This window comes from Gilliamella sp. Pra-s60 (genome assembly GCF_009795755.1).
Lineage (GTDB): Bacteria > Pseudomonadota > Gammaproteobacteria > Enterobacterales > Orbaceae > Gilliamella.
Genome location: NZ_WTFA01000001.1, coordinates 57,672 through 115,342 on the forward strand (window position 1 = coordinate 57,672; position 57,671 = coordinate 115,342).

Sequence of the window (57,671 nt, forward strand, 5' to 3'; positions counted from 1 at the left end):
CCATTATCAGCAGGATGTGGCCGATGAAAGGAGTTCTATTTTGACATTACAAATTGTATTCATGATTGTGATTGCCTATTTTTTAGGTTCACTTTCTGGCGCAATGATTATCAGCCGCATCATGCATTTTCCCAATCCTTCTGAACATGGCTCGCACAATCCTGGAGCAACCAATATATTACGGCTTAATGGCAAATTACCTGCTATTTTGGTTTTGATCTTTGATATGTTAAAAGGTGCAATACCGGTTTATATCGCTTATCGACTTGATATTACACCTTTCTTTTTGGGTATTATTGGTATTTCGGCTTGTTTGGGGCATATCTTTCCCTGCTTTTTTCATTTTCGTGGCGGTAAAGGTGTTGCAACTGCGTTAGGTATGATGGCACCGATTGGTATTGATTTTACAGCTTGTTTTATTTTAACTTGGTTACTTACATTACTTATAACAGGCTATTCTTCGGTTGCAGCGATTGTTGGTTTCCTTATGGCGCCATTTTATGTTTGGCTATTTAAGCCTGAGTTAACTTTACCCGTTGCCATGCTTTCATGTTTGATTATCATTCGTCATAGTAGCAATATTATGCGTCTTTTAAAAAGTGAAGAACCTAAAAGTTATTATAGTAGCAAGGATAATAACAAACTAAAGTAGGTAAATGAAAGAACGGCTTTATGACTCTATTCTTTGCAATATAACAGCTAAAAGTTACTTGCAATTTACAAGTTTATCTTTATGTAATCTTTTTAATTTTGGTTAAATTAAAATTAACAAAATTATTCTTGTTTAATAGAAGCTTGAAACAAGGTATTATTAATTTAAAATTTAAATGTGTGGGAATCAAAATAAATTCATGCAAATAAGTCCATTATTAGAATCACTTATGGAAGCATTGCGTTGTTTGCCTGGTGTCGGACCAAAATCGGCACAACGGATGGCTTTCCATTTATTACAACGAAATCGACAAGGTGGCATTAAATTAGCTCACGATCTGCATGATGCAATGATAAATATAGGTCATTGTAAAGAATGTCGAACATTTACTGAACAAGATATTTGCACTATTTGTAAAAATGTTCGTCGGCAAAGCAGTGGTCAGCTTTGTGTGGTTGAAACGCCAGCTGATATTGTTGCCATCGAACAAACAGGACAGTATAGTGGTCGTTATTTTGTATTATTAGGCCATTTATCACCATTAGATGGTATTGGTCCTAGCGATATTGGTCTTGATTTATTAAAAAATAAGTTAGCAATGGAATCAATAAACGAAGTTATTTTAGCAACAAATCCAACGGTCGAAGGTGATGCAACGGCTAATTATATTGCGCAGATTTGTGCAGAGTTTAACGTGATAGCAACAAGAATAGCTCATGGTGTACCTGTTGGTGGCGAGTTAGAAATGGTAGATGGGACAACGTTATCACATTCATTTGTTGGCCGCCAAAAAATTGAACTTTAATATTTTTGATTTTAACGCTAACTTATTAATTTATAGTTTAATAGTTAACCTAGTTTTAGTCGTTAGTGAATTTTTATAGTAAAAGTTAGATATAAAAAGAGGAATGACATGAAATATAAAGCTGTTGCCTTTGATATGGATGGGACATTGCTTAATAGTAATCGTTTAATTTTGCCAGAAACAGTAGATATAATTAAAAAACTCAGTGATAAAGGTGTGAAAGTGATTTTAGTTTCAGGACGTCATCATTCGGTGATTTATCCTTATTACTATCAACTAGGTTTATCAACGCCAACGATTTGCTGTAATGGTTCTTATCTTTATGATTTTGAAAATCACCAAACTTTTGCTGCTAAACCCATGACGAAAGATCAAGCTAAAAGACTATTACAATTAGTTAAAGAGTATAAAATACATACTTTAATTTATACTGATCAAATGATGACTTATGAAGTATTAGATGATCATCTAGAAAGTTTTTTTAAATGGGTGGATGCATTACCCTCTTTTTTACAACCAAAAATCCAAAAAGTCGATAGTTTTGAAAAAATGATTGATGACGCAGGTGCTATTTTTAAATTTGCAACAAGTAGTCATAACATACCAGCGTTACAACAATTTTCAGATGCAGTAGATAAACTTGGTACGTTTTCTTGTGAATGGTCTTGGGCAAATCGTGCAGATGTTGCAGTAAAAGGCAATACTAAAGGTAATGGTTTAATGCATTGGGCGCAGAATGAAAATATTAATTTAAATGAAATTGTTGCATTTGGTGATAGCTATAATGATATCAGTATGTTATCTATTGCGGGGTTAGGTATTGCGATGGGTAATGCTGATGATGAAGTGAAAGCCAAAGCAAGTTATGCTATTGGTGATAATAATAGTCCAAGCATTGCAGCCGAACTTGAAAAACTCTTTTTGTAATCTATTAATATATAAATATTGTGTTTGAAATTCTTTATCAAGATACTAATTTAATTGCGATTAATAAACCGTCAGGTTGGCTTGTGCATCGCAGTTGGCTAGATAAACATGAAACCACTGTTGTAATGCAAACCTTACGGGATCAGATTGGGCAGCATGTTTTCCCTATACATAGGTTAGATAGACCAACATCAGGTGTTTTGTTGTTTGCGCTTTCTAGTGATGTCGCAAGGATGATGTCAGAGCAATTTGCGACAAAAAAAATTGAAAAAACGTATCATGCAATAGTGCGTGGTTATCTTGAAGGGGAATCTGTGATCGATTACCCTTTAGTTGAAGAATTAGACAAAATTGCAGATAAATTTACTAACAAGAATAAACCTGCACAAGAAGCAATTACTTCTTATCGCTCTATTAGTAAAATCGAAGTTCCAATTAAAGTTGGTAAGTTTGAGACTGCAAGATATAGTTTTGTGGAATTGAAACCGCAAACAGGGCGTAAACATCAATTGCGTCGTCATATGAAACATATCTTTCATCCGATATTGGGTGATAGTAAGCATGGTGATTTACATCAAAATCGAGCATTTTCGAGCTATTTTAATCTCAAACGATTAATGCTGCATGCCAGTAAACTGGAAATCACTCATCCCATCCAAAATAAAATAATAACTATTGAAGCTAAATTAGACCAAAATTGGCAAGATATTCTTATCAATTTTAAATAGTAGTATTTGTTTAAAACAATATAACTTTTCAATTATTATATTACATAGTATGATTTTGTCGCTTTCTGTGATTTTTTCTGTGGATTCAATCTAGGAGCATAATTTTAATATATTAAACATAAATAATACTAGGAATGGAAATAAAAATGAAATTAGTAATGAAATTTTTAAGCATTTTCTTATTGGCACTTATGGTAACAGCATGCTCAAATGATGATTCTCCTGAAAAAGTATCAGAAAAATTTATCACAGCAATCTATAAAGGTGATACAGATACGGTTATGAGCCTAATCAATTTCCCTAAAGATGATGATAACAAAAATATGGATATGAGAATGTTTGTTAAGAGCAAAATGCAAGAAGCACTAGCACGTGGAAAACAATTCACTGATGATCATGGTGGACTTGATAAAGTTGAATCTGCACCAGCAGAATATACTAATGATGAAAAAACTATGGCTAAAGTGAAAACTACCGTCTTTTTCAAAGACAATACTAAAAAAGAAGAACAAAATATATCAGTAATCAAAGCTGATGGTAAATGGTTAATTAATTTTAAATAAAATAGTTATATTGTAACTATTTTATTTTCGGAAATAATAAACAGGGTAAATATTATTTGCCCTTTTTATTAAGAATGAATTTTAATGAACTATTGCAGATTTTTTCTTATTATTTTTATTATGCTGGCAAATTTAGTGTTTGCTAACGAACCTGTCAATTTTTCAAATGCACCAGCTGAATTGCCTTATTTAATCAAAGCAGGGGATTGGATCTTTAGAAAAGGTATTCAAACCGATAGCTTTATTGTCAATCAATTAGGTGGTGGAGATTTTTCACATATTGGTATGGTTATATCAATTGAACCTAAAATTAAAATTATTCATGCTACTACTAGTGACGATGAAAACCATCTTAATCAAGTTATTGTGTCAAGTTTAGAAGAATTTATTACCCCAGAATTAGCCGAAAAATATGCTATAGCAAGACCCAATTTTTTATCTGAAGTACAAAAGCAAAATATAGTCGATGATCTTTTAACAAAGAAAGGACAAGCTTTTGTATTAGCCCCTCGTGAGCAACCACATCTTTATTGTACAACGTTACTTTTTGACTCTATTATCAAATTCCAACCTGATTTTAATATTGAATGGAAAAACACCTATTTCCCTTCATTAAGTGGTTCTTATTTATTTCCAAGTGCATTTGCAAATTATTCTGATATTACGTGGATCTATAAGTATCCAGAAAAACAATAATGCTTTGTAAACATAAGTAGATCTTAGAAATTCAAATAAAAACGAAACGATTGCTGTAATTATAAGCTATTTAATCTTGACGATTAGTCAAGCCAATGCTACTATCTGCACCCTATTCAGATAGACCTCTACGGCGCGTTGGCAGAGTGGCCATGCTGCGGATTGCAAATCCGTCTACCTCGGTTCGACTCCGGGACGCGCCTCCATTTATCATCAATAAAATCAAAAAGATAAAATATTGTCATTTTAAAGCAACCAATACCTATAATTAACTTAGAATATACAGTTAGAATAAATTATAGTAGCTCAAACTTAATCTGACAGACACGTATTACTCATCGGCTTTCATTTTAAAAAATACGTGTCCGATGAGCAAAATAAATTCTCTAATAACTTTTCCTTAACCAACCCTTTGAATCATTCCATGTTTGCCATGGTGTCTTCCCATAGCAATATTTTCTAGATTAAGATAAAGTCATAAGCATGACTCTCCTTATGACCATTATATTTCGTATCTCGGTATGCTGTCGGCACACTCTGACGCCGAAACAAGACAACAACATAGCCTTGAGTGTTTTTTGTGAGTTGTTTTTGTGTTAAAAAACAACGCAAAAACCCCAAAAAAACGGTCAGGAAAGGTATTGATTTTATTGAAGTTTTTTGGGTGTTTTTATCAAACAAAACCACTCCCCAAAAAAAATCCAAAGCAACGCACTCAACCTTCTAACAAATCTTTACAATAAATTAACAAAAAAAGTGGCAGATTATGCACCATCAAGTTATAATTTTCATGCTTTTTCAAGCAGGGAATCGCTCAAAAAATAAGCGAACGGACAGAAAAATCGAGAAAAAACAAGAAATTACTTGACAAGGGAATAAAAATGCATTACCATGGTTGGCATCTGGCATCTGGCATCTGGCCTGCCAAACCTATGCCCTAAATCTTATTGATTCACACAGTGGTCAAAATAGAGCGCCACAGTTATTTTCATCACCGAAGTCATTTCGCGTAGCGAAATCGACGCCGTCATCGCGGTCTTTATTGGCGATGTCTTCGGCGGGTTCTTCAACAGCATCCTCGGTCACATCATCGGCCATATTTTCGACAAAGTTATCGCCGATATCCAAGTGGTTATTAAAACCGCCATTGTTATTCAAACCTTCATTGTTATCTAAATCCGCATTGGTTCTTGCGCCATTGTTGTTATTGTCATATACGCAGGATACACAGGCGTTAACGGCACAGACATCAAGGGTTATAGAGGGCAGTGCGCCATATTTAACATTTGATGGTGGACAGACAAAGGCTACTAATACAGACACCTTCTTGGCAATCGAGTTGCCAGATGGAAGACGTATTACGCAGTCAAGTAACACATCAAGTGTTACAAATCCGATAAGGTTGCCTAGTGGAAATTTCACATTCAATGATATTCATATGGTAATACCGTCGGGTGCAACCTCGACTAGTTTAAATAGTCTAATCAGCCAAGGGAAATGGGGAGATGATGACGGCGATGGACAGGGAGTAGGGGGAGTAACGGCATCAGGGAGTATATCGTTAACAATAAAGGATAAAAATGGCACTACCGTTAATCGTAGTGACACATTAAGCATATGTAACGCGCCTTATAAGGTCACTTTAGATAGTACAGGGGGAAGTTTAACTACACAGTATGGAGTGCCAAATAGTAGTCGTTTTTACGGAGGGACGGTGGATTATTATATCACTTTGCCGTCACAGCCAGTTATTTGTTCGGTCAGGCCGAATCTAACTTGGGGCACAGGCAACTACGCAGGCCCAGCTAACATATGGTCTCCTACTAAGGGCTTTTTGGTTCAGTCAACAAACTCATCATCTTACAACCTAAACTTTCCTACTACAGGAGCAGATGGTTTGTATTTTGATTTGGATATAGGAGGTATTGACGGAGGTCAGTTGCGTTGGACAGTTAATACAAGTGGTAGTCTAGGGGCAACGGTGAGATGGACAAGGCCGTTAACAGGGACATTCACAGACCCAAGGGGAAATACTGTCCAAGCTGATGAATGGATTAGGGATAAATCCAAAAATGTAACACGGGTAACATTAACAGGTCCTAGGGCTGATAGTACTCAAATAAGCTCAAGTAGTCCAAGTCCACTTACCCCCCCAATTTTGCCACAGACTTTCGAGTTAGTGGGTAGGGATAGTAGTGGTAATGCTGTCGTGAAATATGGATTTGTATTGAAGCAGTGGTTCGTCAATCGGGGTGGTGAAAGGAAATCTTATAGTGACCACTTAGCATGGTGTAATCGTTTGGGTTATCGTATGGTACGGGTAAGGGATTTAACCAATGCAAACTATAACAATTTAGGCGCAACACCTAGCTCATCAGGTAATTATTACAAGCGTCACATAGGTGCAGGCTTTTTCACGGAGTGGGGCTGCCTGTCCAGCTACGCTGCTGCGGGCTTCGCCCACGTCGGCTACCGGACGAGTGACGCGGCAGGTGGCACCCAGCTCGGTGTCGCCTCGTACAACGCCGGCAGCGTCTACAGCGACCGAGCCAGCGGCAGTTACTATGCTGTTTGCACCGCACCTTAGCTTTTAGCGTTTAGTTCTTAATCCTTAGGGCGCGGAAGGGGGTTACGGTGCTTGAGAGGATAATATAACAAAGAATAAAGCCCCCGCGTAAGTTGGGGCGTTTTCCCTTAGGGTTGCGCCGTTGTGGCAAAGCCACAGTAGCGCCGCCCCCCGCCGCCGACGCTGAAAGTGTCGATAGCAGTTTTAGTGGATTACGCTGTGGGGGGTAAATTCTTGGTCTATTTGTAGTACGGCAAGGTTTCGGACGTTTTGACCTTTGGTGAACAAAATAGCTACAGTGACAACGTCCGAGCAAAGGGAATTAAAGCGAATTCCCTTTGCAAACCCACGCTTTGGCTACAGAATGTGGCCTTCGGCTGCCCCGCCGCCGACGCTCGGTCTTAACGCACCGTTTGTGGTGCGCTTGACAAATTTGTCTGGAACAAATTTGAACACCTGAGCACAGCGAAGGTGGCCTTGTAGAGGCGAGTTAAGACCAATTGCACTTCATAGTGTAATCTAAAATATCATTGTTATAGCTTCATTATACATAAAAATTATAGCGTTACCGCTAGTATCCTATAATCTAGGGATTAGATAGAATGATTGAAGAAAAGATATAATTGGATAAATATCTTAAAAATTATGTATTTGCTAAATTAGCAAAAACTGTTATATATTGTTAAGGTATATTATACTGAATTATTTATAATGAGTTTTTTACATAATTCCCCGTTAATAAGGTTTATTATTTAAATATATAATGAAAAAGTTACTGAAGATAATATCTGTTACAATTATACTTTTATCAAAAACAAAATATGCTGCTGCTGTATCTACAGTTCATTTAACTGTTACTAACTTTTCTCGTTCTCGTAATGAACCGTTCTCCCTTACTGCTTTTATTGCCACAATTATTTTTATGGTTTCTTTGTATTGCTTATTTTATTTCTGGGCAAAGTTTAAATTGAAAGCTTTAGAAAAAGAAAAGCAAGAAGAAGAACGTAAACGTAGGGCTAAATATGCAGCAGCTAGAAAAATGAAGCGGGAAGCGGAAAAAGCGAAAAAAGCCCAAGAGAAACTTGAAGATAAAAAGAGTACTTCTAAAAAGATAAAAAAAGATAAAAAAGATCCTTAATCAAGCTATAGCGTTTATTTGTTATCATGTTTGTGAATATAAATTTATTTTACTGAACTTTATGTTGATTGTTATTTAATGTTAAATTTTAGAAAATATTTCGTTATACTGATTAAAGTAGCAAAATATAATTAGATAACTTATTAATATTTAATGATAAAAAATTAAATAAATAACATTATATATTCTAAGTTATTTTTTATAAATTAACTATGTTGCTCTATGCTGTATAGCTGTTAAAAGTGGTTAATATTACAACATTATATTTTATTGCGTAATTTAATATTTCGCTTTATATTATTGCGAATAATCTTATTCTAGCTTTACACTAATCATTTATAAATATAATTTATGCAAAAAAAACGTCTTTCTTTGATTGTAGCTATTATTATCGTTATGGTTATAGTTATTATCTATTTTGCTAATCAACCTAGTACCATTATATTACAGGGTGAAGTTGAATCTAACCGTGTTGATGTCGCCGCTAGAGTACAAGGTCGAGTGATTCAATTTAATTATGATGTTGGGGATGATGTTAAAAAGGGGGATACGCTTCTTACTCTTTCAAGTCCTGCATTATTAGCTCAGCTTGCAACCGCTGAAGCACAATTAAATGTGGCAATAGCAAGTCGCGATACGACGTATAGTACTAGGCCAGAAACAATTGATGTGCAAAAGGCTCAATTAGATAAAGCAAAATCGGATTTAGCTTTAGCTCAAGCTAGTTATGACCGAATTAATCGTTTAGTCAAAAATGGAACGGTTTCAAAGCAAAACTATGATGAATCGTTTAATCAATATCAAGCAGCTGTCAAGGCTTATGAAGCAGCTAAAGCTAATCTGACATTGGCTGAAAATGGTAGTAGCATAGAACAGAAGAAATTAGCTGATACTCAAGTAGAACAATCAAAAGCTGCTTTAGCGCAAGTAAAAGCAGATGTTAATGAATTAACTTTGGTTGCTCCTATTAGTGGTCAAATTACGACTCGAGTTGCTGAAACAGGGCAGTTGTATAGCCCAGGAACTCCTCTTTATTCTATTATTGATTTAAACGATATTTGGTTTACTTTCAATATTCGCGAAGATTTATTAGGAAATATTCAAGTCGGCGATAAGTTTCAGGTAAAAGTTCCTGCATTAAATAATCAAGTTATTGATGTTAAAGTTACGGTATTAAATGCTTTAGGTCAATATGCTAATTGGCAGGCGACTAAGGCAACCGGTGACTTTGATCTAAAAACCTTTGAAATGCGTGCAAAACCAATCAATAAAGTGGCAGGTCTACGTCCAGGAATGAGTGTTACCACAAAATGGCAACCTCATTAACATAATTAATCTGGTCATCTTACGCAAAAGGACGGCATTCATGTCTAGTTCGCTATTACAAGTGATTAGATGGGAACTGAGTAAATTAGTGAAACAACGATTTTTGTTTTTACTAGTTTTTATCTACCCTTTATTATTTATTTTTTTATTTCTTTATATGTACCATGCCGGTGTTATTACTCAGGTACCTATTGCTGTTGTTGATCAAGACACAACTAAATCATCACGTTTATTAATTCAACAGGTAGCTGCTTCTCCACAATTACAGGTGGCTAAACGTTATCAAGATCTTTCCTCTGCTAAACATGCTTTGATTAAAGGGGATGTTTATGCAGTACTTTTTATTCAGCCTCAGTTTGAAAAGGATCTTATAGCTGGACGCCAACCTGAAGTAGTCGCTTTTTATAATAATCAATATATGTCTGCTGGCACCATTATTTTTCGGGCCATGAGCACAGCATTAAAAACAGCTAATAGTCAAATTGTATTGCAAGGATTATTAGAAAATGGAGTTGCTTTACCTGTTGCACAAAGTCAAATGCAAACGGTTCCAACTAATTTACATCCATTATTTAACCCAACATTAAATTACCTATATACATTAATGAGTGGTTTAATCCCTACCATTTTGCAGATTATTATTATGATAGCAATGGTTACTAGTATCACTCGAGATCGCTTTGACGGAACAAGCTATCAAAAAACATTACAATTAGCTAATTACAACATTTTTACTTTTTTAGTAGGGCGCATTACTCCTTATTTTAGTTATTTTTTATTTTGCCTAATTTTATTTGATAGCGTTTTAATCGCCTATTTTAACTTACCACTGAATGGATATTTGATGTTGCTTATATTCGGTGATATATGTTTTATCTTGACGTCATGTTTATATGGGATTTTTTTTGGGTTAACTGGTTCAACATTAGCGCAGGCATATGGTACTGCAAGTTTAGTTGCATCGCCTAGTTTTGGTTTTACAGGACTTATTTTCCCTCGTATTGCCATGAATACTTTTGCTTATGTTTGGGGGGCTTTATTACCCGTGACATGGTATATACAGATTCGCCTTGATCAAACACTCAGGGCACCAAATATGATGACTTCATTAGAACCATTTATTTATTTACTGATTCAATTCAGTATTGTATCAATGCTTATTATGCTTCATTTACGAAAAATTCGTAGGCGGTTAATATGATTAAATCTTTACTATTAATTTCCTATGATGAATTAAAGCGAATATTTCAAACCAAAGCGATACTTAGTGTTATGTTTTTGGGAATATTTATCTATTTCTTTTTTTATCCTCAACCTTATTTACATGAAGCGATACGTGATGTTCCTATCGCTGTTATTGACCAAGATAATACTAATTATAGCCGAGAGCTAGTTAGGCAGATTGATGCAAATAAATCTATTGAAACAGATTTGCACATTACAGATTTACAGACAGCTAAAAAACTGATTGAAGAGCGTAAAATATATGGTGTAGTATTGATACCTTATCGTTTTCAGCAACATATTTTAGCGGGGAAAACGAGTACTGTTTTATATTATGGCGATGCTAGTTATATTTTGATTTATAGTAATGTGGCAACGGCTATTAATACTGTAGCTAGTAATTTTGGTGCTAAAATTTCGATTTCACGCAAAATAGCTCAAGGCGTTGATCCTGCTGTTGCAACAAGTAATGTTTCGCCTTTTAGCACTCAGCTGATTAGTTTATTTAACCCGCAATCTGGTTATGCAACTTATATTATTCCAGCTGCCTTTATTTTGATTTTATATCAAACATTACTTATTGGTAGCATATTATGTCGTTTATTCAGCAAAAATTCTGATTTTGAAACAACATTTATTAATAAACAAAGTAATGCTACATCTTCAGCGCTATTGCTACTTTCAGGTAAATTGTTCACTTATTTAGTACTTTATTTGATCTATTTTATTATCTATACCGTATTTGCTAATTATTGGTATAACTTGCCACGCTTAGGTAATATCTTCGTTTCCTTGTCGTTTATTATTCCTTTTATTTTTTCTACGGCGTTATTAGGTAAAGTGGTATCACATTTTGTTCATACAGTTAGTGATGTTTTTTGTTTAATTATACCGTCAAGTATGATTATATTTTTTGTTACTGGACTATCTTGGCCAAAAGAATTGATGCCTTCGTTGTTCCAGTTAATTGATTATATATTTCCAGCAGTACCCGCTATTGTTGGTTCTGTAAAAATTAATCAAATGGGTGCAAGCTTTTCTGAGTTTAGTCAGCAATATTGGCATTTGTGGGTATTGACGATTATCTATTTTATTATCGCCTTTATTTTAGAAAAACGTTATATCAAGAAGACGTTTGTTATGGATGTTAATAAAAATAATTAATAATTGCTGTTAAAAAGTAATTCTTTTTTTATCTGACTAAAAATAATTATCAGTTTAGTATTAAAAATACTTTTAACTAAAGTGTGATTAGGAAGTTTTATAAACTGATGAGTATTTCATTTAATATAGTGCAAGGGACATTAGACGAACTTGATGATATATCATTACTTTTTTCTGAATATTGAGAATTTTATGGTATTAAAAGTTGTTATTCTGAATCAAAGAGATTCATTAGAGAAAGATTGATCAACAATGATTCAATAATTTTTCTTGCTTACGATAATAAAATAGCATGTGGTTTTACACAGCTATATTTTTCTTATTCTTCTTTATCCATATCACCAACTATAATTTTAAATGATTTATATATTATAAAAAGTTGCAGAAGGCATAATGTTGCAACTCAATTAATGGAAAAAGTAAAAAATTTTGCAAGTAATTCTGGATATAGTGGCATTTTATTATGTACATCAGTCGAAAATTACAAAGCAAGAGCTTTGTATGAAAAATTAAATTATAAAATTGATGAATAGTTTGTTTATTATTTTTTAAAACTACATGAAGAATAATATAAAATTTCATTTGAGCAGGACTAATTAAGCATAGTCTTTAATGGCTATGTAGGGGGGATTAGTTTTTGTGTTGTACATTTTTTTATTTATTTTTTGGTAAAGGTTTAGTGTTTAAATTTATGATACATAGTTATAAGTATAAAAATTTTGCGTTGTTCTTGAAGGATAAATGGTAACACTATATCATAGCCAATCTTAAAGGCTTTATTCTCTAAAATAACAAATAATTGAGTCCTCATGTTAATTAATGCTAAAACTATTCTTGATAAATTAAACCCACATAATAAAGTAAATTACGATTCCGTTTTAAAAGAGGTGATTACTGATTGGCAATCGACAGCTGTTCGCCCCAAACTGTTGATTCATAGTTGCTGTGCTCCTTGTAGTACATATGTTTTAGAGTATTTAGCACAATATGCTGATATTACGATCTATTTTGCTAATTCTAATATTCATCCTCGTGTTGAATATGAATATCGTAGCGTGGTGCAACAAAAGTTTATTACTGATTTTAATCAAAAAACAGGCAATAACGTTCAGTTTTTAGAAGCTCCTTATCAGCCTGCTGAGTTTATTAAGCAAGTTGAACATTTACGAGATGCTCCAGAAGGGGGAGAACGGTGCCATCTCTGTTATAAAATGCGTTTAGATTTGGCTGCTATTAAAGCGCAAGAGTTAGGTTTTGACTATTTTGCCAGTGCATTAACATTAAGTCCTAAAAAAAACAGCCAAAAAATTAATGAACTAGGATTAGAAATTCAAGAAATTTTTTCGGTCAATTATCTGCCTTCTGATTTTAAAAAAAATAATGGCTATAAACGTTCTATCGAGCTTTGTAAAGAGTATGATGTTTATCGGCAGTGTTATTGTGGCTGTATTTTTGCCGCTAAAGCACAAGGTGTTGATTTAAAAAATGTGATAAAAATAGCTAAACAAGGATTAGCTAAAGAAATTTAAATAAGGATTTCCTGTGTTATCAATTTATCAATTAAAGCCGAAGTTTCAAGCACGACTACGTCCTTATGTTGATCGTCTTTATAAGGCTAATATTACAGCTAATCAAGTAACCTTGATTGCCTGTTTGGGATCTGTCATGATTGCTTTTATTGTTGGAATATTGGCATCATATCAATGGATTTTTTATCTTATTCCAATATGGATGTTTATCCGTATGGCACTCAATGCTATTGATGGTATGCTTGCAAGGGAATATCATCAAAAATCAAATTTAGGTGCTTATTTAAATGAAATTTGTGATGTAATTTCTGACAGTGTGCTATTGGTCACTTTTACACAACTTCAAGAAGTAAATAACAATTTAGTTATTTTTTTGATTTTACTATCCATTTTAACGGAATATAGTGGCATTTTAGGTGTCATGATTGGAGCATCAAGGAGATATGATGGACCAATGGGTAAAAGTGATCGAGCTTTTGTCTTTGGGGTGATAAGTTTAGGTATTGCAACTTATTTATTACCTTTAATGTGGATTAATACGTTATTCTGGATCATCAGCTTTTTACTTATTTATACTGTCATTAACCGAGTTCGAAAAGGCATGCAAGAAACGCAAAAATAACGAGGAAAAATTATGCGTCAACAGCAACAAAAAAGTTTTATTAGCCATGATGGTTGTCGGTTGTTTTATCGCTATTGGCCTGCTACTGATAATAATAAAGGTCTTTCTAAAGCAATTGTTCTTTTTCATCGAGGGCATGAACATTCTGGGCGCATGGCTCACTTGGCTGACGAACTAGAACTACCTGATTATCAAATATTTGCTTGGGATGCTAGAGGAAATGGTCTATCGGAGGGTGATCGTGGTGATGCTCTCAATTTTGCAACGTTAATTAGAGATGCAAACTGTTTTATTGAACATATTAAACAAACTTATTCGCTTTGTTATGAAGATATTGCCATTATTGCCCAAAGTGTTGGGGCTGTCATTGCCTCGGCATGGGTACATGACTATGTGCCCAATATTCGTGCTTTGGTATTAGCTTCACCGGCCTTTAGTGTAAAATTATATGTACCATTAGCCATATCTGGTTTGAAATTGCTGTATAATTTAAAAGGTAATTTTTTCGTTAACAGCTATGTTAAACCTAAATTGTTGACGCACGACGTTGAACGTGCTGAATCATTTACTCAAGACCCATTGATTACTCGACCAATATCTGTTCGATTACTCCTTGATTTATATGAAGTGTCTGATCGTATTGTTAAAGATGCCAATGCCATTAATATTCCAACGCAATTATTAGTTTCAGGCTCGGATTATGTAGTAAAACGTAAACCGCAAAAACAATTTTATGACAATTTAGGTTCTGAACAAAAAGAGTTTCATGTGTTGCCTGGCTTTTATCATGATACTTTTGGTGAAAAAGAGCGAAAATTTGCAATCGATCGTGCAAGGCGATTTATTCTAGGATCTTTTGCCAATGAACCTAAAATTCAGTCATTTACTAATGCCGATATGCTTGGTTACACAAGACAAGAAGCAGATAATTTATCCTTACCGCCATCAGGTTGGATTAGACCTTTATATTGGAAATTTATTAAAGCTAGTTTAGCATACGCTAGCCGACTTTCGGATGGGATAAAATTGGGCACGACAATAGGGTTTGACTCGGGAGGCTCATTGGATTATGTCTATCGTAATGAACCGTCTGGTACCTCAAAACTAGGGCGTTTTTTAGATTATGTTTACTTACAATCTATCGGATGGAGAGGTATCCGTCAACGAAAGACACACCTTGAAGAACTATTAAAACTCGCTATCAATCAACTTCACGAACAAAATAAGCCTGTCGATATTGTTGATATTGCCGCAGGGCATGGTCGTTATATTTTAGAAACGATTAACCAACTCGCTAATAAACCCAATTCGGTACTATTACGAGATTATAGTGATATTAACATACAAGATGGCCAAGCATTAATAGAGGAAAAAGGATTAACTGATATAGCCCGTTTTGAAAAAGGTGATGCTTTTAATCGTGAACAGCTAGCACAATTATCACCACAACCAACATTAGCTGTTGTTTCTGGCTTATATGAATTATTTAGTGATAACCAGTTACTGCGTGCATCTTTGTCAGGTTTAGCTGATTCAATCGCTGAAGGTGGTTATTTAATTTATACTAATCAACCTTGGCACCCACAACTTGAATTTATAGCAAGAGCATTAACATCACATAGAGATGGACAACCTTGGATTATGCGCAGACGTACCCAACTTGAAATGGATCAACTTGTCGCAGACGCTGGGTTTAAAAAGATCACTATGCGTATTGATCAGTGGGGGATTTTTACCGTATCACTGGCTCAACGAATTAAATAATAAAGAATGTATGAGTTAAAATATTGCTTTAATAAGCTAACTGCTTATAAATTAGCATGGTTAGTTGGTTTAACCGTTTTCTTTTTTACTAGCTATAATTTTGCTAATGAACTTACAGCGATGCGAAGTGATGTAGGCAGTTTAGTTTTTGAATGGGAACACTCAATACCTTTATGGCCTTGGACTATCATACCTTATTGGTCAATAGATCTTATGTATGGATTAGCCATTTTATTAGCTGGTTCTTATTCAACTCTTAAAAAGCTTGGTTTTAGACTTTTTTCTGCTCAGATTATTTGTATTTTTTGTTTTTTAATCTTTCCACTTAAATTTAGTTTTGAACGCCCACCATTAGACGGTTTTTCTGGAGTATTGTTTGATGTTTTAATGGGATTTGATAAGCCATTTAATCAAGCACCTTCATTACACATCACATTACTTATCATTTTATGGCAGTTTTATGTTAATTATTTACATACCAAGCTTGCTCGTTATATTTTGCATGTTTGGTGTCTCTTAATAGGCGTGTCAGTATTAACAACTTGGCAACACCATTTTTTTGATATTCCAACTGGATTATGGGTTGGCTGTTTTTGTATTTGGTTATGGCCAGATAACAACTTATCGCCATTAAAAAATAGACAACTAGCCAAACACTATGTTTGGGCTAGTATCTATTTTATATTATTTTTGTTATTTCTGAGTTTAGCAATCTACTTTAATGGATGGTGGCTTTGGTTGCTTTGGCTTTCTGCTTCCTTATTTTTGGTTTGTGTCAATTACTTATTTGTTGGTGCAATAGGATTTCAAAAGCAGACTAACGGACATTTTAATCTTGCCACTACGATTTTATATTTACCTTATTTTATAATCATGTGGATCAATTCACGATTATGGACATTTAAAAATGAATCAGCCGATTTAATTTATGATAATGTTTATTTAGGACGGATACCCTCTAACAATACATTACGAAAATATTCTTGTTTCTCGATTGTTGATCTGTGTGCTGAATTACCTATAGGATGTGTTTCTGGTAATTATTGCTCAATTCCAGTGTTAGATATGACACCACTAACTATTGAACAATGTCAGCAAGCCTCTAAAATGATTGAGCAGTATCATAAACAAGGAAATGTACTCGTTTGTTGTGCATTAGGTTATTCGCGTAGTGCAACAGCAGTAATTGCTTGGCTATTACTAACAAAAAGGGCTTCTAACCTTGATGATGCTATTACGAAAGTCAAGTCAAACCGTCATTCAGTCGTTATTACAACTAAACAACGTTTAATTTTATCAGATCTATTTTTACAAATACAAAAAGGAAACCTATGCTAGGTTATAACAAAACAAAATCACCTAAAATTATAAATCAAACTACACTGGTGATATTTTGTAGCTTATTGGAAATGAGTAAACAATTTTATATTTTTTCATTAGCTATAACGATAATAACATTATGTTTTGGATTGATAGCAAGTTGGTGGATAGGTTCATTGTTATGCGTTATTGGTTGTCTTATCTGCTTGTTGATGGGGTTAATTAGCAAATATTATGCCCTACGTATTGAATTTGATAAAAAGCTGTTTGATTATTTAGCCACTAATGTTGATCAGTTACCAAATAAATTAATGGAATTAGATGAGGCATTACAGCAATTAAATTTAATTAACACCAATCAATTCCCTACAAGATCGATTATTGAACGCCAAAAAGGAACAATAAAATTATTAAAAAAACAAATTTTTTGGTTTATTTTACAAATACTACTATTAGTTGGAATATTAATCAGTGGAATGATTCGTTTTGGTTAAATAGTTAACTTTATAATTGATTTAAGTTTATTATACTGCAAATGTAATTAAGGGGAAAACAATGTCTGATTATCAACGTGATACTTTATTATTGTTTGTGGGTATAGGTGTATTACTCATTATTGCATCAATAATAGGCTTACAACTAAAAAAACGTATGAAAAGCCCAAATAGTGTCATTGATAATTTAAATACTCGCATTAATTCATGGTGGGTAATGGTAGTAATCATTGGCATTGCATTTTTATTAGGTAAATTGGCGGTTATTTTTCTATTTTTCCTAGCATCATGTATTGCCCTGAGAGAATTTCTTACCTTAACTTCAGCTAATGGTTATGATAATTATGCTTTAATGTTTTCTTATTTTATTGCTTTGCCTTTACAATATATTTTAGTGGCTGTATCTTGGTACGGACTATTTAGTATTTTTATTCCTGTTTATGGTTTTTTGTTATTAGCTATTTTGGCAGCAATCACAGGCTCAACGCATAATTTTCTAGAAAGAACAGCTGAAGTTCAATGGGGATTAATGATTACTGTTTATAGTATCTCTTGCGTGCCAGCATTATTAGCATTAAACATTGAACATTACCAAGATCGTAATTTACTTTTGATTGCTTTTTTAGTCTTGGTTGTCGAACTTTCAGATGTCTTACAATATGTTTTTGGTAAATTATTTGGTAAACATCCTATTAGCCCAAATTTATCACCATCAAAAACCATTGAAGGTTTTATTGGGGGAGTGTTATCGGCAAGTTTAATTGGTGCTTGTTTATTTTGGATAACACCTTTTACTTTTATTCAATCGGGTTTGATTTCGTTGATGATTACTCTACTTGGATTTTTTGGAGGACTTGTCATGTCAGCAATAAAACGAGATAGAGGTATCAAAGATTGGGGAAAAATTATTGGTGGGCATGGTGGTGTGCTTGATCGTTTGGACTCTATCTGTTTTGCTGCACCAATTTTTTTTCATATTGTGCGATATTATTGGACATAACTTGTCTAAAATGCCAGTAATTAAAAGTATTGTATAAAAATCATAACTAAAAAAGAGAAAAATTATTTAATTTATGATATAAATAGAGTCATTGTATTAACGTTAAGATATAAATAAGGACTTTATTATGTTAAAAGAAGAAATGGTAGTAAAAAATTCAACTGGTCTTCATGCTCGCCCTGTTACGGCACTAGTTAAATTAGCTGGTCGTTATAAATCATCAATTGAACTTGTTTATAATGGTAAAGCAATCAAATTAAAAAGCATGATGGGTTTACTTGGTGCTGGCGTTAAAGGTGGTTCAACTGTTGAAATCATCTGTGATGGTGAAGACGAGCAAGCAGCAATGGACGAAATTCGTGAATTATTTGCTACTGGTTTTGGTGAGTAATTGCAACCTTAGTTTAGCTAATAATTATTTTTTAGATTTGATTCCGTCGACTTATGTCGACGGAATTGTTTTTTGAAAGGCGTAACTAGATACTTTTAAGTAGACCTAATTTAAAAAGATTAAATTAATCTTTAATTATTGAATTCAATTCGTTATGATCAATAGACGGCAACATTTTGGTAAAACCTTTAGTTAGATAAATTAAATAAATAAACCCAATTGCTAACCAAACCAAACCAACAATCATTGCAGTCGCATCAAGGCTTGTCCACAACCACAATGAAAGCAAAACGCCAATTGCAGGTAATAGTCCATACTTAAATAGCATTGATGCTGTTTTTGCATTATTACCACCAAGGTAGCTTTTGATCACACATAAATTGACAAAAGTAAAAGCTACTAATGCGCCAAAGCTTATCATTGAAACCACTAAACTAAGATCTAATACTAATGACAACAATGAAAAACAGGCAACAAAAATAATCGATAAATAAGGCGTTCTAAAACGTGGATGAATTTTATAAAAAATCTGTTTAGGTAGCACCCCTTCACGTCCCATTGCATAGAAAATCCGTGACACGCTAGTTTGCGCAGTCATTGCCGATGCAAAAACTCCCGTTAAGTAGGCTGCTTGGAAGAAATTATACATAAAATCACCGCCTAATTGGCTGATTTTACCAACTTGACGAACCACTTCTAAACTTGCAGTATCTTTGTTATCAGTAAAATCAGTCCACATTGGGTAAGCTAAGTGAGCACAATAAGAAACCACTAAAAAAATACAACCCGCAATTAACACAGTCCATATAATGGCTTTTGGTAGTGATTTTTGTGCATCATTAGACTCTTCGGCTAGGGTTGCAATAGCATCAAAGCCCAAAAAAGCAAGACACAATATTGCTGCTCCTGACATTAAACCACTAAAATCGCTGGCATTAACTTGCAATGGTTTCATCATTGCTTCAGGAGTTAAATCCACATTAGTTAAACTCAAAAATATAAATAACCCGATAAAAACCATTTGTACAATGATTAAGGTAAAGTTTACTGAATTAATCAGTTTTATACCAAGGTAATTTAAAAAGCTAACACTAATAAGCGAACCCAATACAAAAACATAAGCAGGAATGCTTGGAAATGCTTCATTAAGATAAATACCTAAAACCAAATAATTTAATATTGGCAAAAATAGGTAATCAAGGATTTGTGCCCAGCCCACCAAAAAACCAACTTTTCCACCAAAAGTACGTTGTACATAAGAATAAGCAGAACCTGCAATAGGTAGCTTATTTGCCATACGACAATAGCTTAATGCAGTGAAAAAAATCATAGCAAGGGTGATGATATAGGCTATAGGTAAGTGTCCATTACTGGCAACAGTGACTTCCCCATAAGTGGTAAAGATCCCTAAAGGAACCATATAAGCTAAACCAAATGCAATTAATGCAGGTGTGGTTAAAACTCGTTTCATTTTTATTGCGGACATGACTTACTTTGCTCCTCTGTCCCAAAAAACAATAAAAAACTACTAAGTATAGTTTTGCCTTTTTACCCGCTTAAAGCGGCAGGGAATTCTGACATATTATGATAATTATGCAAGTTAATTTTTAGTAAAATAGTACTAAAACGGGCGAATTATAAACTTTAAAATGTATTACTTGGTATTTCAGGGCGATTTAATTTAAATGAGATACTTAAAACATGATAAGTTTTAATTTTCATATTTGTGATCCAAATCTATTATTTTCTAAACAAAATAAATGTCAGCATAAATAAATTTTTGTATATTGAACATACAAAGCAAAATAAAATTAATTTATTTTGGATAGTTATCATTAATTAAAGAGAGTCTATTTATGCAGTCAATTCCTGTTTTATCGGTTGATTTGACTAGTGATGTTACTAATCAAAAATCTTCCGTTATTAATTTAATGGCTAAAGCTAGCCAAGTTTATTTAACAAATGTTAAAAGTTTTTTTGATGATGTGATGGCTCATGAGCAGGAAATGGAAACAGATATGTTACCAGATATTGCTTTGCCTCATGCCAAAAGTACAGCAGTTAATTCGCCATTTATTGTTGTCGGTAAATATATTGATGGCATAGTTTGGAATAATGATAATAAAGTCAAATTAGTAATTTTAATTGGTGCGCCAGAGCATGCTAATAAAGAACATCTATCTATTATTGCTAAATTAGCATCAAATTTAGCTGATGATGATTTTATTCAGGATTTACTTAACAGCGATATTCAATTTGTAGCTAATAAAATCAGAGGATTATATGAGTAAAAAAAAGATTGTTGCGATTTGTGCATGTACAGCTGGCATGGCGCATACTTATATTGCCAAACAAAAAATTGAAAATGAAGCCAAAAAACGTGGCTGGGATTATAAGGTTGAAACACAAGGTGCTGCTGGAATTGATAATCCATTAACCGAGCAAGATCTTAAAACTGCGGATGTTATTGTATTAGCTACCGATATTTCAATCGAAAATGCTGATAGACTGGAACCTTATAAAAATATCATTAAAGTTAGTACTGGTGAAGCTGTAAAAAATACCGTTACAATTTTTAATAATGCGGATCAAATATCAACCAAAGAGGTTAAAGATAGTATAGGTAAAGAAATATTTAGAGCGTTAAATACAGGTATCAGTAAATTTTTACCAGTCATCATCGCATCAGGAATACTTTTTTCAATTGTGTTAATGACAGGCGATGTTACTAATGGCGATATCTTACCAAGTAATCAATTTTTTGTCGATTTAAAACAGGTTGCACTATATGGTTTTGCCATGATGGTACCCGTACTAGCAGCCTATATGGCTTATTCCATTGGGGGGAATGCAGCTTTAGCGCCTGCATTTATTATGGGATATGTAGTGAATAATCCAATTGGTGCTAATCAAGTCAGCACTGGTTTTATTGGTGCAATGATATTTGGTATCTTAATTGGTTATTTTGTTAAATGGTTTAAAACGGTTAAAGTTCATCCTGTGATAGAGTCGATTATGCCAGTAATGATTATTCCAACAGTAACTTTATTGGTTATGGCTCCCATTTATATTTATGGCTTATCTTATCCTCTTGTTTGGTTTGTTAAAGCTATGGTGGCTACTTTAAAAGGTATGTCTGAGGTAAATGCAGCATTTCTAGGTATTGGCATTGGTATATTGGCCGCGTTAGATATGGGTGGACCATGTAGCAAGGCTGCCACAGCATTTACATTAGCGGCAATGGCGGAAGGCGTTTATGGCCCAAATGGTGTGTTTCGTATGTGCTGTGCTATTCCACCATTAGGATTAGCGGTGTCATCATTGATAGTATCAAGATCTAAATATACCAAAGAAGAAAAAAAATTTGGTATTACAGCGTTCTTTTTATCACTAGCAGGAATAACAGAAGGTGCTATTCCGTTTGCTGCCAAAGACCCTAAACGAGTTATCATTGCAATTGTGGTTGGTACGGCGATAGCAGGTATGCTAGGTATGCTAAATGGTATAGATTCGCTTGTTGCATTTGGTGGTTTAGTGGCATTAGGTGGAGTCACTAAAGGTGCAATGTGGTATGTCATTGACATGTTTATAGGTGCGCTTATTATCGCAGCTATTTTACATTTCACTAAAAAAACAGCTGTTGAGAGCGAAGTAAATACGGAAGTTGAATGATAACAGGTAATTACACTGGCAGTAACTGCCAGTGTAATGATTTACAGCTTTAAAAAACAGAAAAGTTAACTGTGTATTTTGCACTATTGTTGATAAACTGTTTTTCCGCCAACAATAGTGGTTAGTACTTTCACATTTTGAATATCAGTTGTTGGAATAGTAAATGGATTACGATCTAAAATAATTAAATCCGCAAATTTTCCTTTCTCGATTGAACCAATATATGCCTCTTGTTTTAGAACATAAGCCGCATTGATTGTTGCGCTACGTAATACTTCGGTAATGGTTAAATTACGGTCACTATCTAATCGTGGATGTTCGGCATCGATTTGTCTGGTCATGGCAATTTGGAAATCATACCACTCATTTAATGGATCAATTGGCCAATCACTTCCAAATGCGCAAGTTACACCTGCATTTATATATTGTCCGTGAGCTTCTAAACCGTTATAACGCTCAGGACCAAATAATGTCTTATATTGTTCGATCATCGCTGAGCTACAGCCGGCCCATTGGAACGAGAAAACTACACAAGCGTTCAATTGCTGATATCTAGTAAATTGATGTGACGCACTAAGCTCATTATGAGCAGTACTTGGACGTATGTCTGCATTAGGCAATGCTTTACGCATTTTTTCAATGGAATTTAAAACGACTTCAATCGCACCTTCACCTACTGTATGCATATGTGGATGAAACCCTGCTCGAGATGACTCAAGAATTAAAGCATCTAGCATCTCAGTAGAATAATAAAGATCACCATAACGATCTTTTTCATTTTCAAGCAAATAGGGTTTTAATAGCCTTGCAGTCATTAATGGTGCTTGCATTACACCGTCAACAAACAACTTAGTATGTGAAATTTTGATTCCTGGTTTTGGTTGCCAGTTTTTATCGTCATAACGTGCTGCAAATTGCTTTACTTTGTTAATAACATTTGGGATATCTTCAATTGATGATACATCATCTGGTGGTAGTTCACGAGCACCAAATAAGCGGACAGATAGCTGGTCTTGTTGCTGTAGTTTTAAAAAAGCATCGGCTTGAACTTCTGTAATTCGGGCATCCATAACTGCAGTGACACCTTGCTTATTGAGTTCCGCTTGCGATAGTTTAGCAATGTTTACAGCTTGCTCATCGGTAAGTTTAGATATGCTATCAAATGCTCGCATAGCTGGCGCATCTTCTAAAATGCCGTTAAGTTCGCCATCTTCAGTACGACCAATTTTACCATCAGTTGGTTCAGGTGTATTTCTATTTAGTCCAAATTTTTCTAAAGCAATGCTATTGGCAACTAACGTATGGCAATCGTTTGAAAATAAAATAACAGGGCGTTTTGTATTGAGCTTATCAAGGTCAAAGCGTGTGATATCGGTGCCAATTGGCAAAACTTCTTGTCGTAACCAACCTCGAACTTGTAGCCAGTGATTATTATCGTTTATAGAATCCTTATCTAAATATTGTTGTATAATGGCTAAAGTATCATCAATTGTTAAGCTTTGATAATTCAAATTACATGATGATAATTGCATTCCTCCCCAAAAAGTATGCAAATGCGAATCAATGATACCCGGCATCATGGTTTTACCTTGTAAGTCACGAATGATCGTATGATTATCGACATATTGACTGCTATTTATTTCTTGCGTGGTGCCTGTTGCAATAATATAACCGTTTTCGATTGCTACAGCTTGGCAAACAGTGTCTTGCTTGTCAGCTGTATAAATATAGCCATTAATGTAAATAACATCCGCTTTAACCATGATTAATGATTCCTTAAAATAAAGATCGAAATGAAAAGTGAACGATAGCAGATTTATAAAAAATTTGTCAAATGCAATAATTTTCTTTATTGTGTGCCGAGATTATGCTAAAACTAGTTTATTTGTTACAGCGTCACAAGGTGAGTCAGTGAAATATCAGCAATTAGAGAACCTTGAATGTGGTTGGAAGTGGCACTATTTAGTAAAAAGGCATCAGGACGGTGAACGTATTACACGGCATGTTGAAAACAGTGCAGCTGAGCATGCTGTGAATGAATTATTGTTATTACAACATAATCCAACAGCAGTTATTGATTGGATAAAAGCACATTTAAATCCCGATTTAGATAACCGTATGAAGCAAACTATTCGGGCAAGACGAAAACGGCATTTTAATGCAGAGCAACAAAATACACGGAAAAAGTCTATCGATTTGGAATTTTTAGTTTGGCAACGACTTGCTAATTTGGCTAAACGCCGAGGTTGTACGTTGTCGCAAACAATTACACAACTAATTGAAGATGCTGAGCAGAAAGAGCAATATGTAACAAAAGTATCAACAATTAAAGATGATTTGCTGTCGATGCTTGATGTGAAGCAAAACAGTAAATAACGTAAATTACAGGATAAATAGGTTTAATTATGGGAAAATCCCTTGTTATTGTGGAATCACCAGCCAAAGCTAAAACGATTAATAAATATCTTGGTAAAGATTTCGTGGTTAAATCAAGTGTAGGTCACATTCGAGATCTACCTGTGAGTGGTAGTAACCAACGAGCTGAAAAAACTGCAAAAGATACAAAAAATAAAACCGAGAAAAAGGTTAAACGTTCAGAAAAGCAGGTCTTAGTTGATCGTATGAGCGTTGATCCTTATAACGGTTGGAAAGCACATTACGAAATTTTACCGGGTAAAGAGCGGGTTGTATCTGAACTTAAAAAGCTAGCAAAAGACGCAGACATGATCTATCTCGCAACCGACTTGGATAGAGAAGGGGAAGCCATTGCATGGCACCTTAAAGATGTTATTGGAGGTGATGATAGTAAATACCGTCGTGTGGTCTTTAATGAAATTACCAAAACCGCAATCAAAAATGCGTTTAATGAGCCATCAATGCTTGATATGGATCGCGTAAATGCACAGCAAGCACGTCGATTTATGGATCGTGTTGTAGGCTTTATGTTATCGCCATTACTTTGGAAGAAAGTTGCCCGAGGATTATCAGCTGGCCGTGTACAATCGGTTGCGGTTCGTCTTGTCGTTGAGCGTGAGCGTGAAATCCACGCCTTTATTCCTGAGGAATATTGGGATCTTTATGCCGATCTAAACACCGCAAAGAAAGATCAGCTTACTTTACAAGTTACACACTACAAAGATAAAGCTTTTGAACCTAAGGATAAAGTTGCGATTGATATTGCTTTGGCCGAGCTCAACAAAAGCCAATATCAAGTCACAAATATTGAAGAAAAGCCAACCAAAAGCAATCCTACAGCGCCGTTTATAACCTCGACTTTACAACAAGCGGCTAGCACACGTTTAGGGTTTGGTGTTAAAAAAACCATGATGTTGGCACAGCGATTATACGAAGCAGGTTACATCACCTACATGCGTACTGACTCGACCAATTTAAGTCAAGATGCTTTAACCATGGTACGCGATTATATTGGTAAAAACTTTGGTGACAAATATCTACCTAAATCAGCTAATGTATACAGTAGCAAAAAGAACTCGCAAGAAGCACACGAAGCGATTCGACCATCAGATGTTACTATCTTAGCTGACAATCTTAGTGATGTTGAAGCCGATGCGTGCAAATTATATCAACTAATTTGGCGTCAATTTGTGGCATGTCAAATGACATCGGCTGAATACAATTCAACAACACTGACTGTTGAATCTGGCGATTTCACTTTAAAAGCTAAAGGTCGTACATTGCGTTTTGATGGTTGGACTAAAGTGCAACCACAGCTAGCTAAAAATAGTGAAGATAAGATATTACCGCAGGTATCGGTAAACGATAAGCTCGATTTAATTAGTTTAAACCCAAATCAGCACTTTACTAAGCCACCAGCACGTTACAACGAAGCGTCATTAGTTAAAGAGCTTGAAAAACGTGAAATTGGACGCCCTTCGACTTATGCGACTATTATTTCGACTATTCAAGATCGAGGTTATGTACGTTTAGATAACCGTCGTTTTTATGCTGAAAAAATTGGAGAAATTGTTACTGACAGACTTAGCGAGAATTTCAATGATTTGATGAGCTATGATTTTACCGCTCGTATGGAGCATGCACTTGATGAAATTGCACATAAAAAACAAGAATGGCGTGAAGTGCTTGACCAATTTTTTAGCGACTTCAGTCAACATCTTGAAGTGGCCGAACAAACGCCTGATAAAGGTGGTATGCAACTTAATCCATTGGTATTAACGCCTGAAATCAAATGCCCAAATTGTAGCCGTGAAATGGGAATTAAAACTGCGGGTACTGGCGTATTTTTAGCCTGTTCTGGTTATGCATTGCCTCCTAAAGAGCGTTGTAAACAAACGATTAACTTAATCCCTGAGCATGAAACACTTAATCTTTTAGAAGAGTCTGAGACAGCCGAAACTGACGCATTAAGAGCACGTAAACGTTGTCCAAAATGCCACACAGCAATGGATAGTTATTTACTTGATAACGAACGTAAATTACATATTTGTGGTAATAACCCAATTTGTGATGGCTTTATTGTCGAGAAAGGTAACTTCAAAATAAAAAGCTATGAAGGTCCAATTATTGAGTGTGAAAAATGTGGTTCAGAAATGCATTTAAAATCAGGTCGTTTTGGTCTTTATATGGGATGTACTAACCCTGATTGTAAAAATACACGTAAAATCTTAAAAAATGGTGAAGTTGCGCCACCGAAAGAAGATCCTGTCGATTTACCTGAGCTTCAATGCAGTAAATCAGATGCACACTTTGTGTTACGTGATGGTGCTTCAGGAATCTTTTTAGCTGCGCATAACTTTCCAAAATCAAGGGAAACACGAGCGCCTTTAATTGAAGAGTTACAACGCTTTAAAGATCGCTTACCAGAAAAATTTATTTACTTAACCGAAGCACCAAATAAAGATCCTGAAGGCAATCCCTCTATTGTTCGTTTTAGTCGTAAAAATAAACAACAGTATGTCACTTCTGAAGTTAATGGAAAATCGACAGGTTGGGTAATGCAATATGTGGATGGCAAGTGGATTAATGGTAAAAAATAGGTAAGAACCTTTAAATTTTATTAAAAGTTTCAAAGGAGTATACCTTTCAGTATAAAACGATTGTTTTTTGTGCTGATGTGTGAAAAACTTACCTCCTAAATTCTCCCTTTTAAAGCATTATTAAAAGGGAGAAAGCATACAGTCAAAGGAGCTTTTGTTTGTCATGAAATTGCAGCAATTACGTTATATTGTTGAAGTCGCAAATAACGATCTTAATGTATCGCTAACATCCGAAAAACTGTATACCTCTCAGCCAGGCATTAGCAAACAAATAAAGCTATTAGAAGATGAACTTGGTGTGCAAATTTTTACTCGAACAGGTAAACACCTTTCACAAGTAACCCCCGTTGGTGAAAAAATTATTGCATCGGCTAGAGAAATCCTCAATAAATCTAACGATATCAAAATTATTGCCAAAGAGTTTAGTCAGCCAAATCAAGGATCACTCACCATTACAACCACTTATACTCAAGCCCGTTATGCTTTGCCGTCTGTGATCCAAAAATTTATGAAGCAATACTCAAATATTACTTTACATATGGAACAAGGATCATCTGCACAATGCATATTACAAGCACAAACAGGGCTAGCGGAATTTGCTATTGTGACTGATATTTCACAATTAAATGACGATATGATCGCTTTGCCTTGCTATCACTGGAACCAAGCGGTTATTGTTATGAAAGATCATCCTTTAGCAAAAAGCCGCTTGATATCGATTGAAGAATTATCTAAATATCCGTTAGTCAGTTATGATTTTTCAAATGATGGTTCAGATTTAAATCAAGCCTTCTTAAAGGCTAAGCAATCGCCAAATATTGTTTTTAGTACAACCGATGCTGATCTAATTAAAACTTATGTAAAGCTAGGTGTAGGGGTGGGTATTGTTGCAAAAATGGCGGTAAGTAATAATTCAGATGATAATTTTGTTGTACTTAACGCAGGACATATCTTTCCTTACAGTACGACCTATATTGTTTTTTCACGATCGCTATTTTTACGTAGTTATATGTACGATTTTACTCATCTTTTTGCACCTCATTTGAATCGACAAACAGTTGATAAGCTTATTTTATGTGAAAACAATACCGAAGTATTAGCAATGTTTAACGGGGTAAAATTACCCGTTTGCTAAGTTGATTTATTGTTTTATGCTAATTGAATATAAAATTAACACTAAAGTGCAATGGGATTTGCACTTTAGCTAGGTTTATTATTTATGTCTTGCTTTTAAAATCCCGATCACATCTTGTAGCGATAGATTCTGATCTTGAAGTAAAACTAAAAGATGATAAACCAAATCAGCAGATTCATTTTTTAACTCTTCGCGATCATGTACGGTTGCGGCTAATGCTGTCTCAACGCCTTCTTCACCAACTTTCTGAGCAATACGTTTAGTGCCGTCATGATAGAGTTTGGCGGTATATGATGATTTAGGATCGGCATTTTTACGCCCAGCTATTAGCTGTTCTAACTCAAACAAAAATCCCCATTCGGTTTTTACTTTATCAAAACAGCTATTTGATCCTGTGTGACAGGTTGGACCAATAGGATCAACTAAAATCAGTAAAGTATCATTATCACAATCTGCCGAAATACTCACCACATTTAAAAAGTTACCAGACGTTTCGCCTTTGGTCCAAAGTCGCTGTTTGGTGCGTGAATAAAACGTCACTTTACCACTATTTTTTGTTTGCGCTAATGCCTCTTGATTCATATAACCCAGCATCAGCACATCACCAGAAACATAATGCTGAATAATCACCGGCATTAGATTGTTTACTTTTTGCCAATCCAGTTGTTGCAAATCTAGTTGTTGTAAATTTAATTTTGTATCGCAATTTTGAGTTAACATAATCGAATTTCTACTCCATTTTGAGCTAAATACTGTTTAAGTTCACCAATATTAATCATTTGCTTATGAAATACTGAAGCTGCTAATGCACCATCAACGTTGGCCGCTGTAAATGCTTGTAAAAAATGAGCCATAGAGCCCGCACCACCCGAAGCAATAAGTGGTACATGACAAACTTCACGAATAGCTTTAAGTTGAGTCAGATCATAGCCATTACGCACACCATCTTGGTTCATCATATTAAGGACAATTTCGCCAGCACCACGCTTCTGCACCTCTTTAACCCAATCAAGCGTGTTCCATTTAGTGGCAATGGTGCGCTTTTCATCCCCTGTAAATTGGTAAACGTGATAATTATCAGATTCTTTGTCATACCAAGTATCAATACCAACAACAATACACTGCACACCATAACGATCGGCAAGGCGAGTAATTAAGGTTGGATCAGCAAGCGCAGGGGAGTTGATTGAAATTTTATCAGCACCAAATGAGAGTATTTGCCCAGCATCTTCAATTGTTTTAATTCCACCAGCGACACAAAACGGAATATCAATCACCTCGGCAACTTTAGCAACCCAGCTTTTATCTACTACACGACCGTCAGATGAAGCCGTAATATCATAAAAAACGAGCTCATCAGCGCCTTCTTGAGCATAGCGTTTTGCTAAAGGGACAATATCGCCAATAATTTCGTGATTTCGAAATTGCACGCCTTTAACCACTTGACCATCACGAACATCTAAACAAGGGATTATCCTTTTTGCCAGCATAAAATTGCCTCCTGAACAGTAAATTTACCTTCAAGCAGTGCTCGCCCGACAATCACGCCAGCAACACCACTATCTTTAAGCGCTTCAATATCATCTAATTGACCAATTCCGCCAGAAGCTTGAAAAGCGATTTGAGGGTATTTTTGACTGATTTCTTGATACAACTTAACATTCGAACCGCTAAGCGTACCATCTTTCGAAATATCAGTACAAAGCACATGTTTCAATCCATAAGGCAAATAGCTATCAATTACGCATTCCAATGTCTGTTTTGAGTCTTCTTGCCAACCGTGGATAGCGACATACTTGTTTCCTTTAGAATCAATTCGTACATCAAGCGCTAATACCAATTTTTCAGCACCATATTTTGTAAACCACTGTTTAACAATTTCAGGTTGTTTAATGGCGGTTGAACCAATCACCACACGCGCAGCACCTGCGGATAATAATGCTTCAACATCATTTTGGGTACGAATACCACCACCAATCTGCACAGGAATTTGAACACCACTAATAAGTGATTTTATTAACGAAATTTGCCTAGCATTAGGATCTTTCGCACCAGTTAAATCCACCAAATGCAATAGCTTAGCACCTTGCTTTTCGTAATCTTGTAAACGTAAAAGCGGATTATTGCCATAATCACGTTTTTGTTCATAATCGCCTTGATGTAATCGCACCACATTACCGTCAATTAAATCAAGAGCAGGAATAATTATTGGGTAAACAGCCATAATTACATCTCCAAAAAGTTTTTGAGCAATTTTGCACCGGCTAAACCAGAACGTTCTGGATGAAATTGCACGCCGTAAAAATTGTCTTTTTGCACGGCTGCGGTAAAGCTTTCGCCGTAATTGGTTTCTGCTATTGTTGCTGAGCATAGAGGCATTGCGTATCCATGTACAAAATAAAAATAAGCACCATCAGGAATTTCTCGAAAAAGATGATGTCCGGCTTTTGGGTAGACTTTATTCCACCCCATGTGCGGAAGGGGTAATCCACAATCAGGAATTTCAGTCACTTTTTCATTAATTATACCAAGTGTATGCACATTCCCTTCATTACTATAATCAGCTAAAAGCTGCATACCAAGACAGATCCCTAATACTGGTTGAGTACAAACTTTTATCAGTTCAATTAAATTACGCTCTTTTAGTTTTTGCATCGCTGCTGAAGCAGAACCCACACCGGGCAAAAAAAGCTTGTCTGAATTTAACACTACTTCGGGATCAAGGCTAATAATTGGCTTATAACCTAATCTTTCTATTGCATACTTAACCGATGAAAGATTGGCGCAGCCAGTATCTAAAATGACAACATTCATTTATAGCACTCCTTTTGAGCTAGGTAGTTGGTCACTTTCAATCTTAATTGCTTGTTTTAAGGTGCGAGCAAAAGCTTTAAACAAGCTTTCAACTTTATGGTGATCATTATCGCCTTCTGTTTCAATATGCAAGGTGATTGCCATTGCATAGCTGATTGAATAAAAAAAGTGCTCAACCATTTGAGTGCTCATATCGCCCACTTTCTGGTGGGTAAACTGAGCCGAAAATTTAAGATAAGGGCGACCTGAAATATCCATTGCACATTTTGCTAAACACTCATCCATCGGAATTACTGAGGCATAGCGAGTTATACCACGTTTATCACCGAGTGCTATTTTTAAAGCCTCACCCAAGGCAAGCCCTGTATCTTCGATAGTATGATGATCATCAATATGCAAATCGCCATCGACTTGAATATTAAGTTTAATTCCACCGTGAGTGGCAATTTGATCAAGCATATGATCAAAAAAACCGATCCCCGTATTGATATGACTACCACCTTGACGATCAAGCCATACTTCAACGCGTATTTTTGTTTCTTTGGTGTTGCGTTCAACTTTCGCATAGCGATCTTTAGTGGTTAATTGTTGGGTTATTTCGTTCCAGTTTAAATTTTTAGGATGATAGCGTAGTCCTTTGATTTGCATATTTTCAGCTAACTGAATATCTGTGACCCTGTCACCAATAACGTAACTATTGGCTTTATCTAATTTGCCACTGGTAAGATAAGGTAAAACTAATTGAATTTTTGGTTTACGGCACTCACAATTATCTTTAGGAAAATGAGGGCAGATAAGGACCTCCTCAAAATTAACCCCCTGTGATTTAAAAATCTGCATCATTAAATTATGCGGACCCTCAAAATCGGCTTGTGGATAGCTACTGGTGCCAAGTCCATCTTGATTCGTCACCATCACTAGCTTATAGCCAGCGGCTTGCAATTTAAGAAGGGCAGGGATTACATTCGGTTCAAAAGCCAGTTTATCAAAGCGATCAACTTGAAAGTCAACGGGTGGTTCGGTAATTAATGTGCCGTCTCGGTCAATAAATAAGTATTTTTGTAACATATTTGCTCCTATTTTATTGCTTTGAGCGCAGAAATAACCGCTTCGCACTCAGCTTGGGTGCCAATGGTAATTCGAATCATATTATCTTGCCCAATCGACTTGCTTTGATCGCGTAAAATAATACCTTTATGCCATAAGGTTTCAAACACTGCTTTATGGTCTTGGAACTTTACGCATAAATAGTTTGATGAACTGGGATAAACTTTTTCAACAATCGATAATTGTGTGAGTAAACTGGCAAATTTTTCTTTTTGTTTATTTAAATTAATGACATGTAACTTCATAGTATTAATCCCCTCTTTACTCAGCGCTTGAGCGGCAATATCGGCAACAGGCGTCGCAAGAGGATAGGGGGCAATTACTTTTTGTAATGCATCAATAACCGGTTTATTTGCGATGGTAAAACCGCAACGTAATCCTGCCAAAGCAAACGCTTTTGATAGTGTGCGTAAAACCACTAAATGTGGATAGTCAGCAAGCCAACTCACGACCGTTGAATTTGGAGAAAACTCAATATAAGCTTCATCAATTATAACTAAGGCACGATCGTAAGCGATATTGAGTAACGTCTTGATATCTTCAGGATCAATCAAGTTACCCGTTGGATTATTTGGCGAACAGACATAAATCAACTTAACTCCCTCAAGATTTTGCTCAATACTTTCAAGATCGAGTTGCCAATCAGCTGTGGTAGGCACGGTTTTAGTATTTATACCTAACGTTTCCGCACTCACTTGATACATACCATAAGTTGGAGGGCAGTACAAAATGCTGTCTTTTTCTGGCTCACAAAATGCACGCATTAATAGCTCAATGGCTTCATCTGCTCCACGGCTAACAATTAACTGCTCAGATTGCACGCCTGCATATTGTGCATAACGCTGAATTACTTTTTCAGGCTGTGGTTCTGGATAACGGTTTAAGGATTGATCGGTCAATTCAAAATGTGGAGCAACAGGATACTCGTTTGCATTTAGCCATACATTACCTTGACCACCAATACGGCGAGCAGATTGATAAGGCGTTAATTGCTGAACATTTTTTCGAACTAATTTATTGATATCCATTTTAACCACCTATTTTTGATTTATTGAATTTAATACCGCAAGTCTAAGGCTAACCGCTTGTTTATGGGCGGTGAGTTGTTCCGCTTCTGCCATTAACTCAACCGCATGACCAATAGCTTTTAACCCCTCTGGTGATAATTTTTGCACCGTCATACGTTTTTGAAAATCTGCCAAACCAAGACTAGAGCAGGTTGCTGTATAGCCATAAGTTGGCAAAACATGGTTCGTTCCTGAAGCATAATCGCCGGCTGATTCTGGCGACCAATCGCCTAAAAATATTGAACCAGCACTGGTTATCTGTTCCACTAACTCATCGGCATTACGGGTTTGGATAATTAAATGCTCAGGTCCATAACGATTACTAATTGCCACACACTCATCCAAATCTTTTGTGACAATCAAACGGCTTTCTTGGAGTGCCTTTTCGGCAATACCTTGGCGAGACAGCTCAGCCAACTGTTTATCCACTTCTTGCGAAACAGCTTGAGCAATCGTTTCATCTGGCGTTAATAGCACCACTTGCGAATCAGGACCATGCTCAGCTTGCGATAAAAGATCGGCGGCAATAAAAGCAGGATTCGCTGAACTATCCGCAATCACCAACACTTCAGACGGACCTGCTGGCATATCAATGGCAGCGCCATCAAGTCGCTGGCTAACTTGTCGTTTAGCCTCGGTAACATAAGCATTACCTGGACCAAAAATCTTATCAACTTTAGGAACCGACTCAGTACCTAGCGCCATTGCACCAATGGCTTGCGCACCGCCTAATTGATAAACCTCGCTAACACCACACAACTGAGCAGCATATAAAATCTCGTCAGCGATGGGCGGTGGCGAACATAAAATAACTTGACGACAACCCGCAATTTTAGCTGGCGTTGCAAGCATTAACACAGTAGATAATAAAGGGGCAGAACCACCCGGAATATAAAGCCCAACTGAATCAATAGGACGAGTAACTAACTGACATTTTACCCCCGGCATTGTTTCGACCGTAATGGATTGATAGGCTTGTGCTTGGTGAAATTTTTTAATGTTGGCAACCGCTAATTGCATGGCTTGTTTTAATTCAGGATTAACACGATTTGCGGCGGTTTTAATTTCTTCTTTTGTAAGCTTTATTTGCTCAATTTGAACTTTATCAAATTTGTTACTTAATGCTTTTAGAGCCTCATCGCCGTGCTGTTTTACTTGTGCCAAAATATCGGCTACTGCCTTGCTAATCGAATCCGACGCATTAATTGCAGGGCGAGTCAGTAGTATCTTTCGTTGATCGTCAGTACATTGTTGCCAATAAGAAAGTTTCATCTTATTACTCCATCATTTTTTCAATTGGTAATACAAGAATTGAACTTGCGCCTAATGCTTTTAACTCTTCCATGGTTTCCCAAAATAGAGACTCACTACTCACCATATGTAACGCAACACGATTTTGCTCACCAGTGAGAGGCAAAATAGTAGGGTTTTCTGCACCCGGTAATAAGGCAACAATATCTTCCAAAACAGCGGTAGGGGCGTGGAGCATAATATATTTCGATTCGCGAGCCTGAATAACGCCTTGAATGCGTGTCATGATTTTATCGATTAACGCCTGTTTTATTGGTGGCATTTCGCCTTGACGTTGAATTAAGCAGGCTTTGGATTTATAGATAACTTCGATCTCTTTTAGTCCATTGGCCTCAAGCGTTGCACCGCTAGACACCAAATCACAAATAACATCAGCAAGCCCTGCTCTAGGGGCAACTTCGACCGAACCATTCAGCAAACAGGTCTTAAAGGTAACATTATATTGAGCAAGATAACGGCGGAGCAGATGAGGGTAAGTGGTGGCAATACGCAAATCATTTAAACATTCTGGTCCAGAATATTCAAAATCACGAGGTGCAGCGATCGACAACCGACAGCCACCAAAATCTAAACTGCGCAATTTTTTAAATTGTGGATCTTCGCCTTCGGCCTGCCTATCTAATACTTCTTCTTCTAAAACATTTTCGCCGACAATCCCAATATCGACAACACCATCAATAACCAATCCGGGGATATCGTCATCACGAACACGCAAAATATCAATTGGCATATTTTCGGCAAAAGCGATCAAACGCTGTTCTTGAAGATTAATTTTAATACCACATTGAGCAAGTAACTTTTTTGATTCGTCACTTAATCGACCTGACTTTTGCATTGCAATGCGTAAACGCGAATTATCCAACATATCTTTCTCCAAAGTTATCTAAAAATTTATAAACCACAAACAAAAAACCCTCGGAAGTTTGATCTTCCGAGGGTTCTCTGCTTGCTTTTGCGATATCACCGGAAGATCAACGTCTTCCAGCACCAATCGCCCGAAGACTATTCAGGAATGATGGTGATGATGATGTGTACTAATAGCATTAGTAATAAAAACGCAAAAACAATTCATAAAAATAAAAAACCTTTAACTGAGTTGATAATTAAAGCTACTGAACAAAATATAACAGAATTTACATGCTCGCAACTTTTTTTTGATTTTTATTTAAAAATTTTTATATAAAAATAGCAAACAAGTTTAGATGTAAATCTTTAAAATAGCATTATCGAATCACTTTTGACTGATGACTAACTTTATAACGACAATAGTGCTCAAGCTTGTCTAAAAAGTGGATTAAATTTTGGTCTGTAAATTCACTTTTTATAAAATAACACCCATCGCCCGTGATTTTATAAAATTCAATGATTTCCTTAAACGACATGACCATGTTTTCGAACAAGGTGAATTGATTTGAATTCATATAAATTGTAATAAACTGAAGCTGATTTGTTTTTTCTTTAATAGTAAATTTTTCAATAATATGACTATCATACAATTCTTGAACTCGCTGTCCAACAGCCTGTCCTGACAAAAATACTTTTTCGCCAATTTCTTTCCATGATTGGCGACTATTTTTTTTAAGTTCATCTAAAATAGCGCGATCTTTTTTATCCATACTTGCTCATCTTTTTCATATTGAAAGTAGCTAAGTAATAATACTTTCAATTCGTTATGTAACAGATAGCATCATTATCGCATAATTATCAACTCAAATATAATTTAAGGAGAAAACAATGAAACAAGGGTTAATAATTATCGACGTACAAAATGACTATTTCCCAACGGGTAAATTTACTTTAAACAATACAGAATTAACATTACAAAATACTTTAAAACTACAAAAACACTTTAGATCACAACAACTCCCAATCTTTTATATCCAGCATATAAAACCCGATCCTCATGCTAATTTTTTTGCTAACGGAAGTTTAGGTGCTGAAATTCACCCAAGTTTGTTACCGCTTGGTAACTTGCATGAATATCTTGTAAAAAAAGCATTTCCTAACAGTTTTTATCAAACAGAGTTACAACAAAAATTACAACAAGAACAGATTCAACAACTTGTTATTTGTGGAATGATGAGCCATATGTGTGTTGACTCAACAACACGTCACGCATCTGAACTTGGTTATCAACCGATATTAATTCATGACGCTTGTACAACTCGTGATCTTGAATTTGACGGTAAAACGATTCCATTCCAAGTGGTACATAATAGTTTTATGTCTGCCTTAAGCAATTTTGCATCGGTTATAAGTTGTGAAACGTTTATTCAAACCAAATAGATTATTTGATAAATTATCGTATTATGATTAAATGATTATGGCTAATGGATGCCACAAAAGTGATAGCATAACAAACGTCCTAAAATCCTACACCTAATTTATTCTAATCATCTAAAAAAGGCGATATTTTTCACCCAAAAATCAGTCAGGAAGGTTATTGATTTTATTAAGGTTTTTATAGAGTCTTAACAAAACAGCCTTATAAAAACACAATAACCTTTACAATAAAACGGCGATTATGTTATTTGTCTTACTCCGGCGTCAGAATGTGCTGACAACAGAGCGAGGTTAGCACATTCCGACCCCGTAACAAGACAGACAGCATAACTTTGAGTGGCTTTTATGAGTCACTTTTTTATAAAAAAACTGCAAAAACTCCAAAAAACGGTCAGAAAAGGTATTGATTTTATTGAAGTTTTTTTTGAGGTGGTTTTTATTAAAAAAGTGATTAAAAACTGCTACCTAAAACAGCGACTAAAAACGACCACTCAAGCACCCATAACAAATGCCACTCTCCCAAAAAAACCAAAGCAACGCTTTCTTACTCCTAACAATTCTTTACAATAAATTAACAAAAAAAGTGGCAGATTATGCACCATCAAGTTATAATTTTTAGGCTTTTTCAAGCAGGGAATCGCTTATTAAATAAGCGAACGGATATAAAAATCGAGAAAAAACAAGAAATTACTTGACAAGGGAATAAAAATGCATTACCATGGTTGGCATCTGGCATCTGGCATCTGGCCTGCCAAACCTATGCCCTAAATCTTATTGATTCACATAGTGGTCAAAAACAGGCGCCACAGTTATTTTCATCACCGAAGTCATTTCGCATAGCGAAATCGACGCCGTCATCGGCAAAACTTTTGGCAAAATTATCGCCGATATCCAAGTGGTTATCCAAACCGCCATTACTATTTAAATCACCATTATTATCTAAATCGGCATTATTCTTTGCGCCATTATTGTTATTGTCATATACACAAGGGGCACAGGCGTTATCGGCACAGACATCAAGGGTTATAGAGGGCAGTGCGCCGTATTTAACGTTTGATGGAGGGCGGACTAAGGCAACTGATACAGACACCTTTTTGGCAATCGAGTTGCCAGATGGAAGGCGTATTACGCCATCGACCAACACATCGAGTTCGACAAACCCGATAATGGTTTCTACTGGAATAACATTTAATGATATTCATACGGTATTGCCGTCGGGTACAACTACTACCAGTTTAAATAGTCTAATTACCCAAGGGCAGTGGGGAGATGATGATGGCGATGGACAGGGAGCCGGTGGAGTAACAGCATCAGGGAATATATCGTTAACAATACAAGATAAAGATGGTCGTACCGTTAATCGTGGTGATACATTAAGTAAATGTAGTGCACCTTATAGAGTAACCTTAAGTAGTACAGGGGGGAGTTTAACTACACAGTACGGGGTGCCAAATAGAAGTACATTCAGTGGAGGCGGTGCGACGTATTACATCAAGCCGGATTCTTCTGGTAATTGTTACTTTGTTGAAAGGGTTATGCCGAATCTTCGGCTAAACAGGCGTGGTAGTGGTAGAGGTCAAAGAGGTGAATGGAGTAGCGGAGAGGGCTTTTCAAGTGCATTCCCAACTACAGGTGCAGATGGATTGTATTTTGACTTGAAGATTCCTACTGTGCTTGACGCAAGCCAGTTGAGTTGGACAGTTAACACAAGTGGTACCCTAAATGCAACGGTGAGTTGGAGGTTGCCGAACCAAAGTGATTATTGGATTACGGATAAATCCAGATATGTAACGCGGGTCACGTTGAGCGGTCCTCGTGCTGATAGTACTCAAAGAAACTCAAGTAATCCAAGCCCACTAACACGTCCATCTTTACCACAGACCTTTGAGTTGGTGGGAAGGGATAGAAGTGGTAATGAGGTGAGATATGTATTTAGGTTGAGTAAGTGGTTCGTCGGTCGGGGGAAGGACTCATCATGGAGAAACCAGCGCTCATGGTGTAATAGTTTGGGTTATCGTTTGCCACGAGTAAGGGAATTAAGCAATACGACCCTCGGTGATTTTCAAGGTGGGACGCCGCCGAGAGGTGACCTATATTACACTCGTAACATAGGTTTCTTTTTCTCGGAGTGGGGGATAGTGAGCGGTTATGTTAATACAAACTTCGGCGGCGGCTCTTACATGACGGCGGAGGCAGATCGTCAAGGACCTTATGTTATCCGTGAGTCTGACGGCGAACTCTGGATTTTTGCCAACATAGACGCTAATGCTGTTTGTGTCACACCTTAATTTTTTGCGTTTAATCCTTAGGCACAAAATACACTTATGGTGCAAAGAGAGGATAATATAGCAAATGCTACCCACGCAGTTAAGCCCCAACCATTCAGGTTGGGGCTGTGTTGTTTAGGTTAGCAACTAAAGCTGCGTTATCAATTTTAACCCACGCAATCTTAAGCAAAAATCAGTCAGGAAAAGTATTGATTTTATTGGTGTTTTTTGTGTTTTTAATAAAATAAATCAATATAATATTGAAGATTTAAAAAATTCAACCCACCAATATTGTTAAGTGATAATTTTACTGTAAAGTTTAATAGGTTTATAGAAAAATGGATTACATAGAATAATAATTCATTTCCATCCCGATACTTAAAATAGAAAAGATATAACGAAAAAATTTGTTTTTATTCTTATCCTTATTTTTAGCCTTTGTGGATGTGCGTATAAAAATATTTTACCGAACAAAGACGTTATTATAAAATTAAAAGCCGATGAAAACACCGGTATTATTGCCGAATCCAAACAATATTCATACCAATTTACTAGTCCAGATGCGTTACTGCAACTTAAAATTTATCTTGAGTTTTTAGCTAGATATAAGAATTATGATAAAAGTGTATTAATCATTTTTTATCAAGAAAATTTAGATGATGAAATTACTGTTCGGTATACCAATTTTATCTTCAAAAAAACATTAGGTGATAAAAAATTCCTTGAAAAGGATAAATCAAATTTGGCTTTGGAAAATGGTTATTATCAAGTGCTATTTACAAGTAAAGGGATGGCTTATAAACAAATTAATGCGTTGTCTGAACAATATTTATTGTCAAAGCCAATAAGCATATCATTTAAAACAAATCATGAAATAAATATCATTTGATATTAGTGAGGAGGATTATATTTCCAATTTTTATTCCTATGGCAATGATTTGTTGTGCTATCGGCTTTTGTTAAAATATCTATCATATTGACTTGTTTAGCATTAATTTTATACTGTTACGTTAAAATATTAATTATTGACCGATGAAGATTTTGATTGAATTGCTTAATTATCTCCTTTTCCCTATACGCAAGCCCAATTTTTGCCAGTTAACACAGTCTTTACAACATAAAACAATTATTATTACTGGCGCTAGTTTTGGAGTTGGTGAGGCGTTATGTTATCTTTTGGCTGATATTGAGTGTCAACTGATTTTAGTGGCTAGAACAGCAGATAAATTGCAATTCATTAAGCAATCGTTATCAAACAAAAAAGCAAAAGTTGCACTGTTTAGTGCCGATTTGCGCGATGCTAAACAGTTAGATAGTTTTATTACTTATTTAGAACCTTATCATGTTGATGTCTTTATTAATAACGCAGGTATATCAATTTGCCGCCCAATTATGCAATCGTTAGATCGTATGCATGATTTTGAAAGAACCATTAAGCTAAACTATTTGGCTCCCGTTAAATTGTGTTTGGCATTAGTTCCTAAATTACAACAAGCGAAAGGGCACATTGTTAATGTTTCGGCAATAAACGTTTTGTTAGCACCAACAGTTAATTGGGCGGCTTATCAAGCCTCTAAAACCGCTTTTGACCAGTGGTTACGTTGTGCTAGTAGCGAGTTTGAAAACCAGCAGATAGCCGTTTCGACAGCTTATTTGCCTTTAGTTAAAACCCGAATGATAGCGCCGACTAAAATCTATAAAAAACTTCCTGCACTGCAACCTAACCAAGCGGCAACTATTATTAGTCGTTTGCTTGTTACCAAAAAACGTCAATATAAACCATGGTGGGCGATTTTGGGGCAACTGGCTTCTGTTATTTTTAACGGCGTTTGGTGCAAATTAAATTATTATTATATTAAGAAAAAACAATGATAAAATCGATTTTAGCTTTGTATAAAACGCAATTATTGACCTTTAAAGGCATTAGGTGTTTATTTGCTAGTATTCGTCTTGTTGGTATGAATTTAATGGCTTTGCTATATATTCGCCAAAGACTTTGTCCTGAGCAAATTGCGATTAGCCAAGATGGTGTTTGTATTAATTACCGCACACTTTATTGTCAATCTCAACATTTGGCAATGCAATTAGCGTTACATTGTGGTATTAAACCTCATCAAAAAATCGCTATTATGGCAAGTAATCACGCAATTTTGGTTCATACTTTATTTGCAGTGGCAAGGCTTGGGGCTGATATTTATTTATTAAATACTGAGCTATCGGCGGCACAAGTTAATGATATTAGCAATAATGTGCAATTTGATTGGGTCATTTATGATCCTGATGTTATTGCGCTACCACCTATAAAAAACAGCTTGCCAACTTATCATGAAAGCCAAACTTCTGTTTATTCATTATTAACCGCTTTGCCGTTAACGCCTCAAACTAAAATTAAAGTGACGCACTTTGCTAAGGTGACAGTTTTAACCAGTGGTACAACGGGGCGCTTTAAGATGGCAGGGCGTAGCAGTAAAGCGCAGAATTTTATGCGTCCATTTTTGCAGTTATTAGTAAAATTGAAACTTAGCCATTATAAAAAAATCTATATTGCTACACCGATTTATCATGGTTTTGGTATAGCGACTTTATGTATGTCGGTATTATTAGGGGCAACCATGTTTTTAACTAGGCGGTTTGAAGCTAAAAGATCATGTCAATTAATTGCTGATAATCAAATTGAAGTGGTGACATTGGTGCCTTTAATGTTAAATCGAATGTTGACATATTCTGTTGATCAACTTAAAAGCCTGAGTTGTATTATTACTGGTGGAGCACCGATTACTGCGATGTTGGTTAAACAAACATTAGATCAGCTTGGTAAGGTTTTATTCAATTTGTATGGCACGTCTGAAGCTGGCGTTTGTATGATTGCCACTCCCGATGATTTAGCTATCAAGCCAACGACAATAGGCAGGCCACTTAAAGGCCTTTGCGCTAAATTAGTAGCAAAAGAAGATAAAAAGGAGCTTTATATCAAATGTGCTTGGTCAACGTTGGGCAAGCGTTGGGTTGCAACTGGGGATTTGGCTGATAAAGATGCTGAGGGATTTTATTATCTAAAAGGTCGAGTAGATGATATGATTGTTTCAGGTGGGGAAAACGTTTATCCGTTTGAACTAGAGCAACATTTACTATCGCATCTTGAAATTAAAGATACCGCTGTTATTAGTGTTCCTGATACAGAATTTGGGCAACGGTTAGTGGCTTTTGTTGTTTTAGTACCTAATAGTAAATTAACCGAAACAGTACTATTTTGTTGGTTAAAGTCTCAAATTGCCCGTTATCAAATGCCGAAAAAGATCAATATTATCGATCAATTACCTATGACAAAGATCGGTAAAGTTGATCGAAAACGACTAACTCAACTGTATTTGTCTTGTTAGTCATATTTTGTAATTTAATGATATTGAATTGGCTGTCCGTGCTGTTCATTTGGTTGTTCGTCGTTAACTAAAAGTAGGCAGGTATTACTTGATAATACGGCTTGTTGTAATCGTTGTTTGTCTTGTTCATTAAGATCGTTGATGCACGCAACGATATAGCTGCAGGTTTGGCTTCGTAGTGCCTTTTCTATTGTCGATATTAGATTTTCGTTTTTTAAATTACTTAAATGAACAACTTTTTGTTTGTCTAACCCTGCAGTATTAATCCATGAACGTTTTAACATTGGGCGTTCAGAAAGCCATAATTGCCATTTTTTGGCTTTATTAAGTGATTTTAATAAAGAGCGTTGTTGTTGTAACAGTTGTTGAAAAGGTGATTCAAAATGAATTGCCATAAGTTGTTGTGATGAATGTTCAATTAGCATAATAACCTCAATACTGTGTCTATATACAGTGTATATTAATACAGTATTTTGGTGTTGTAAACTCTATTTGTGATTATTTTTTGTATTATTTGTTAATTAAATCACTTTAAGATCGCAAATATTGGTACGATAAAATCCCTAAAAATGTCATTAAAACAGAGCCAATTACATGAATCAATATGGCTGCTAAGCCCCAAGATATTCGACCTTCTTGTAAAAAGTTAACAATTTCGGCTGAAAAAGTCGAAAAAGTTGATAGTCCACCACAAAAACCGGTTATCACAAGCAAACGCCATTCGGCAGAAAGGTTAGAATGGTTAAAAAAGGCAATGGCAAAACCAATAATATAACCTGCAACCAAATTAGACAGTAATGTGCCTAGCGGAATTGCAAAAGCAATAATATTTAATTTAAGCGATAAAAACCAACGCAACAAACCACCCGCCACCGAACCGATCGAAATAGCTAAAATCAGTTTTAACATAATGATATGTCCTTGCTTATATACTGAAATAAAAAGTTATTTTATAAAATTGAAATATGAATTTGCTATCGATATCAATAATAATTAATCAATAAACATTTGAAACGATCATACCAGTAGAAAATAGAAATAGGAAATTCTAATCAGATTGAGATAGAATGTTGAGTATTATTAAGAATTGAGGTTTATATATGTTTACAGGTATTGTGCAAGGTGTTGGTCAGATTATTGATATTGAAGATAAAGATAAATTAAGAACATATAAAGTTAAATTGCCACATCAATTGGCCAATAAAATTGAAATTGGTGCTTCAATTGCTAATGATGGTTGTTGCTTGACGGTGACAGGTTTTGAGCAAGATTGGGTATCGTTTGATATTATGCAAGAAACCTTAGCGTTAACGACATTAGGCGATAAGAAAGTCCATGATTTTGTTAATATTGAACGTAGTGCAAAATATGGCGATGAAGTAGGTGGACATATTATGTCTGGTCATATTTCTTGTACTGCAACGATTGTTGATATTCAAAAAACCGCAACCAATTGCCAAATGATGTTACAGTTGCCAATAGAGTTTAGTAAGTATGTATTATATAAGGGCTTTATTGGGATTGATGGTGCAAGCCTGACAGTGGGTAAGGTTAACGATAGTTGTTTTCAGATTCATCTAATTCCTGAAACGCTTGCCATTACCACATTAGATGCTAAAAAAATTGGGGACAAAGTTAATATCGAAATTGATTCTCAAACTCAAGCAATTGTCGATACCGTTGAGCGAGTATTAGCAACAAAAAATTGGGTTAATTAAATCGTTAAAATATCAAGATGAAAGTTACTTTAAAACCGAGAATAAAGGTTAGATAAAATAATTAAGATTAGGGGGATTGGATATAAGGATAATCTGTACCCCCACCTAGTAAGGAGGGGGATTTTATTATTTTGATGATGTTCTTGGATCTGGTCCGTATTGGTTTGCACCTGGAGTTGGAGTCATTACTAGAGATACGCCTATTAAAACTGCTCCAGCGATAAAATAAGCAAGGCACCACCAACCACTCATTCCTGCATCATGTAGTCGTCTAACATTGTAGGATAACATTGCTAAGAAGCTAACAATCAAAAATATAACCAAACAAAGAATAATTAAAAAAAGTGGTAATATTTTCACTCCAATTGTAGTAAAAAACATCGATGCTATAATTTGGATAAGAATAAAATAACCAAACTCACTACGAGTTGAACGACCTTTATAACAAAATATTTTTTTATAGCCATTAAGCCATGAATTAATTGCTTTATTTAACACTTAATACTCCTTATTTTTCAAAAGCTGTGCAACTATATAATAAATCAAATTTTATTTCAAATATTCTATATTAACAAGGTGATATAAATATAACCAATAAGTAGATAATTTAATCAAATGTTCATGAAATATGAAAATTTAAGGAATCAATAAGCTTTAAACAGAATGTATTTAGAGTTAAAAAATTTTATTGATTATATACTGTATTTTATAACGATTAAACTCTAAAGAAACTAAACATAACACCAGAAACACAAATAATTATTCCATCTATTATCGTATTATCCTAATAGGTTCTTTTTTCTGCTTTTTTTATTACATCTAATTCCAGATTAATCTGGAAAAAAATGTCATCGTCTTATTTATTCAACTAATTATACTTTAACGTATTAGATCATGAATATATTTGAAAAATATAAAAAGGGAGTTTGGTAATGGAAAGACAAATAGAGTTACTGAAACTACTTTTTAAAGAGTCTGAATTTAAACCAGCAACTTATTTTAGTGCAAAGTTATCTATTTCAACTAAAACCATTTATTCCGATATTGAAAAATTAAATGATCGGCTATTAGCTGCTCCAAATAGCGACATTTATATTGAAAAATCTCCTCGTAAAGGTTTGCTGTTAACAGGGAATAAAGACTGTGTTGATTTACTAATTGATTATTTAGAACAAAATAATAGCCATGGCTATTTTAATAAAAACTCACGCAGATTGCCTCCAGAATATCGTCGGTTAGATATTGTAAAACGTTGTTTATTAAACCAAGAAAGCGTTTCATTGGAGCAGTTATCTGATGATTATATTGTAAGTAAAACGTCGTTACATAAAGATATCGAGTTTATTAACCGTTCATTAGAATCAGAAAATGTTTTATTAGTCGTAACACATAAAGCCATTGTTATAGAGGGCAAAGAAAGTCAAATTCAACGCGCTATTAAGCACTTTTTATTGTTATATATTAATAAACAAGATAATTATTATCTAAATCAACTCATGAATTCATTGATGGGGGATGATTCTTTTGAGCAAATTAGCCAATTACTATTTAAGCATCATGAATCAATTGTTCAGCGATCCTCTGAATATTATTTATCATCGTTATTGATATCGATAGCAATACAATTAAAACGATTAACGTTAGGTTATCCGATTGATGAAGAAGATGATTTTTTGTTTAACCATATTCGTTATATGCAATCGTATCTAATTGCATCGGATCTTGCAAAACAACTTGGAGTTGTTTTTAACATTGAGTTTTCAACTAATGATATTAAATATCTAAGTAAGCTTTTTTTTGCTCATCGAATTATTGATGAGTCAGTAAAAGTTGATGATAGTTTTTATGAGCAAATGATTCGTAAAATCATTAAAAAAATTGGCGAAATTGAAGGAGTTGATTTATCGAAAGACAGTAAATTGTTTCATTCACTTTTGTCGCACTTTCCACCCATGGTTACCCGTTTGCAAAAGCAAATACGTATTATTAATCCTATTTTAAAAGAGATTAAACTCGAATATTCAAAATTATTCAGTGTGTTGTGGTACGCGCTTTCTGATTTAGAACATAAATTTAATATTCGTTTAAATGATCATGAAATATCATTTTTATTAATTCATTTTCAAATTGCATTAGATAAAGCTGCCGATGCGAATAATATTGTGATTATTTGTCAATATGGTTGTTCTTCGTCAAATTTAATTTTAAATAAAGTTCGTAAAATATTGCCTTCTAAAGATAATATTGAAGTCTATTCAGTTTCGAAGTTGACATCAACAAATCTTAGTAATGTTGATTTAATTATTACTACACTTGATATCAATAATCTTAATAAGCCTGTTGTTAAAATATCATCATTATTAAATACTAATGATTACCAAAACATCATTCAGGCTTATGCTAATTATGTTTTGAATAAGCAGTCTGATTTTTCAGAAAAAAATAATTGTTACCCATCCACAGCAAAATTTGTAGATCCTGATCTTATTGAATTAAGTGCTGATATTGACAATAAAAATGAATGCCTTAACCAATTAATCAAGCAACTTGAAGATAAAGGCTATGTCACCCATCACTACCGAGACTCAGTTTTACATCGTGAAGAAATCGGCGACACATCAATTGAAAACGGTATCGCTTTACCGCACGGTTCACCGATGTTTGTCACTAAATCCAGTATATCAATTATGACATTACGCAAACCAATTAAATGGGGATTAATTGATGTAAGCGTGATTATTATGGTTAGCCTTTCTGAAAAAAATATCAATAGTATCAATGAAGTATTTACAGAAATTTACGAAATTGTTTCTAACAAGCACGCTATATCTGCTTTAAAAAACATTACCAGTTTTAAACAACTAAAACTATTTTTGGATAATCAAAGAGGAATTAAACATGTACTTTGATAAGCATTTATGCCTTTTTAATATTGAGGCATCAAATCAAGAACAAGTCCTGACACAAATGGCACAAATGTTATTGACGAATGGAGTTGTTAAACCTGATTTTTTAGACGGTATTTTGCAAAGGGAACAACAATATCCTACCGGTTTATTGGTCAATTCAACAGGATTTGCTTTGCCACATACTGATTCGTCAAGAGTTAATCAATCTCAGATTTGTTTTGCATCGTTAAAACAGCCCGTTATTTTTAGTAGTATGACCGATGAAAACGAAAAAATCCCCGTCAAATTCATTTTTATGCTTGCCATGAAACAACCTCATGAACAAGTTGAAAATCTACAAAACCTAATAGGCTTATTTCAAAACGAACAACAAATAAAGCTATTGGAACAATGTCATTCAATTAATCAATTTACTGCTATTTTAAATGAAGCGGGTGTGAAATAAAAAGTTAACTTTTATTAAGGAGTCCTAAAATGGATAGTATTATTAACATCTTTCAATGGCTAATAAATTTAGGCGGGGTTGTCTTTTTACCCATCATTATCTTTATTATAGCCCTGTTTTTTAGAGTACCATTTTCAAAAGCTATTATGTCTGGTATCACTGTCGGTATTGGTATCGTTGGTTTAGGTTTGGTGATCTCTTTATTGTCGGATACTTTGGGTGTTGCCATTCAAAAAATGGGCGAGCAGTACGGCACATCATTAAGCATTATGGATATAGGCTGTGGTGTGGGTGGGCCGTTGGCATTTTCAACCACGTTAGGGTTATTGCTTATTCCTATTTCGCTACTTATTAACTTTCTTTTTATTTCATTGGGTTGGACTCGAACATTAAATGTCGATATTTGGAATTTTTGGTTCGCCATATTCTTAGGCTTAGTGGCTTATTCAATTACGGGGCTTTATTGGGTAGGAATTATTGGGTGCATTACCGCTGTTATGTTGCAATGGTTTTTAGCCGATTTGTTACAAAAACCAATAAGCTCATTTTTTGGTTATCCGGGTATTTCAATTACACATTTAATGGCTTTGTCGGGCGCTATTGTGGCAATTCCTTTAAATTGGATCTTTGATCGCATTCCGGGCTTTAATAAATTAAATGCTGATTCAGAAACATTGACTAAAAGATTTGGTATTTTTGGTGATACGGTTGTTATTGGTCTAATTATTGGTTTAGTGGTAGGAATTTTAGCAGGATATGATGTTCCACAAATTGGTAAGCTTGCTATTTCAACCGCGGCAATTATGAAAATAATGCCTAAAATGGTGGCCATGTTTATGGAGGGATTATTGCCAGTCGCTGAAGCTGCACGTGAATTCACCAGCAAAAAACTCAATGGCAAACAAGTTAATATTGGTATGGATGCAGCATTAACAGTTGGACATCCTGCTGTTATGGCAACAGCATTAATTATGGTGCCTGCTTCACTTTTATTGGCATTAATTTTACCGGGCAATAAAGTGCTACCTTTTGGTGATTTGGCTTTTTACGCTTTTGGTATCTGTTTAATGGTTCCATTTTTTAAAGGCAATATTGTTCGTTCAATTATCGGTGGCACCATTTATTTAGTGATTTGCTTATATATGGCAACTTGGCTTGCGCCTGTGATTACGGATGTATTCCATTTAGCTAATTATGATGTAGGCACAGCAGGTATTGTGACGGTTATTTTATGTGGTTTATGGCCAGTAACCTTGTTTGTTTTACTACTAAGCTACTTTGGCTATATAGGACTGATCGGCTTAGCGTTGGTGATTTTATGCTTGCTGATTTATATCAACAAAATCAAAAAAATTGAAATTTATTAAAAGGATATCAATATGAAAAAATTACTTATCATGTGTGGAGCAGGGCATGCAACTTCAACCATTGCTGTTAGCAAAGTAACCAAATGGTTAAATGATGAAAAATTAGCAGAAAATGTCAAAATCTATCAATCAAAAATAGCCGATGAGTTAAATAAAATCGATTCATATGACGTGGTTATTAGCACCACCATTGTGCCTGAGTCGATTAAAGATAAAGTCATAAATGGCTTAGCTTTATTAACCGGTGTTGGTTTAAACGAGTTTTTTGCTGAACTAAAAAAACGCTTAGCGTTATAACATGACAACATTAGATTTGGCATATTAAAAATATGCCTCATTTACATAGCCCCATTTACAGTGCGATTTAGCTTCATAGTGCATGTGTAGTTGGGGCAAATAAGCAAGGAATAATCTTATGAATATTTATCACCATGCTATAAAAATCGAAACTGTCGCCGGAAGGCACTCTTACCATGATATTACTGATAATATAAACCAATTTATTAAGCAATCAAATATCCAAAATGGCCAAATTACTATCACTACAACGCACACAACCTGTTCACTTTTTTTTGATGAATGTATGCACGATACTAACTTTTTTGGTGACGAATATTTGCATGTCGATATCAATAATGTACTAGAACAGATCGTTCCTAAAATGACTAGCGAAAATCAATACAATAGTCCTGGGCCAAAGCATATTGAGTTTGGTTTAAGCTTAAATGATCCTAATTATCCTGCTGAAAAATGGGTAATGCTCAATACTGATGCTCATATCAAATCCTCTTTGTTTGGTAGTTTTTCATTAGTATTAATCATCAAAGATGGAAAGCCGCTTATGGGTGAACTTGGACGAATTTATTTTGTTGATTGGGATGCATTACGTGAAAGGACTCGTAATGTTAATTTTATGCTGATGGGTTGTTAATAAAGGTGATAACTATGATTTTGTCTCCATCGTTATTTAATTCAGATCTTTATTTAATCAAAGAAACGTTAGATACACTCGATTTATTGGGTATTACACATTTGCATATTGATGTAATGGATAATCATTATGTTCCTAATTTAGGTTTTAATATTGGCTTTATATCAAATCTAAAAGCACATACCAATTTTATTTTAGATTGTCATCTCATGGTTGAAAAGCCTGAATTATCAATTCTTGATTTTATCGAAGCTAAGCCAGATATTATTACTTTTCATTATGAAGCAACGGTTCATCATTCCTTTATTATTAATAAAATCAAAAGTAACAATATAAAAGTTGGGCTAGCCATTAACCCAAGTACGCCAGTTGAATCTATAAAAATGTTATTACCATTTGTTGATCTTGTATTAGTTATGACCGTTAATCCTGGGCAAAAAAACGAGGTTTTTTTGCCATTCACACTGCAAAAAATCGAGCAACTCAATTTAGAAAGGCAAAAAGGTAATTACCATTACGACATTCAAGTGGATGGAAATATTACTGATAAAACTCTACCTGCATGCGTAGCTGTTGGGGCTAATAATATTGTTTCTGGTGGATTTATTTTTAAAAATAATGAGATTGGAAACAATATTGAAAAATTAAAAGTAGCGATAAGTTAAGGAAAAAACAATGAGCATAAAATCACTATTAAGTAATATCTTCACCGAAGTATCAGCACAACTAGATACCATAAGCGAAGCACAACTTAATGAATTTAAACATGCGATTATTAATGCAAATCATCTATTTTTAGCGGGAACTGGGCGCTCAGGATTAATGATAAGCGCTTTTGCTAACAGGCTTATGCATTTAGGTTTAAGCGTTAGCTTAATTAGCGAAATAAGCAAACCCAGAGCTAATAAAGGCGATTTATTGATTTTAGGCTCCAATTCTGGCGAAACAAAAAGCCTAATTACTTATGCAAAACAGGCAAAAGAATTGGATATCAACATCATCCTATTAACAGCAAACGGTAGTTCGACTTTGGCAAAGTTGGCCGATAGTATTATTGTTACTCCTATTAATGTCGTTAAATTAAGCCAACCAATGGGTAGTACTTTTGAACAGTTATCGCTATTGATTTATGATAGCCTTGTTTATGGATTGATGGAAGAATTGCAACAAACACCAGAAATGATGAAGTGTCGTCATGCAAATATTGAGTGATTTTTGTCTTTAGCTTTAAATAAAAACTTCAATAAAATCAATACCTTTCCTGACGGTTTTTTGTCTCGAATTTTAGTTTTATTTGAGTGGATGAAGTGCATATGGAGTTTGGTGGGAGTATTTTTACTAAAATATTTTTTACTGAAAAGGAAATAATCATCATCTAAAAAGTTGTCAGGAAAGGTATTGATTTTATTGAAGTTTTTTATTTTTCTTTTTTTTGTTTAAAATCAATAAGTTGGGTGGCACTAAGCAACCTAATAATCCTTTTCAATCCTATCTTGTGCTCTTTATCAATAAGTTGGTTATTTTTTACAGTAGAGTTTTTGACTAATTGTAGAGTGATTTTTGTTGTTCAATATTGCATCAATTATCGGCAGTTTAAAGACTATTTTATTGGTTTGTGGTATGATTAGCGCCAAATTCAATGGCAATAAGTTATGGTGATTATGAGTTATCAAGTTTTAGCACGCAAATGGCGACCAAAATCATTTTCTGAAGTAGTGGGGCAGGAGCATGTCCTTAAAATTTTGTCTAATGCTTTATCACTTGGTCGTGTTCATCATGCTTATTTGTTTTCAGGCACGCGGGGCGTGGGTAAAACATCAATTGCACGTTTATTAGCAAAAGGACTCAATTGTGAAACGGGTATTACGGCAACGCCTTGTGGGGTTTGTGATAATTGTCGTGATATTGAGCAAGGGCGATTTGTTGATTTGCTCGAAATCGACGCAGCATCGCGAACCAAGGTCGAAGACACGCGCGAAATCCTTGATAACATTCAATACTTACCAACCAAAGGGCGTTTTAAGGTCTACTTGATTGACGAAGTTCATATGTTGTCACGCAGTAGCTTTAATGCATTACTAAAAACCTTAGAAGAGCCGCCCGAACATGTTAAATTTTTATTGGCAACTACTGATCCTCAAAAGTTGCCAATTACTATTTTGTCACGCTGTTTGCATTTGCATTTAAATGTGCTTGATTCGACGTTAATCAGCAAACAACTGGATCATATTTTACAGTTAGAACAAATTAGTCATGACCCTAAAGCCATTGGCCTATTGGCTAAAGCTGCTAATGGTAGTATGCGTGATGCGCTAAGTTTAACTGATCAAGCCATTGCCCTTGGTAACGGTAAAGTCGACGCTGAATCAGTATCAGTAATGCTTGGTACACTTGATAAATCGATCCCATTTTCGTTGCTCGAAGCATTGCATCATTGTGATGGTAATGCCTTAATGCAACAAATCGAGTCTGCGGCAATTCAAGGTGCTGATTGGGACAATTTATTAGCCGAAACCATTACGCTATTGCACCAAATTGCGTTATTACAAGTGGTGCCAACCGCATTAGGCGATTATACCGATAACGAAGAACGTATCCGTTTTTTAGCACAATATATGGCTCCGAATGATGTGCAGTTGTTTTATCAAATTTTGTTAATGGGTCGTAAAGAGCTTGCTTTTGCTCCCGATAAAAAAATTGGTGTTGAAATGAGCTTTTTGCGGGCCTTGGCTTTTATGCCAAAGGACGTTGATGCAGTTGTTTCTCCAACTGCGCTACAGCCACAATCGCAAACCCAAACCCAAACCCAAACCCAAACCCAACATCAATCACAAACTCAATCCCAAGCTCAAGCTCAAGCTCAAGCAATGGGGAAAACGAATGTATCGAAGCAAGCAGAGGGTAATAAGTCAGTTAATTCTCAAACGCAAATTTCGCATGCAACAATACCAGCAGAAGCTACAAAGGCACCACAAGTAAGTCAGCTAGGGCATAATGCGGTTAATCATTCAGAGCCCGTTAAATCCTCTTCACTTGAAGCACAACAATCAGCGCTTGGTTCGCCTTTATCTGAACCTGAACAACCGCATGTTTCTTCTAAACCTGCGCATGATAAGTCGTTAGTTGCCAGCCCTAAAGTTGAACAAACGGCTAAATCAGGAGGTGATGATTTAGCGATTCCTGATGAGGTTTCGTCAGTGACTAAGAGTATTTTAGAAATGCGCATGCAGTTGATGAAAGAGGAAAAAAATCCAAAAAAGTCTAAAGCGGTTGATGCAACTAAAGCTGCTCAACCTAAAAGTTCAGTCATCAACGCATCTCTTGAGCGGATTAAGCAAAATTCTGTTTCTGTTGAGTCTGTCAATACTGATAGCGGTGATAGTCGTATCGATAATGATGACGAGGAAGAAGAAATCACTGCTGAAAATTATCAATGGCAAGCTAGTGGCTTAATTCCGATGAAAGAAGAGCTTGTTGTGGATACGAAAGCTTTTCGTGAGTCTCTTAACGGTGAAAAAACACCCGAAATGACTAAAAAGTTGATTGCCGAAATGGCTCAAAAGGATGCATGGTGTGCTGAAATTGAGCAATTGGATTTGTCACCTTTGATTAAGCAAATTGTCGTTAACTCTTTTTTTGAACAAACAGATGATGGGATGATTGTGTTGCACCTGCGTTCAAGCGTTAAGCATTTGATTAATTCGATATCGAATGTGATTAAAGTAAAAAAAGCTCTTTGTAAACATCGTAATCAAGAGCTTGATGTGAATATTATTATTGATGATGATCTAAATTATAAAACACCAATCGAAATGCGCGAGGAGTTGTACCAAGAAAAACTTGCGCAGGCAAAGATAGCCGTTGCCGAAGATCCAAAAGTGGCAACAATTTGCCGATATTTTGACGCTAAGATTGATGAAGCAAGTGTTCGTCCTGTATAATCATGGTCATATTTTTTTAAACGAGGAATTATTATGTTTTCAGGTGGAAAAGGTGGATTGGGCAACTTAATGAAACAAGCCCAACAAATGCAAGCAAAAATGCAACAAGCGCAAGAAGAGATCGCTAAATTAGAAGTTACAGGCGAATCAGGTGCAGGTATGGTTAAAGTGACCGTTAATGGTACACATAGCTGTAAACGTGTTGAAATCGATCCATCGCTATTAACCGAAGATGATAAAGAAATGCTAGAAGATCTTATTGCGGCAGCTTATAACGATGCAAGCCGTCGTTTAGACGAAGCGCAAAAAGAGCGAATGGCGCAAGTAACAGGTGGCATGCAATTACCACCAGGTTTTAAAATGCCGTTTTAAGGCCATTTAGTAGTTCAGTAACCTAATCTTTTAATATTGCCAATTTTGTGTATCGAATTGGCAATATTGTTTTTTGCCTGTCTATTTATACAGTTTTTCTTTATTATTTGTTTGCTATCGGGTAAACTAACCAATTATTTGCTTAATTGTTATGCTTTATTTTTAAGGATATATTGTGATTGGTCGTTTACGTGGCACCATTATTGAAAAACAACCCCCGAAAGTTCTGATTGAAGTTGGTGGCGTCGGTTATAATGTGTTTATGCCGATGACCTGTTTTTATGAATTACCTGAAAACGGGCAAGAAGTTATTGTATTAACTCATTTTGCTGTGCGTGAAGATGCGCAAGTACTTTATGGATTTAATCAAGAGCAAGAGCGCGAGTTATTTCGTGAACTTATTAAAGTTAATGGTGTGGGACCTAAATTAGCGTTAGCTATTTTGTCAGGTATGTCAGCATCGCAATTTATTGGTGCGGTTGAACAGGGCGAAATTAAGACTTTAGTTAAGCTACCCGGTGTGGGCAATAAAACAGCACAGCGGTTAATTGTTGAAATGAAAGATCGTATTAAGCATTTAGGAGAACCATTATCCAATACTAGTACGTTTGTTGATATGGATAACGTTCAAAAATCGGCTAATCAAATTGAAGGCGAGGCGGTTTCGGCTCTAATTGCATTAGGCTATAAACCACAAGAAGCTAGCCGTATTATTAGTAAAGTCATTAAACCTGAAATGGATAGCGAAACGCTGATTCGTGAAGCCTTAAAGTCGGCACTGTAAATAGGGATTGATTATGATTGAAGCGGATCGTTTGATTGCTCCACAAGCGCAAAAGGAAGAAGAATCACTAGATCGTGCAATTCGTCCTAAATGTTTGGATGAATATATTGGGCAACCACAGGTGCGTGAACAGATGAAGATCTTTATTCAAGCAGCCAAACAACGTAAAGATGCACTCGATCATGTGTTGATTTTTGGACCACCAGGATTGGGGAAAACTACGTTAGCTAATATCGTTGCTAATGAAATGAATGTTAATCTACGGACTACTTCTGGTCCTGTGCTCGAAAAAGCTGGCGATTTAGCTGCTATGCTGACCAATTTAGAGCCTAATGATGTGTTGTTTATTGATGAAATCCATCGATTGTCTCCTGTTGTTGAGGAAATTTTATATCCAGCAATGGAAGATTATCAATTGGATATTATGATTGGTGAAGGACCTGCTGCGCGTTCGATTAAAATTGATCTTCCCCCTTTTACGTTAATTGGTGCAACAACGCGTGCTGGGTCATTAACTTCGCCACTACGTGATCGTTTTGGTATTGTGCAACGTCTTGAGTTTTATCGTGTCGAGGATTTGGAGTATATTGTGAGTCGTAGTGCCAAATTTTTGGGGATGGATTTGTCTGATGAAGGTGCACATTTAATTGCTAAACGTTCTCGAGGTACCCCTCGGATTGCTAATCGTCTTTTGCGCCGTGTGCGTGATTATGCCGATGTAAAATCAAAAGGTGTTATCGATCAAAAAATAGCTACTCAAGCACTTGATATGCTTGATGTTGATAACGAAGGGTTTGATTATATGGATCGTAAATTATTGCTAGCCATTATTGAAAAATTTATGGGTGGGCCCGTTGGTCTCGATAACATTGCTGCAGCTATCGGTGAAGAACGTGAAACGATCGAAGATGTACTTGAGCCTTTTTTAATTCAACAAGGCTATATTCAACGAACGCCTCGTGGCAGAATTGCAACACCACATGCGTATCGGCATTTTGGCATTATTCAAGATGCATAGGCGGATATGTTTAGTTTATTATTAATATTTTGTTGATAAATATGTGATTTATTATTCTAACACCACTATAAGGTGGTGTTAGTTTTTAAGATATTCATTTGATGTCGTTTATCCCAACTCTTTTTCAGTAAAAATCCCACTAAATAAATCGGTACTTAAATAACGTTCGCCAGAAGAGGGTAAAATAACGACGATGGTTTTGTTGGCGTTTTCAGGTAATTTTGCGAGGCGATCTGCTGCAAAAACTGCGGCGCCAGATGAGATCCCCGCTAATATGCCTTCTTTTTCCATTAATTCTCGAGCTGTGTTGATGGCTTGTTCGTTGGTGACTTTTTCAACTAAGTCAATTAAGCTTAAATCTAAATTATCAGGAATAAATCCTGCACCAATACCTTGGATCTTGTGTGGCCCCGGTTTTATTGGTTCACCAGCGAGTGCTTGGCTAATGACTGATGAGTTAGTTGGTTCAACGGCAACCGCAGTAATATCCTTTCCTTGTGTTTTTTTAAGGTAACGAGTTACACCTGTAAAAGTGCCTCCAGTTCCGACGCCAGCAATAAAAATATCGACTTTACCATCGGTATCTTGCCAAATTTCAGGACCCGTTGTTTTTTCATGAATTTCTGGATTGGCTGGATTGCTAAATTGTTGTAGCATAATATTTTTTGTAGGATCATTTGCGACAATTTCTTCAGCTTTTTCGATAGCGCCTTTCATTCCTTTGGCTGCTTCGGTTAATACTAAGTTAGCGCCAAGCGCTTTAAGTAGCTTTCTACGCTCTATACTCATGCTTTCAGGCATTGTTAATGTTAATTTATAACCACGAGCGGCTGCAACAGCGGCGAGCGCAATGCCCGTATTGCCACTGGTGGGTTCAACTAATTCAACGTCAGAATTTAATAAACCTCGTTTTTCAGCATCCCAAATCATATTCGATGCAATGCGGCATTTAACACTAAAACTCGGATTGCGTGATTCGACTTTGGCTAATATGTTGCCATGACCAAAGTGTTTTAATCTGACTAATGGAGTATGCCCAATGGTTTGTGAGTTATCATCAAATATGTTACTCATATCAAAATCCTTAATTAATCGTTTTAAAATAAATAGTATTGTACTACTGATTATGAATAATCATTATTATAAATATAATCCAAAAAGACGATACTAATTAATCATTATAACAATATTCATTTTAGTCATAAGAATAATCTTGAGATAAGAAA

Annotated in this window: 55 protein-coding genes, 1 tRNA gene and 1 other annotated feature; of the genes, 41 read left to right on the forward strand and 15 right to left on the reverse strand. The window is 35.4% G+C overall.

The genetic code is table 11. The features are described 5' to 3' along the window. The first annotated feature begins 40 nt into the window (after positions 1–40). The 20 genes from plsY (at position 41) to GQ596_RS00350 (ending at position 18,909) form a co-directional block, all read left to right on the forward strand. Positions 41–652 (forward strand): glycerol-3-phosphate 1-O-acyltransferase PlsY, encoded by a 612-nt coding sequence (plsY, locus tag GQ596_RS00255; RefSeq protein ID WP_160399691.1) that lies wholly within the window; start codon positions 41–43, stop codon positions 650–652. A 199-nt stretch (positions 653–851) separates the two neighbouring features. Continuing rightward, positions 852–1,457 (forward strand): recombination mediator RecR, encoded by a 606-nt coding sequence (gene recR, locus GQ596_RS00260; protein ID WP_160399692.1) that lies wholly within the window; start codon positions 852–854, stop codon positions 1,455–1,457. A 108-nt stretch (positions 1,458–1,565) separates the two neighbouring features. Further along, a complete protein-coding gene (locus tag GQ596_RS00265) occupies positions 1,566–2,384 on the forward strand; it encodes a pyridoxal phosphatase (RefSeq protein ID WP_160399693.1) in 819 nt (272 codons plus the stop codon). 20 nt (positions 2,385–2,404) lie between these two features. Next, a complete protein-coding gene (gene truC, locus GQ596_RS00270) occupies positions 2,405–3,112 on the forward strand; it encodes a tRNA pseudouridine(65) synthase TruC (protein WP_160399694.1) in 708 nt (235 codons plus the stop codon). Positions 3,113–3,270: 158 nt separating this feature from the next. Then, entirely contained in the window at positions 3,271–3,675 is a 405-nt protein-coding gene (locus GQ596_RS00275) for a DUF4878 domain-containing protein (RefSeq protein WP_160399695.1), read from the forward strand. 84 nt (positions 3,676–3,759) lie between these two features. Continuing rightward, on the forward strand, positions 3,760–4,371 hold the full coding sequence (locus GQ596_RS00280; RefSeq protein WP_160399696.1) for a hypothetical protein: 612 nt from the start codon (positions 3,760–3,762) through the stop codon (positions 4,369–4,371). Between the two features lie 132 nt (positions 4,372–4,503). Next, a tRNA-Cys gene (locus tag GQ596_RS00285) sits at positions 4,504–4,577 on the forward strand. Positions 4,578–5,266: 689 nt separating this feature from the next. Beyond that, positions 5,267–6,958 carry a hypothetical protein gene (locus GQ596_RS00290; RefSeq protein ID WP_160399697.1) on the forward strand — a complete coding sequence of 564 codons (1,692 nt, stop codon included), beginning with the start codon at positions 5,267–5,269 and terminating at the stop codon, positions 6,956–6,958. A 742-nt stretch (positions 6,959–7,700) separates the two neighbouring features. Continuing rightward, on the forward strand, positions 7,701–8,075 hold the full coding sequence (locus GQ596_RS00295) for a hypothetical protein (protein WP_160399698.1): 375 nt from the start codon (positions 7,701–7,703) through the stop codon (positions 8,073–8,075). Positions 8,076–8,426: 351 nt separating this feature from the next. Further along, positions 8,427–9,401, forward strand: a complete 975-nt coding sequence (locus GQ596_RS00300; protein WP_160399699.1) for an HlyD family secretion protein — start codon at positions 8,427–8,429, stop codon at positions 9,399–9,401. A gap of 40 nt (positions 9,402–9,441) precedes the next feature. After that, entirely contained in the window at positions 9,442–10,602 is a 1,161-nt protein-coding gene (locus tag GQ596_RS00305) for an ABC transporter permease (protein WP_160399700.1), read from the forward strand. Beyond that, positions 10,599–11,789 carry an ABC transporter permease gene (locus tag GQ596_RS00310; RefSeq protein WP_160399701.1) on the forward strand — a complete coding sequence of 397 codons (1,191 nt, stop codon included), beginning with the start codon at positions 10,599–10,601 and terminating at the stop codon, positions 11,787–11,789. The genes GQ596_RS00305 and GQ596_RS00310 overlap by 4 nt, the downstream gene beginning before the upstream one ends. 242 nt (positions 11,790–12,031) lie before the next feature. Then, positions 12,032–12,322 (forward strand): GNAT family N-acetyltransferase, encoded by a 291-nt coding sequence (locus GQ596_RS00315; RefSeq protein WP_160399702.1) that lies wholly within the window; start codon positions 12,032–12,034, stop codon positions 12,320–12,322. Between the two features lie 276 nt (positions 12,323–12,598). Beyond that, positions 12,599–13,318 carry an epoxyqueuosine reductase QueH gene (locus GQ596_RS00320; RefSeq protein WP_160399703.1) on the forward strand — a complete coding sequence of 240 codons (720 nt, stop codon included), beginning with the start codon at positions 12,599–12,601 and terminating at the stop codon, positions 13,316–13,318. Between the two features lie 13 nt (positions 13,319–13,331). Further along, a complete protein-coding gene (locus GQ596_RS00325) occupies positions 13,332–13,940 on the forward strand; it encodes a CDP-alcohol phosphatidyltransferase family protein (protein WP_160399704.1) in 609 nt (202 codons plus the stop codon). A gap of 12 nt (positions 13,941–13,952) precedes the next feature. After that, the gene (locus GQ596_RS00330; protein ID WP_160399705.1) at positions 13,953–15,704 is read left to right on the forward strand and encodes a bifunctional alpha/beta hydrolase/class I SAM-dependent methyltransferase; all 1,752 of its coding nucleotides are present in this window, start codon (positions 13,953–13,955) and stop codon (positions 15,702–15,704) included. A gap of 6 nt (positions 15,705–15,710) precedes the next feature. Continuing rightward, positions 15,711–17,042: a phosphatase PAP2/dual specificity phosphatase family protein gene (locus GQ596_RS00335; RefSeq protein WP_160399706.1), complete on the forward strand. Its 1,332-nt coding sequence runs from the start codon at positions 15,711–15,713 to the stop codon at positions 17,040–17,042. A gap of 71 nt (positions 17,043–17,113) precedes the next feature. Then, on the forward strand, positions 17,114–17,518 hold the full coding sequence (locus tag GQ596_RS00340) for a hypothetical protein (protein ID WP_160399707.1): 405 nt from the start codon (positions 17,114–17,116) through the stop codon (positions 17,516–17,518). 61 nt (positions 17,519–17,579) lie between these two features. Beyond that, a complete protein-coding gene (locus GQ596_RS00345; RefSeq protein WP_160399708.1) occupies positions 17,580–18,518 on the forward strand; it encodes a phosphatidate cytidylyltransferase in 939 nt (312 codons plus the stop codon). Between the two features lie 127 nt (positions 18,519–18,645). Further along, positions 18,646–18,909 (forward strand): HPr family phosphocarrier protein, encoded by a 264-nt coding sequence (locus tag GQ596_RS00350; RefSeq protein WP_160399709.1) that lies wholly within the window; start codon positions 18,646–18,648, stop codon positions 18,907–18,909. Positions 18,910–19,033: 124 nt separating this feature from the next. On the opposite strand, the gene GQ596_RS00355 is transcribed toward GQ596_RS00350, so the two are convergent. Beyond that, positions 19,034–20,395: an APC family permease gene (locus tag GQ596_RS00355; RefSeq protein ID WP_160399710.1), complete on the reverse strand. Its 1,362-nt coding sequence runs from the start codon at positions 20,393–20,395 to the stop codon at positions 19,034–19,036. A gap of 370 nt (positions 20,396–20,765) precedes the next feature. Here GQ596_RS00355 and GQ596_RS00360 point away from each other — a divergent pair, with 370 nt between their 5' ends. Then, the gene (locus tag GQ596_RS00360; RefSeq protein WP_160399711.1) at positions 20,766–21,200 is read left to right on the forward strand and encodes a PTS sugar transporter subunit IIA; all 435 of its coding nucleotides are present in this window, start codon (positions 20,766–20,768) and stop codon (positions 21,198–21,200) included. Then, positions 21,193–22,581, forward strand: coding sequence for a PTS fructose transporter subunit IIC (locus GQ596_RS00365; protein WP_160399712.1), 1,389 nt, complete (start codon positions 21,193–21,195; stop codon positions 22,579–22,581). Before GQ596_RS00360 ends, GQ596_RS00365 begins: the two co-directional genes overlap by 8 nt. Positions 22,582–22,664: 83 nt before the next feature. On the opposite strand, the gene GQ596_RS00370 is transcribed toward GQ596_RS00365, so the two are convergent. Continuing rightward, entirely contained in the window at positions 22,665–24,344 is a 1,680-nt protein-coding gene (locus GQ596_RS00370) for an amidohydrolase (RefSeq protein WP_160399713.1), read from the reverse strand. Positions 24,345–24,492: 148 nt separating this feature from the next. Between GQ596_RS00370 and matP the strand changes: the two genes are divergently transcribed. The 3 genes from matP (at position 24,493) to cysB (ending at position 28,731) form a co-directional block, all read left to right on the forward strand. Further along, positions 24,493–24,957, forward strand: coding sequence for a macrodomain Ter protein MatP (matP, locus tag GQ596_RS00375; protein ID WP_160399714.1), 465 nt, complete (start codon positions 24,493–24,495; stop codon positions 24,955–24,957). A 29-nt stretch (positions 24,958–24,986) separates the two neighbouring features. Further along, positions 24,987–27,596, forward strand: coding sequence for a type I DNA topoisomerase (gene topA / locus GQ596_RS00380; protein ID WP_160399715.1), 2,610 nt, complete (start codon positions 24,987–24,989; stop codon positions 27,594–27,596). Between the two features lie 163 nt (positions 27,597–27,759). Next, the gene (cysB, locus tag GQ596_RS00385) at positions 27,760–28,731 is read left to right on the forward strand and encodes an HTH-type transcriptional regulator CysB (RefSeq protein ID WP_160399716.1); all 972 of its coding nucleotides are present in this window, start codon (positions 27,760–27,762) and stop codon (positions 28,729–28,731) included. Between the two features lie 78 nt (positions 28,732–28,809). Here cysB and hisIE read toward each other — a convergent pair whose 3' ends face one another. From hisIE to GQ596_RS00430, 9 genes are all read right to left on the reverse strand, one after another. Next, the gene (hisIE, locus tag GQ596_RS00390; RefSeq protein ID WP_160399717.1) at positions 28,810–29,451 is read right to left on the reverse strand and encodes a bifunctional phosphoribosyl-AMP cyclohydrolase/phosphoribosyl-ATP diphosphatase HisIE; all 642 of its coding nucleotides are present in this window, start codon (positions 29,449–29,451) and stop codon (positions 28,810–28,812) included. Next, a complete protein-coding gene (gene hisF, locus GQ596_RS00395; protein ID WP_160399718.1) occupies positions 29,445–30,221 on the reverse strand; it encodes an imidazole glycerol phosphate synthase subunit HisF in 777 nt (258 codons plus the stop codon). Before hisF ends, hisIE begins: the two co-directional genes overlap by 7 nt. Then, positions 30,203–30,940, reverse strand: coding sequence for a 1-(5-phosphoribosyl)-5-[(5-phosphoribosylamino)methylideneamino]imidazole-4-carboxamide isomerase (hisA, locus tag GQ596_RS00400; protein WP_160399952.1), 738 nt, complete (start codon positions 30,938–30,940; stop codon positions 30,203–30,205). The genes hisF and hisA overlap by 19 nt, the downstream gene beginning before the upstream one ends. A 17-nt stretch (positions 30,941–30,957) precedes the next feature. Beyond that, positions 30,958–31,545, reverse strand: coding sequence for an imidazole glycerol phosphate synthase subunit HisH (hisH, locus tag GQ596_RS00405; RefSeq protein ID WP_160399719.1), 588 nt, complete (start codon positions 31,543–31,545; stop codon positions 30,958–30,960). Next, positions 31,546–32,613 (reverse strand): bifunctional histidinol-phosphatase/imidazoleglycerol-phosphate dehydratase HisB, encoded by a 1,068-nt coding sequence (gene hisB, locus GQ596_RS00410; RefSeq protein WP_160399720.1) that lies wholly within the window; start codon positions 32,611–32,613, stop codon positions 31,546–31,548. Between the two features lie 8 nt (positions 32,614–32,621). After that, positions 32,622–33,680, reverse strand: a complete 1,059-nt coding sequence (gene hisC, locus GQ596_RS00415; RefSeq protein ID WP_160399721.1) for a histidinol-phosphate transaminase — start codon at positions 33,678–33,680, stop codon at positions 32,622–32,624. A 9-nt stretch (positions 33,681–33,689) separates the two neighbouring features. After that, positions 33,690–34,991 carry a histidinol dehydrogenase gene (hisD, locus tag GQ596_RS00420; RefSeq protein ID WP_160399722.1) on the reverse strand — a complete coding sequence of 434 codons (1,302 nt, stop codon included), beginning with the start codon at positions 34,989–34,991 and terminating at the stop codon, positions 33,690–33,692. A 4-nt stretch (positions 34,992–34,995) separates the two neighbouring features. Beyond that, the gene (gene hisG / locus GQ596_RS00425; RefSeq protein ID WP_160399723.1) at positions 34,996–35,895 is read right to left on the reverse strand and encodes an ATP phosphoribosyltransferase; all 900 of its coding nucleotides are present in this window, start codon (positions 35,893–35,895) and stop codon (positions 34,996–34,998) included. Between the two features lie 38 nt (positions 35,896–35,933). Continuing rightward, positions 35,934–36,058 (reverse strand) — a sequence feature (His leader region). Between the two features lie 195 nt (positions 36,059–36,253). Next, positions 36,254–36,646: an Lrp/AsnC family transcriptional regulator gene (locus GQ596_RS00430; RefSeq protein ID WP_160399724.1), complete on the reverse strand. Its 393-nt coding sequence runs from the start codon at positions 36,644–36,646 to the stop codon at positions 36,254–36,256. A gap of 118 nt (positions 36,647–36,764) precedes the next feature. On the opposite strand from GQ596_RS00430, the gene GQ596_RS00435 reads away from it, so the two are divergent. The 4 genes from GQ596_RS00435 (at position 36,765) to GQ596_RS00450 (ending at position 42,960) form a co-directional block, all read left to right on the forward strand. Beyond that, positions 36,765–37,316, forward strand: coding sequence for a cysteine hydrolase family protein (locus GQ596_RS00435; RefSeq protein WP_160399725.1), 552 nt, complete (start codon positions 36,765–36,767; stop codon positions 37,314–37,316). Positions 37,317–38,035: 719 nt separating this feature from the next. Next, a complete protein-coding gene (locus GQ596_RS00440; protein ID WP_160399726.1) occupies positions 38,036–39,601 on the forward strand; it encodes a hypothetical protein in 1,566 nt (521 codons plus the stop codon). Positions 39,602–40,621: 1,020 nt separating this feature from the next. Further along, a complete protein-coding gene (locus tag GQ596_RS00445) occupies positions 40,622–41,452 on the forward strand; it encodes an SDR family NAD(P)-dependent oxidoreductase (RefSeq protein ID WP_202113707.1) in 831 nt (276 codons plus the stop codon). Next, positions 41,449–42,960 carry a class I adenylate-forming enzyme family protein gene (locus GQ596_RS00450; protein ID WP_160399728.1) on the forward strand — a complete coding sequence of 504 codons (1,512 nt, stop codon included), beginning with the start codon at positions 41,449–41,451 and terminating at the stop codon, positions 42,958–42,960. The genes GQ596_RS00445 and GQ596_RS00450 overlap by 4 nt, the downstream gene beginning before the upstream one ends. 14 nt (positions 42,961–42,974) lie before the next feature. Here GQ596_RS00450 and GQ596_RS00455 read toward each other — a convergent pair whose 3' ends face one another. After that, a complete protein-coding gene (locus tag GQ596_RS00455) occupies positions 42,975–43,385 on the reverse strand; it encodes a SulA-like leucine-rich domain-containing protein (RefSeq protein ID WP_160399729.1) in 411 nt (136 codons plus the stop codon). 106 nt (positions 43,386–43,491) lie between these two features. Continuing rightward, on the reverse strand, positions 43,492–43,869 hold the full coding sequence (gene crcB / locus GQ596_RS00460; RefSeq protein WP_160399730.1) for a fluoride efflux transporter CrcB: 378 nt from the start codon (positions 43,867–43,869) through the stop codon (positions 43,492–43,494). A gap of 191 nt (positions 43,870–44,060) precedes the next feature. Between crcB and GQ596_RS00465 the strand changes: the two genes are divergently transcribed. Further along, complete coding sequence (locus GQ596_RS00465) at positions 44,061–44,678, forward strand: riboflavin synthase subunit alpha (RefSeq protein ID WP_160399731.1); 618 nt, start codon at positions 44,061–44,063, stop codon at positions 44,676–44,678. 126 nt (positions 44,679–44,804) lie between these two features. On the opposite strand, the gene GQ596_RS00470 is transcribed toward GQ596_RS00465, so the two are convergent. Then, on the reverse strand, positions 44,805–45,176 hold the full coding sequence (locus GQ596_RS00470; RefSeq protein ID WP_160399732.1) for a DUF805 domain-containing protein: 372 nt from the start codon (positions 45,174–45,176) through the stop codon (positions 44,805–44,807). Positions 45,177–45,610: 434 nt separating this feature from the next. Between GQ596_RS00470 and GQ596_RS00475 the strand changes: the two genes are divergently transcribed. From GQ596_RS00475 to ruvB, 11 genes are all read left to right on the forward strand, one after another. Beyond that, entirely contained in the window at positions 45,611–47,587 is a 1,977-nt protein-coding gene (locus tag GQ596_RS00475; RefSeq protein ID WP_160399733.1) for a transcription antiterminator, read from the forward strand. After that, entirely contained in the window at positions 47,577–48,032 is a 456-nt protein-coding gene (locus GQ596_RS00480) for a PTS sugar transporter subunit IIA (protein ID WP_160399734.1), read from the forward strand. Before GQ596_RS00475 ends, GQ596_RS00480 begins: the two co-directional genes overlap by 11 nt. A gap of 29 nt (positions 48,033–48,061) precedes the next feature. Beyond that, entirely contained in the window at positions 48,062–49,399 is a 1,338-nt protein-coding gene (locus GQ596_RS00485; RefSeq protein ID WP_160399735.1) for a PTS galactitol transporter subunit IIC, read from the forward strand. A gap of 12 nt (positions 49,400–49,411) precedes the next feature. Next, positions 49,412–49,696: a PTS sugar transporter subunit IIB gene (locus GQ596_RS00490; RefSeq protein ID WP_160399736.1), complete on the forward strand. Its 285-nt coding sequence runs from the start codon at positions 49,412–49,414 to the stop codon at positions 49,694–49,696. 118 nt (positions 49,697–49,814) lie between these two features. After that, positions 49,815–50,330 carry a YjbQ family protein gene (locus GQ596_RS00495; RefSeq protein ID WP_160399737.1) on the forward strand — a complete coding sequence of 172 codons (516 nt, stop codon included), beginning with the start codon at positions 49,815–49,817 and terminating at the stop codon, positions 50,328–50,330. A gap of 14 nt (positions 50,331–50,344) precedes the next feature. Then, positions 50,345–50,995 carry a ribulose-phosphate 3-epimerase gene (locus tag GQ596_RS00500; protein ID WP_160399738.1) on the forward strand — a complete coding sequence of 217 codons (651 nt, stop codon included), beginning with the start codon at positions 50,345–50,347 and terminating at the stop codon, positions 50,993–50,995. Between the two features lie 10 nt (positions 50,996–51,005). Beyond that, positions 51,006–51,542, forward strand: a complete 537-nt coding sequence (gene hxlB, locus GQ596_RS00505; RefSeq protein WP_160399739.1) for a 6-phospho-3-hexuloisomerase — start codon at positions 51,006–51,008, stop codon at positions 51,540–51,542. Positions 51,543–51,991: 449 nt separating this feature from the next. Next, positions 51,992–54,271: a DNA polymerase III subunit gamma/tau gene (gene dnaX, locus GQ596_RS00510; protein ID WP_160399740.1), complete on the forward strand. Its 2,280-nt coding sequence runs from the start codon at positions 51,992–51,994 to the stop codon at positions 54,269–54,271. Positions 54,272–54,304: 33 nt separating this feature from the next. Further along, positions 54,305–54,643, forward strand: a complete 339-nt coding sequence (locus GQ596_RS00515; protein ID WP_065635232.1) for a YbaB/EbfC family nucleoid-associated protein — start codon at positions 54,305–54,307, stop codon at positions 54,641–54,643. 175 nt (positions 54,644–54,818) lie between these two features. Beyond that, positions 54,819–55,427, forward strand: a complete 609-nt coding sequence (gene ruvA, locus GQ596_RS00520; RefSeq protein WP_160399741.1) for a Holliday junction branch migration protein RuvA — start codon at positions 54,819–54,821, stop codon at positions 55,425–55,427. A gap of 13 nt (positions 55,428–55,440) precedes the next feature. Beyond that, the gene (ruvB, locus tag GQ596_RS00525) at positions 55,441–56,445 is read left to right on the forward strand and encodes a Holliday junction branch migration DNA helicase RuvB (protein ID WP_160399742.1); all 1,005 of its coding nucleotides are present in this window, start codon (positions 55,441–55,443) and stop codon (positions 56,443–56,445) included. Between the two features lie 108 nt (positions 56,446–56,553). Here the strand turns inward: ruvB and cysK are convergent, their stop codons facing one another. Further along, positions 56,554–57,519 carry a cysteine synthase A gene (gene cysK / locus GQ596_RS00530; protein WP_160399743.1) on the reverse strand — a complete coding sequence of 322 codons (966 nt, stop codon included), beginning with the start codon at positions 57,517–57,519 and terminating at the stop codon, positions 56,554–56,556. Positions 57,520–57,671 lie beyond the last annotated feature (152 nt).

What these genes read in the sequence shown, in the direction of transcription:
- recR (WP_160399692.1), top strand. Translation starts at nt 852, where the DNA reads ATGCAAATAAGTCCATTATTAGAATCACTTATGGAAGCATTGCGTTGT.
- GQ596_RS00465 (WP_160399731.1), top strand. Translation starts at nt 44,061, where the DNA reads ATGTTTACAGGTATTGTGCAAGGTGTTGGTCAGATTATTGATATTGAA.
- dnaX (WP_160399740.1), top strand. Translation starts at nt 51,992, where the DNA reads ATGAGTTATCAAGTTTTAGCACGCAAATGGCGACCAAAATCATTTTCT.
- GQ596_RS00305 (WP_160399700.1), top strand. Translation starts at nt 9,442, where the DNA reads ATGTCTAGTTCGCTATTACAAGTGATTAGATGGGAACTGAGTAAATTA.
- hisB (WP_160399720.1), bottom strand. Translation starts at nt 32,613, where the DNA reads ATGTTACAAAAATACTTATTTATTGACCGAGACGGCACATTAATTACC.
- hxlB (WP_160399739.1), top strand. Translation starts at nt 51,006, where the DNA reads ATGAGCATAAAATCACTATTAAGTAATATCTTCACCGAAGTATCAGCA.
- GQ596_RS00330 (WP_160399705.1), top strand. Translation starts at nt 13,953, where the DNA reads ATGCGTCAACAGCAACAAAAAAGTTTTATTAGCCATGATGGTTGTCGG.
- GQ596_RS00335 (WP_160399706.1), top strand. Translation starts at nt 15,711, where the DNA reads ATGTATGAGTTAAAATATTGCTTTAATAAGCTAACTGCTTATAAATTA.
- GQ596_RS00360 (WP_160399711.1), top strand. Translation starts at nt 20,766, where the DNA reads ATGCAGTCAATTCCTGTTTTATCGGTTGATTTGACTAGTGATGTTACT.
- GQ596_RS00265 (WP_160399693.1), top strand. Translation starts at nt 1,566, where the DNA reads ATGAAATATAAAGCTGTTGCCTTTGATATGGATGGGACATTGCTTAAT.
- hisG (WP_160399723.1), bottom strand. Translation starts at nt 35,895, where the DNA reads ATGTTGGATAATTCGCGTTTACGCATTGCAATGCAAAAGTCAGGTCGA.
- hisC (WP_160399721.1), bottom strand. Translation starts at nt 33,680, where the DNA reads ATGGATATCAATAAATTAGTTCGAAAAAATGTTCAGCAATTAACGCCT.
- GQ596_RS00455 (WP_160399729.1), bottom strand. Translation starts at nt 43,385, where the DNA reads ATGCTAATTGAACATTCATCACAACAACTTATGGCAATTCATTTTGAA.
- cysB (WP_160399716.1), top strand. Translation starts at nt 27,760, where the DNA reads ATGAAATTGCAGCAATTACGTTATATTGTTGAAGTCGCAAATAACGAT.
- GQ596_RS00365 (WP_160399712.1), top strand. Translation starts at nt 21,193, where the DNA reads ATGAGTAAAAAAAAGATTGTTGCGATTTGTGCATGTACAGCTGGCATG.
- GQ596_RS00320 (WP_160399703.1), top strand. Translation starts at nt 12,599, where the DNA reads ATGTTAATTAATGCTAAAACTATTCTTGATAAATTAAACCCACATAAT.
- GQ596_RS00480 (WP_160399734.1), top strand. Translation starts at nt 47,577, where the DNA reads ATGTACTTTGATAAGCATTTATGCCTTTTTAATATTGAGGCATCAAAT.
- GQ596_RS00515 (WP_065635232.1), top strand. Translation starts at nt 54,305, where the DNA reads ATGTTTTCAGGTGGAAAAGGTGGATTGGGCAACTTAATGAAACAAGCC.
- topA (WP_160399715.1), top strand. Translation starts at nt 24,987, where the DNA reads ATGGGAAAATCCCTTGTTATTGTGGAATCACCAGCCAAAGCTAAAACG.
- hisIE (WP_160399717.1), bottom strand. Translation starts at nt 29,451, where the DNA reads ATGTTAACTCAAAATTGCGATACAAAATTAAATTTACAACAACTAGAT.
- GQ596_RS00275 (WP_160399695.1), top strand. Translation starts at nt 3,271, where the DNA reads ATGAAATTTTTAAGCATTTTCTTATTGGCACTTATGGTAACAGCATGC.
- crcB (WP_160399730.1), bottom strand. Translation starts at nt 43,869, where the DNA reads ATGTTAAAACTGATTTTAGCTATTTCGATCGGTTCGGTGGCGGGTGGT.
- hisF (WP_160399718.1), bottom strand. Translation starts at nt 30,221, where the DNA reads ATGCTGGCAAAAAGGATAATCCCTTGTTTAGATGTTCGTGATGGTCAA.
- GQ596_RS00310 (WP_160399701.1), top strand. Translation starts at nt 10,599, where the DNA reads ATGATTAAATCTTTACTATTAATTTCCTATGATGAATTAAAGCGAATA.
- ruvB (WP_160399742.1), top strand. Translation starts at nt 55,441, where the DNA reads ATGATTGAAGCGGATCGTTTGATTGCTCCACAAGCGCAAAAGGAAGAA.
- GQ596_RS00450 (WP_160399728.1), top strand. Translation starts at nt 41,449, where the DNA reads ATGATAAAATCGATTTTAGCTTTGTATAAAACGCAATTATTGACCTTT.
- GQ596_RS00300 (WP_160399699.1), top strand. Translation starts at nt 8,427, where the DNA reads ATGCAAAAAAAACGTCTTTCTTTGATTGTAGCTATTATTATCGTTATG.
- cysK (WP_160399743.1), bottom strand. Translation starts at nt 57,519, where the DNA reads ATGAGTAACATATTTGATGATAACTCACAAACCATTGGGCATACTCCA.
- GQ596_RS00370 (WP_160399713.1), bottom strand. Translation starts at nt 24,344, where the DNA reads ATGGTTAAAGCGGATGTTATTTACATTAATGGCTATATTTATACAGCT.
- hisH (WP_160399719.1), bottom strand. Translation starts at nt 31,545, where the DNA reads ATGAATGTTGTCATTTTAGATACTGGCTGCGCCAATCTTTCATCGGTT.
- GQ596_RS00490 (WP_160399736.1), top strand. Translation starts at nt 49,412, where the DNA reads ATGAAAAAATTACTTATCATGTGTGGAGCAGGGCATGCAACTTCAACC.
- GQ596_RS00295 (WP_160399698.1), top strand. Translation starts at nt 7,701, where the DNA reads ATGAAAAAGTTACTGAAGATAATATCTGTTACAATTATACTTTTATCA.
- GQ596_RS00475 (WP_160399733.1), top strand. Translation starts at nt 45,611, where the DNA reads ATGGAAAGACAAATAGAGTTACTGAAACTACTTTTTAAAGAGTCTGAA.
- GQ596_RS00495 (WP_160399737.1), top strand. Translation starts at nt 49,815, where the DNA reads ATGAATATTTATCACCATGCTATAAAAATCGAAACTGTCGCCGGAAGG.
- GQ596_RS00355 (WP_160399710.1), bottom strand. Translation starts at nt 20,395, where the DNA reads ATGTCCGCAATAAAAATGAAACGAGTTTTAACCACACCTGCATTAATT.
- GQ596_RS00435 (WP_160399725.1), top strand. Translation starts at nt 36,765, where the DNA reads ATGAAACAAGGGTTAATAATTATCGACGTACAAAATGACTATTTCCCA.
- hisD (WP_160399722.1), bottom strand. Translation starts at nt 34,991, where the DNA reads ATGAAACTTTCTTATTGGCAACAATGTACTGACGATCAACGAAAGATA.
- GQ596_RS00350 (WP_160399709.1), top strand. Translation starts at nt 18,646, where the DNA reads ATGTTAAAAGAAGAAATGGTAGTAAAAAATTCAACTGGTCTTCATGCT.
- GQ596_RS00340 (WP_160399707.1), top strand. Translation starts at nt 17,114, where the DNA reads ATGAGTAAACAATTTTATATTTTTTCATTAGCTATAACGATAATAACA.
- GQ596_RS00485 (WP_160399735.1), top strand. Translation starts at nt 48,062, where the DNA reads ATGGATAGTATTATTAACATCTTTCAATGGCTAATAAATTTAGGCGGG.
- GQ596_RS00345 (WP_160399708.1), top strand. Translation starts at nt 17,580, where the DNA reads ATGTCTGATTATCAACGTGATACTTTATTATTGTTTGTGGGTATAGGT.
- GQ596_RS00500 (WP_160399738.1), top strand. Translation starts at nt 50,345, where the DNA reads ATGATTTTGTCTCCATCGTTATTTAATTCAGATCTTTATTTAATCAAA.
- GQ596_RS00430 (WP_160399724.1), bottom strand. Translation starts at nt 36,646, where the DNA reads ATGGATAAAAAAGATCGCGCTATTTTAGATGAACTTAAAAAAAATAGT.
- GQ596_RS00280 (WP_160399696.1), top strand. Translation starts at nt 3,760, where the DNA reads ATGAACTATTGCAGATTTTTTCTTATTATTTTTATTATGCTGGCAAAT.